This is a genomic window from Kosmotoga olearia TBF 19.5.1 (assembly GCF_000023325.1).
GTDB classification, from domain to species: Bacteria; Thermotogota; Thermotogae; order Petrotogales; family Kosmotogaceae; genus Kosmotoga; species Kosmotoga olearia.
The window spans coordinates 1095760-1153430 of sequence record NC_012785.1; the positions used below are offsets into that span (position 1 = coordinate 1095760).

General features: G+C 40.3%; 56 protein-coding genes and 1 pseudogene (2 of these 57 only partly in view). 17 read left to right on the plus strand and 40 right to left on the minus strand.

The window, feature by feature from the left end; genetic code table 11:
• Both KOLE_RS05200 and KOLE_RS05205 read left to right on the plus strand, forming a co-directional pair.
• Positions 1-592, plus strand: partial view of a UvrD-helicase domain-containing protein gene (locus tag KOLE_RS05200; RefSeq protein ID WP_041288666.1) — the end only. Its footprint begins 2324 nt before the window's first position; 592 of the gene's 2916 nt are visible here — the last part of the coding sequence; its start codon lies off the left edge, out of view; the stop codon is at positions 590-592.
• A 2-nt stretch (positions 593-594) separates the two neighbouring features.
• On the plus strand, positions 595-1353 hold the full coding sequence (locus KOLE_RS05205) for a PH domain-containing protein (RefSeq protein ID WP_015868397.1): 759 nt from the start codon (positions 595-597) through the stop codon (positions 1351-1353).
• A 101-nt stretch (positions 1354-1454) separates the two neighbouring features.
• On the opposite strand, the gene KOLE_RS05210 is transcribed toward KOLE_RS05205, so the two are convergent.
• Both KOLE_RS05210 and KOLE_RS11150 read right to left on the minus strand, forming a co-directional pair.
• A complete protein-coding gene (locus tag KOLE_RS05210; RefSeq protein WP_015868398.1) occupies positions 1455-2150 on the minus strand; it encodes a CPBP family intramembrane glutamic endopeptidase in 696 nt (231 codons plus the stop codon).
• Between the two features lies 1 nt (position 2151).
• Positions 2152-2643: a helix-turn-helix transcriptional regulator gene (locus KOLE_RS11150; protein ID WP_015868399.1), complete on the minus strand. Its 492-nt coding sequence runs from the start codon at positions 2641-2643 to the stop codon at positions 2152-2154.
• Between the two features lie 147 nt (positions 2644-2790).
• On the opposite strand from KOLE_RS11150, the gene KOLE_RS05220 reads away from it, so the two are divergent.
• Together KOLE_RS05220 and KOLE_RS05225 are read left to right on the plus strand one after the other, a co-directional pair.
• Positions 2791-3084 carry an aldo/keto reductase gene (locus KOLE_RS05220; protein ID WP_041288667.1) on the plus strand — a complete coding sequence of 98 codons (294 nt, stop codon included), beginning with the start codon at positions 2791-2793 and terminating at the stop codon, positions 3082-3084.
• Between the two features lie 23 nt (positions 3085-3107).
• The gene (locus KOLE_RS05225; RefSeq protein WP_237697543.1) at positions 3108-3539 is read left to right on the plus strand and encodes an aldo/keto reductase; all 432 of its coding nucleotides are present in this window, start codon (positions 3108-3110) and stop codon (positions 3537-3539) included.
• A gap of 100 nt (positions 3540-3639) precedes the next feature.
• Here KOLE_RS05225 and KOLE_RS05230 read toward each other — a convergent pair whose 3' ends face one another.
• The 9 genes from KOLE_RS05230 to KOLE_RS05270 form a co-directional block, all read right to left on the minus strand.
• Complete coding sequence (locus KOLE_RS05230; RefSeq protein WP_015868400.1) at positions 3640-4797, minus strand: glycosyltransferase; 1158 nt, start codon at positions 4795-4797, stop codon at positions 3640-3642.
• 30 nt (positions 4798-4827) lie between these two features.
• Positions 4828-6189, minus strand: coding sequence for a GH1 family beta-glucosidase (locus KOLE_RS05235; RefSeq protein ID WP_015868401.1), 1362 nt, complete (start codon positions 6187-6189; stop codon positions 4828-4830).
• Entirely contained in the window at positions 6182-7345 is a 1164-nt protein-coding gene (locus KOLE_RS05240) for a glycosyltransferase family 4 protein (RefSeq protein WP_015868402.1), read from the minus strand. The genes KOLE_RS05235 and KOLE_RS05240 overlap by 8 nt, the downstream gene beginning before the upstream one ends.
• 9 nt (positions 7346-7354) lie before the next feature.
• Entirely contained in the window at positions 7355-8182 is an 828-nt protein-coding gene (locus KOLE_RS05245; RefSeq protein WP_015868403.1) for a carbohydrate ABC transporter permease, read from the minus strand.
• Between the two features lie 9 nt (positions 8183-8191).
• On the minus strand, positions 8192-9064 hold the full coding sequence (locus KOLE_RS05250; RefSeq protein WP_015868404.1) for a carbohydrate ABC transporter permease: 873 nt from the start codon (positions 9062-9064) through the stop codon (positions 8192-8194).
• A 75-nt stretch (positions 9065-9139) separates the two neighbouring features.
• Positions 9140-10426, minus strand: a complete 1287-nt coding sequence (locus KOLE_RS05255) for an ABC transporter substrate-binding protein (RefSeq protein WP_015868405.1) — start codon at positions 10424-10426, stop codon at positions 9140-9142.
• Positions 10427-10451: 25 nt separating this feature from the next.
• Positions 10452-11117, minus strand: a complete 666-nt coding sequence (gene pgmB, locus KOLE_RS05260; protein WP_015868406.1) for a beta-phosphoglucomutase — start codon at positions 11115-11117, stop codon at positions 10452-10454.
• A gap of 22 nt (positions 11118-11139) precedes the next feature.
• Positions 11140-12150: a LacI family DNA-binding transcriptional regulator gene (locus KOLE_RS05265; RefSeq protein WP_015868407.1), complete on the minus strand. Its 1011-nt coding sequence runs from the start codon at positions 12148-12150 to the stop codon at positions 11140-11142.
• A 143-nt stretch (positions 12151-12293) separates the two neighbouring features.
• Positions 12294-13523 carry an MFS transporter gene (locus KOLE_RS05270; RefSeq protein WP_015868408.1) on the minus strand — a complete coding sequence of 410 codons (1230 nt, stop codon included), beginning with the start codon at positions 13521-13523 and terminating at the stop codon, positions 12294-12296.
• A gap of 920 nt (positions 13524-14443) precedes the next feature.
• Between KOLE_RS05270 and ltrA the strand changes: the two genes are divergently transcribed.
• The 3 genes from ltrA to KOLE_RS05285 all read left to right on the plus strand — a co-directional run bounded on the left by ltrA (position 14444) and on the right by KOLE_RS05285 (position 18641).
• Positions 14444-15715, plus strand: a complete 1272-nt coding sequence (gene ltrA / locus KOLE_RS05275) for a group II intron reverse transcriptase/maturase (RefSeq protein WP_015868409.1) — start codon at positions 14444-14446, stop codon at positions 15713-15715.
• A gap of 128 nt (positions 15716-15843) precedes the next feature.
• Positions 15844-17058 carry an IS256 family transposase gene (locus KOLE_RS05280; RefSeq protein WP_015868410.1) on the plus strand — a complete coding sequence of 405 codons (1215 nt, stop codon included), beginning with the start codon at positions 15844-15846 and terminating at the stop codon, positions 17056-17058.
• Positions 17059-17489: 431 nt separating this feature from the next.
• On the plus strand, positions 17490-18641 hold the full coding sequence (locus KOLE_RS05285) for an RtcB family protein (protein WP_015868411.1): 1152 nt from the start codon (positions 17490-17492) through the stop codon (positions 18639-18641).
• A 7-nt stretch (positions 18642-18648) separates the two neighbouring features.
• Here the strand turns inward: KOLE_RS05285 and KOLE_RS11465 are convergent, their stop codons facing one another.
• The 12 genes and pseudogenes from KOLE_RS11465 to KOLE_RS05335 form a co-directional block, all read right to left on the minus strand.
• Positions 18649-18813, minus strand: a complete 165-nt coding sequence (locus KOLE_RS11465) for a hypothetical protein (RefSeq protein ID WP_235599724.1) — start codon at positions 18811-18813, stop codon at positions 18649-18651.
• Between the two features lie 224 nt (positions 18814-19037).
• The gene (locus tag KOLE_RS05290) at positions 19038-19868 is read right to left on the minus strand and encodes an ATP-binding cassette domain-containing protein (RefSeq protein WP_202795109.1); all 831 of its coding nucleotides are present in this window, start codon (positions 19866-19868) and stop codon (positions 19038-19040) included.
• Between the two features lie 251 nt (positions 19869-20119).
• Complete coding sequence (gene istB / locus KOLE_RS05295) at positions 20120-20842, minus strand: IS21-like element ISKol1 family helper ATPase IstB (RefSeq protein WP_015868412.1); 723 nt, start codon at positions 20840-20842, stop codon at positions 20120-20122.
• Positions 20843-20849: 7 nt separating this feature from the next.
• A complete protein-coding gene (istA, locus tag KOLE_RS05300; protein ID WP_015868413.1) occupies positions 20850-22319 on the minus strand; it encodes an IS21-like element ISKol1 family transposase in 1470 nt (489 codons plus the stop codon).
• A gap of 83 nt (positions 22320-22402) precedes the next feature.
• The gene (locus tag KOLE_RS05305) at positions 22403-23083 is read right to left on the minus strand and encodes a PqqD family protein (protein WP_015868414.1); all 681 of its coding nucleotides are present in this window, start codon (positions 23081-23083) and stop codon (positions 22403-22405) included.
• 239 nt (positions 23084-23322) lie between these two features.
• The gene (locus KOLE_RS05310) at positions 23323-24732 is read right to left on the minus strand and encodes a radical SAM protein (RefSeq protein WP_015868415.1); all 1410 of its coding nucleotides are present in this window, start codon (positions 24730-24732) and stop codon (positions 23323-23325) included.
• Positions 24733-24919: 187 nt separating this feature from the next.
• A complete protein-coding gene (gene istB / locus KOLE_RS05315) occupies positions 24920-25642 on the minus strand; it encodes an IS21-like element ISKol1 family helper ATPase IstB (protein ID WP_015868412.1) in 723 nt (240 codons plus the stop codon).
• 7 nt (positions 25643-25649) lie between these two features.
• Positions 25650-27119, minus strand: a complete 1470-nt coding sequence (gene istA, locus KOLE_RS05320) for an IS21-like element ISKol1 family transposase (RefSeq protein WP_015868413.1) — start codon at positions 27117-27119, stop codon at positions 25650-25652.
• A complete protein-coding gene (locus tag KOLE_RS05325) occupies positions 27055-27639 on the minus strand; it encodes a hypothetical protein (protein ID WP_049753252.1) in 585 nt (194 codons plus the stop codon). Before KOLE_RS05325 ends, istA (KOLE_RS05320) begins: the two co-directional genes overlap by 65 nt.
• On the minus strand, positions 27626-27964 hold the full coding sequence (locus KOLE_RS11470; RefSeq protein WP_015868416.1) for a hypothetical protein: 339 nt from the start codon (positions 27962-27964) through the stop codon (positions 27626-27628). The genes KOLE_RS05325 and KOLE_RS11470 overlap by 14 nt, the downstream gene beginning before the upstream one ends.
• A 60-nt stretch (positions 27965-28024) precedes the next feature.
• Positions 28025-28206 (minus strand): annotated as a pseudogene (locus KOLE_RS11475) (transposase); the annotation flags it as partial.
• Positions 28207-28344: 138 nt separating this feature from the next.
• Positions 28345-29262, minus strand: a complete 918-nt coding sequence (locus tag KOLE_RS05335) for a right-handed parallel beta-helix repeat-containing protein (protein WP_015868417.1) — start codon at positions 29260-29262, stop codon at positions 28345-28347.
• A 1042-nt stretch (positions 29263-30304) separates the two neighbouring features.
• Between KOLE_RS05335 and KOLE_RS05340 the strand changes: the two genes are divergently transcribed.
• From KOLE_RS05340 to KOLE_RS05350, 3 genes are all read left to right on the plus strand, one after another.
• Complete coding sequence (locus KOLE_RS05340) at positions 30305-31966, plus strand: helix-turn-helix domain-containing protein (protein ID WP_015868419.1); 1662 nt, start codon at positions 30305-30307, stop codon at positions 31964-31966.
• A gap of 279 nt (positions 31967-32245) precedes the next feature.
• Positions 32246-32479, plus strand: coding sequence for a hypothetical protein (locus tag KOLE_RS05345; protein WP_015868420.1), 234 nt, complete (start codon positions 32246-32248; stop codon positions 32477-32479).
• Complete coding sequence (locus KOLE_RS05350) at positions 32476-32712, plus strand: type II toxin-antitoxin system RelE family toxin (RefSeq protein ID WP_015868421.1); 237 nt, start codon at positions 32476-32478, stop codon at positions 32710-32712. The genes KOLE_RS05345 and KOLE_RS05350 overlap by 4 nt, the downstream gene beginning before the upstream one ends.
• Positions 32713-33095: 383 nt before the next feature.
• Here the strand turns inward: KOLE_RS05350 and KOLE_RS05355 are convergent, their stop codons facing one another.
• From KOLE_RS05355 to KOLE_RS05370, 5 genes are read right to left on the minus strand one after another with little or no spacing between them, the layout of a single operon-like run.
• Positions 33096-34286 carry an outer membrane protein assembly factor BamB family protein gene (locus KOLE_RS05355; RefSeq protein WP_015868422.1) on the minus strand — a complete coding sequence of 397 codons (1191 nt, stop codon included), beginning with the start codon at positions 34284-34286 and terminating at the stop codon, positions 33096-33098.
• 37 nt (positions 34287-34323) lie between these two features.
• The gene (locus KOLE_RS05360) at positions 34324-35259 is read right to left on the minus strand and encodes a lipase family protein (protein WP_237697544.1); all 936 of its coding nucleotides are present in this window, start codon (positions 35257-35259) and stop codon (positions 34324-34326) included.
• A gap of 1 nt (position 35260) precedes the next feature.
• Positions 35261-35557: a lipase family protein gene (locus tag KOLE_RS11570; protein ID WP_158303007.1), complete on the minus strand. Its 297-nt coding sequence runs from the start codon at positions 35555-35557 to the stop codon at positions 35261-35263.
• Complete coding sequence (locus tag KOLE_RS05365) at positions 35554-36297, minus strand: hypothetical protein (RefSeq protein ID WP_015868424.1); 744 nt, start codon at positions 36295-36297, stop codon at positions 35554-35556. The genes KOLE_RS11570 and KOLE_RS05365 overlap by 4 nt, the downstream gene beginning before the upstream one ends.
• A 20-nt stretch (positions 36298-36317) precedes the next feature.
• Entirely contained in the window at positions 36318-36539 is a 222-nt protein-coding gene (locus KOLE_RS05370) for a hypothetical protein (RefSeq protein WP_015868425.1), read from the minus strand.
• A 158-nt stretch (positions 36540-36697) separates the two neighbouring features.
• Here KOLE_RS05370 and KOLE_RS05375 point away from each other — a divergent pair, with 158 nt between their 5' ends.
• On the plus strand, positions 36698-38278 hold the full coding sequence (locus tag KOLE_RS05375; protein WP_015868426.1) for a hypothetical protein: 1581 nt from the start codon (positions 36698-36700) through the stop codon (positions 38276-38278).
• Between the two features lie 408 nt (positions 38279-38686).
• Here the strand turns inward: KOLE_RS05375 and KOLE_RS05380 are convergent, their stop codons facing one another.
• Positions 38687-39457, minus strand: a complete 771-nt coding sequence (locus tag KOLE_RS05380) for an SDR family oxidoreductase (RefSeq protein ID WP_015868427.1) — start codon at positions 39455-39457, stop codon at positions 38687-38689.
• 191 nt (positions 39458-39648) lie between these two features.
• Here KOLE_RS05380 and KOLE_RS05385 point away from each other — a divergent pair, with 191 nt between their 5' ends.
• The 3 genes from KOLE_RS05385 to cutA are packed head-to-tail and all read left to right on the plus strand — an operon-like array spanning position 39649 to position 41496.
• On the plus strand, positions 39649-40851 hold the full coding sequence (locus KOLE_RS05385; RefSeq protein WP_015868428.1) for an MFS transporter: 1203 nt from the start codon (positions 39649-39651) through the stop codon (positions 40849-40851).
• Between the two features lie 52 nt (positions 40852-40903).
• Positions 40904-41119, plus strand: coding sequence for an FmdB family zinc ribbon protein (locus tag KOLE_RS11865; RefSeq protein ID WP_082853841.1), 216 nt, complete (start codon positions 40904-40906; stop codon positions 41117-41119).
• Positions 41120-41172: 53 nt separating this feature from the next.
• A complete protein-coding gene (cutA, locus tag KOLE_RS05390; RefSeq protein ID WP_015868429.1) occupies positions 41173-41496 on the plus strand; it encodes a divalent cation tolerance protein CutA in 324 nt (107 codons plus the stop codon).
• A gap of 127 nt (positions 41497-41623) precedes the next feature.
• Here cutA and KOLE_RS05395 read toward each other — a convergent pair whose 3' ends face one another.
• From KOLE_RS05395 to KOLE_RS05430, 8 genes are all read right to left on the minus strand, one after another.
• Complete coding sequence (locus KOLE_RS05395) at positions 41624-43066, minus strand: glycosyltransferase (protein ID WP_015868430.1); 1443 nt, start codon at positions 43064-43066, stop codon at positions 41624-41626.
• Entirely contained in the window at positions 43063-43995 is a 933-nt protein-coding gene (locus tag KOLE_RS05400) for a carbohydrate kinase family protein (protein WP_015868431.1), read from the minus strand. Before KOLE_RS05400 ends, KOLE_RS05395 begins: the two co-directional genes overlap by 4 nt.
• A gap of 17 nt (positions 43996-44012) precedes the next feature.
• A complete protein-coding gene (locus KOLE_RS05405; protein WP_015868432.1) occupies positions 44013-44867 on the minus strand; it encodes a carbohydrate ABC transporter permease in 855 nt (284 codons plus the stop codon).
• Between the two features lies 1 nt (position 44868).
• Positions 44869-45768, minus strand: coding sequence for a carbohydrate ABC transporter permease (locus KOLE_RS05410; RefSeq protein WP_015868433.1), 900 nt, complete (start codon positions 45766-45768; stop codon positions 44869-44871).
• Between the two features lie 84 nt (positions 45769-45852).
• Positions 45853-47115, minus strand: a complete 1263-nt coding sequence (locus tag KOLE_RS05415; protein WP_015868434.1) for an ABC transporter substrate-binding protein — start codon at positions 47113-47115, stop codon at positions 45853-45855.
• A gap of 39 nt (positions 47116-47154) precedes the next feature.
• Complete coding sequence (locus KOLE_RS05420; protein WP_015868435.1) at positions 47155-47964, minus strand: DeoR/GlpR family DNA-binding transcription regulator; 810 nt, start codon at positions 47962-47964, stop codon at positions 47155-47157.
• A gap of 421 nt (positions 47965-48385) precedes the next feature.
• Complete coding sequence (locus KOLE_RS05425; RefSeq protein ID WP_015868436.1) at positions 48386-49291, minus strand: PD-(D/E)XK nuclease family protein; 906 nt, start codon at positions 49289-49291, stop codon at positions 48386-48388.
• A gap of 3 nt (positions 49292-49294) precedes the next feature.
• Complete coding sequence (locus KOLE_RS05430; protein WP_041288921.1) at positions 49295-50053, minus strand: carbon-nitrogen hydrolase family protein; 759 nt, start codon at positions 50051-50053, stop codon at positions 49295-49297.
• 305 nt (positions 50054-50358) lie between these two features.
• Between KOLE_RS05430 and KOLE_RS05435 the strand changes: the two genes are divergently transcribed.
• Together KOLE_RS05435 and KOLE_RS05440 are read left to right on the plus strand one after the other, a co-directional pair.
• A complete protein-coding gene (locus KOLE_RS05435) occupies positions 50359-52035 on the plus strand; it encodes an SWIM zinc finger family protein (protein WP_015868438.1) in 1677 nt (558 codons plus the stop codon).
• A 108-nt stretch (positions 52036-52143) separates the two neighbouring features.
• A complete protein-coding gene (locus tag KOLE_RS05440; protein ID WP_015868439.1) occupies positions 52144-52881 on the plus strand; it encodes an SPL family radical SAM protein in 738 nt (245 codons plus the stop codon).
• A 391-nt stretch (positions 52882-53272) separates the two neighbouring features.
• Here KOLE_RS05440 and KOLE_RS11155 read toward each other — a convergent pair whose 3' ends face one another.
• The 3 genes from KOLE_RS11155 to KOLE_RS05455 all read right to left on the minus strand — a co-directional run bounded on the left by KOLE_RS11155 (position 53273) and on the right by KOLE_RS05455 (position 56187).
• Positions 53273-54568, minus strand: a complete 1296-nt coding sequence (locus KOLE_RS11155; RefSeq protein WP_015868440.1) for a PhoPQ-activated protein PqaA family protein — start codon at positions 54566-54568, stop codon at positions 53273-53275.
• Positions 54569-54657: 89 nt separating this feature from the next.
• Positions 54658-55722 carry a DUF362 domain-containing protein gene (locus KOLE_RS05450; RefSeq protein WP_015868441.1) on the minus strand — a complete coding sequence of 355 codons (1065 nt, stop codon included), beginning with the start codon at positions 55720-55722 and terminating at the stop codon, positions 54658-54660.
• 12 nt (positions 55723-55734) lie between these two features.
• Positions 55735-56187, minus strand: coding sequence for a flavin reductase family protein (locus tag KOLE_RS05455; RefSeq protein ID WP_015868442.1), 453 nt, complete (start codon positions 56185-56187; stop codon positions 55735-55737).
• Positions 56188-56424: 237 nt separating this feature from the next.
• Here KOLE_RS05455 and KOLE_RS05460 point away from each other — a divergent pair, with 237 nt between their 5' ends.
• Positions 56425-57671, plus strand: the 5' portion of a protein-coding gene (locus KOLE_RS05460; RefSeq protein WP_015868443.1) for a heavy metal translocating P-type ATPase. 1189 nt of this gene lie beyond the right edge of the window; only the first 1247 of its 2436 coding nucleotides appear in the window; it begins with the start codon at positions 56425-56427; its stop codon lies beyond the right edge, outside the window.

The window sequence follows — 57671 nt, forward strand, 5'->3', positions numbered from 1 at the left end:
TATAGAAATCTCAGAAAGCGAGCCGGGAGATATTCTTATAAGAAAGCCAAGAGAGCTTGGGACCCTTACGCATAGCGTCCTTGAAGCTGTTGGTATCCGTGGAAGAACCGGAAGAGTGACGACCTTAGAATCACTTCTTTCCGGTGGAATACCTGCATCTGTGGACAGGATAAGATTTTCGGAAGAAGATTATGAGATTGTCAGAAAAATCCTTTATAAACTTATCGACCATCCTTTGATAAAAGAGATAGAAACCAGTGATGAGGCTATGAGTGAGGTTCAGTTCCAGAAGAAATTCGATCGTTACGTACTTTTGGGGATTGTGGATAAATTGTATCGTGTCAACGGAAACTGGAGGATTCTGGATTTCAAATTTGCAGAATTCAGCCAGAAGAGTTTCCCAAAGTACGAATTCCAGATGAAATTTTATCTTTACATACTGAAAGAACTTCTTGCACCGGAATGTGCGAAGCTTCTGTTTTTGAAAGATGGTGAGGTTAGAGAGGTTAGGTTGAATAATGTAGAGGAGTTTGAAAAGGAACTATTAGAAAAAATAGAAAACCTTGGTGGAACAAATGAGAGAGGGGAATGAGTATGGAGGAAATTACTTTAAAGCCCACAAGAAGGGCCTTTTTCGTTCGATATACAATTTATCTGTACTATGTCATCATAGGAGTACTTATGCTGGTTTTTGGAAATCTCCACAACCCCGAAGGTAGCAGGCTAGGAATGTTGTTGAATTTCGGATGGCTCACAACATATCTGGGATTGTTTGGATTGTGGCTACTCCTCACCATAATTCCAGGAATCATTCTGGCATTTAAGAGAAGGACCTTCCTTTGGTTTTTCTGGCCAGCAATACTGAATCTGGTTGGTTGGATAATTTCATTACTTCTGGGCGAAAAGTACCCGGATCACCGTCTGTGGATCGATAATGCTCCTATTCTGCTGTTTCTTATTATCGGAATAGTTGCGCTTGCAATAATTGATTTTTATCGGATGACGTTCAAATACACTATCACCGAAAATTCCATCGAGATAAAGTATGGACTTTTCAATGCGAACAAGCATATGGTTTTGTTGAATCATGTGACCAACGTTCTCCTGAAGAGGTCTTTTCTGGAAAGGTTAATTGGAGTGGGGCATATCATTCCTGTGTCATCATCCGGGATAGGTTCAGGAGATAAAGGGGTTCTTGGAGGCGTAACGGCGGATGTTGGTTCGAAGGTAAGTGTTGGTGGATTCATGGGTGGTATTTCGACCGAGAAAGAATTCGTGGCGAATCCCAAGAACTGTATCTACGGTGTCTCCAAACCCGAAAAAATATTTGAGGAACTGAGATCGAAACTCTGAGTTTCTTCATAGGGTTATTAAAAAGCATTTGCTGAAATTCCCATCCCCTTTAGGGGATGGGAACATATAGGAGAATGTACTATCTAAATGTTCATACCACTTTAAGTTAAGTCATTGGTGAATATTTTTTTCTTTCGGTAGATGAGAAAGCTCATATTGAGTCCATCTATGAGATTGTGGATTATTATCGGATACAGCAAACTTTCCGAAATCTGGAAAGTGTATCCTAGCACCAGTGCGACAACGAGTCTTCCCGGTAGCATTGCTATGAATTGCCGTAACGTTTCGCCCCCGAGAAAAATATTGCCGATGTGTATAGCTACAAAGATGACACTTGAAATAATTGTAGCGTAGCTAATAGTCAAAAAATCTCCGGAGATGACGTTCTGAAGGTTAACTTGCAGGAATCCTCTGTAAAGCAGTTCTTCAACAATCCCTACGAAAATCCATACGTATAAAAGCTGGGAGACCATTGTTCGGGGTCGTCCGTATCTGAGTTTTCTTATTTCACTTTCAGGAATGAAGAAGATGCTTATGGCTGAAATAACAGCGATCGGTAATCCCAGTACGAGTACCATCAAGAATCCTTTCTCAGGGTCCCCAAGCGTCAAACCGGCTTCTTTCAGGCTGAGTCCGGTGATGTATATAAACAAAGAGGTGATAGCTATGCTGAAAGGCGTTAAAAACAACAATTTCTGAAAATCCTGAAGTCTGGTTTTCCTGGTTATAAGCTTTCCGAGTAGTCTTATCAAAACATGGTATAAAACCAGAAGTAGAAAAACCATTACTAATCTCATCTTATTCCCCCAGTTCTTTCAAGAATTCGAATAGGGCTCTTCGTTCCGTTTCGAGCAGGGAACGTCCGAGCTCAAAACAAAATTTCTGACCCTTTGACATCGTGATTTTGTCGGTGATTTTGTTGAGTTCGCCCAGTTTGCTTTCAACCTCTCCAAGTCTTTTGTATATTTGAGAAAGCAATCCCGGGAGTTCAGTATCCGTGGCAAAGAACATCTTTAACATGAATTCATCTTTCCAGATCTGCTTTTTATATGGTTGTTTTATCCAGCTATCCAGTGTGTTCCTGCCTTGTTCTGTTATACTGTAGATCTTTTTTCCTTCGGATTCCTTAATTTTTACCCAATTCTTCTTTTCCAGCCTTGCCAGAGCCGGATAAAGCCCTCCAAAACTTGCCGTCCAGAAATTGCTTGTGGATACATCGATATTTTTCTTCAGCTGATAACCGGTCATGGGCATTATTCTCAAAAATCCTAGAATCACGTAATCAAGCAACGTAACCACCTCTCTGTATATCGAATCGATATATAGATTATATATATTTATGGTTTCTTTGTCAACCTTACGAGTGCATTGGTTGAAAAATGCAGTGAAAAGATGATATTCTGAACACGAAATACTTAGATGTTTTTTGGTTAAGAGGTGGTTGCAGTAGTATACACAACAGCAGGGGATCTTACAGTTTCGCGTATAGGAGTAGGGTGCTATGCGCTGAGTGGAGTATATGGAAGAAAAGATCCGGACACTTTCAGGGTGATGTTGAAGAGAGCGCTCGAACTTGGGGTAAACTTCTTTGATACTGCAGATACATATGGTGATGAAGCTGAAGAGCTTTTGGGTGAAGTCCTTCAACCAGTCAGAAAGGATGTCATAATTTCTACTAAGAAAGGAACATCGATCCCCTTTTCCAGAGAGAACGCTTTAAGTCAGCCTTGAGAATACAGAAGCAGCTTGAGAAAATGGGGGAAAAGTATGGAAAAAGCTCGGTTCAGATGGGAATAAACTGGGTTCTTTCTCACAAAGAAGTGATGACCGCCCTGATCGGCCCGTCGAAAATTGAACATCTTGAGGAAAATCTCGGAAGCTGTGGCTGGAGAATCGATGAGGAAGATCTAAATGTTTTACAGAAATTATTTGAGGACGAAGAAAAACTTCTCAAAAAAGCAAACGTACAACTGGTGAAAGAGATAATTTCAACCCCCGTAACCGATTCCGGGCGCGCCTTTAGTGATCTTATATATGCAATTGAGACAGCGATCATCATGTCATTAGCCGATGAAAATGAATTGGTGGCTGTTTTCAAAGAAATATATAAAATGAAAGATGACCTTTCGTCCGAAAAGCTTGAAAAATATAGAAAGGTATTGTCAGAACTTATAACCCTTGACTAATTTTTCTTATTTATTGGTTATAGTTGCGATACTATGTTGAACAAACCCTCACATGCTTTAATACATGAGGGAAGAATAGTAATATTTTTTGAGTCAAAAGTTATTCGTTCTCATATTTTATGAAGTGCCATAACTGGAGTCTTTCAAGATATTGGGTGATGGTTGATTTTTCGCCGGCGCTGTGGGTATATGGAACGGCAGCGTTTTTCATACATTCAGCAAATGCCTCCTTATCACCCTCAGCGAGGTATCTTAAAGCCATCATCCTGCTGTGTTCAAGAATTCTGTCGTCAAGATCCTCTTTCATGAACACTCCCGGATAGGGTTCAAGTTCCTGGAAAGCGACCTTTTGTACGCGTGTTTCCTTAAGATGATCTTTGTATTTTTCTCTTAGGTACAAAAATCTTAGTATATCCTTGCGTGCCTTTTTCCAATCAGGTGTTTTTTTATCGGGAGGCAGGTGCTTGATCCTCAGTTTTTTGTCGAAGTAGAAACGGTATCCAAGCATTCTCGCGTTCAAGACGTAATCCATATCTTCGCCACGGTGTATCTCCGGATCGAAACACACGTTGAGCATAAGCTCACGCGTCATGACCATGTTACCTCCAAGCGCAACCATGGTAGGAGAAAAACGATAATCGGATGTCATCAGGCGGTTGAAGGTTTCATTGAATGTTTTATCTTTAGGCCACCACTTGAGTTCCCAGAATCTTGAGAAACTGGGCCTATTTTGTACGTAATATCCTGCTTTTCCGTAGATGACACCATTGTCTGGGCCTCTTTCAAGTAACCCTTCCAGGGCTATGTCAAAGTAATCTTCATCTATCAGGATCTCATCATCGTCAAGGAATATTCCGGCTTCGGCGCCTGTATCGATAGCTGCCAGAAGACAGATGTTTCGGATCTGGGCGTATCCGACCGGTTCTATCAATTGGTCTATTTCATCTGAAAGACTATTGCTTTGCTTAAGTTTTTCAAGCCAGCTGTACGAGCATAGTTTAATATCCATTCTTTCTTCAAACGGTTTGATATAATCGCGGAGATACTCTTCCACTTCTTTTCTCAGGCATTTTTTATTTGCCACGCCTACAACCCTGACGGGAATGCTCCCGCATCTTATTTCTTCAAACTCGCTAAGATTGTCAAGAAGCCTTGCGAGGGTTCCAGCAGTTCCTAAAGGTGTTGGGTGATCGAAGATAATTTCTTCGCTGCCATCTATAGGCCCCCAGTAGGTCGGTATAACGACACAGGCTTTCAAAAACTGCACCTCCCAGACTCACTAATTTGTTTATAATGAAATTTTTCCGGCGATAAAATCACGGTAAAAATAATAACTGGCCTTGGGGATTCTTTTGAGTCCATTGTTTCTATCCACATACACCAATCCAAATTTCAGCGTATAACCACTTGTCCATTCGAAATTATCGAGCAACGACCACACAAAATAACCCTTGATGGGTATTCCAGAGTCAACGGCTTTTTTGAGCTGAACAATGTGTTCTTTCAGAAAAATAATTCTCTCTGTATCCTCGAGCTTTCCTGAAGCAACAGGAGAGTCGAGGTCCATACCATTCTCCGTTATGTAAATTTGTTTGCTGTCGAAGTTTTTGTGAATTTTCTTGAGTACGAGAAAGAGTCCACATGGATAGATCTCAGCTCCCCGTCTGGTTGCAGGAAATTTGGGAGATGCCTGAGCAAAGCCGAGAAGAGAATTATTTGATTGGATTGCAAGTGCTCTGGTATAGTAATTAATTCCCCAGAAATCCTGCTCTGCAACGATGTTGTCCATATCATCCGGTTCCATCTCTGGTGCCCAACCACGTTTTTTGAGTTCCAGCATGAGTTCTTCAGGGTATTTTCCGCTTACGGGTGGTAGATAAAACCAGTCGTTATAGAATTGATCAAGCAACAGTGCTGCTCTTTTATGTTCAGGAGTATCTTCTATTGGTTCCACGTATATCGATGAATTAGAGATGCCAATTTTTCCATCTGGTATCTCCTGCTTCATTATTTTTGTTGCACCAGCATGAGCTAAGAGCAGGTGATGAGCAACCTGAAAGGAGTCTTTTGGAGACTTTCCCTTTCCTGGGGCTGCCTTCCCATCGATGTAACTCCGATGAGAGATTCTTAGAGGTTGATTCAACGTTATCCAGTACTTTACGCGGTCTCCAAACTTTTTGAAGAGAAAATGAGCGTATTCTAAGAAATAGGATATTGTCTCTCTTGATTCCCATCCACGGTGCTCTTGTTGAAGTTTCAACGGAAGATCGTAATGATAAAGGGTGAGGAAGGGAGTTATGCCGGCTTCAAGCAGATTGTCAATAAGTCGATCGTAAAAATCCAGGCCGAAAGGATTTGGTTTTCCATAGCCGTCTGGAAATATTCTTGGCCAGGAAACGGAAAACCGATAAGCGTTAGCTCCTAAATCTTGCATCAAAAAAATATCCTCTGTGTACCTGTGATAATGGTCACAGGCAATCATACCACTTTCGCCGTCAACTATGTTGTCCTTATATTTAGTATATTCAGTCCAGATAGAGGGTCCCTTTCCGTCCTCGAGATCTGCTCCTTCTATCTGGTAAGAAGAGGAAGCAACTCCCCATAAAAAACCTTCCGGAAAATCTTCTGCGGAAACCCTGTTTTCAGGCAAGATTGCTCAACGTCCTTTCATAGATTTCTTCTATCTGGTTTGTGATGGCTTCCCAGGAGAAGCTTTTCTCAACGGTTTTTCTACCTTCTAGTGCGAGTATTTCAGCTTTTTTATAATCAGACAATATGTCATTTATAGCGTTCGCGAGTTCTTCAGGGTTGTTGGGGTTAACAAGTATCCCGTTTTCTCCGTTTCTTATAACAGAAGGAATGCCGCCAATATTAGAAGCGACTACCGGGGTCTTTGCAGCCATTGCTTCGAGTATTACAAGTCCGAGGGCTTCTGGCCAGACCGAGGGTACACAAACCACGTCACTGTGGATGTAGAAATCGATGATCTTCTTTCCCAGATACGGCAGAAAGCGAATGTTTTCACTGTCAGAAGCCATTTTTTTTAAGGTGTTTTCATAGTTTCCGTTTCCACTTATAACCACCACAACATCTTTTCCAAGATGTTTTTTAGCAGCCTGGATAAGAACTTGAACACCTTTTTCCTTTACAAGTCTTCCAACGAATAACACGATTTTCTTTCCTTTGAGGTTGTATTTCTCGTCGAAATCTTTTTTACGCATTGAAGGAAGCGAGAACTTCTCAATATCAACACCACCTGGGATGATATAACTTTTCCAGGAACTTCCAAACATCTCCTTAAAACCGTCAAGAGGAGAAGTGCTGACGGAGATCACATCATTAACACATTGAAGTCCTGCTTGCACGAGAGAGCGCATTCTTGGATCTCTCTGGCAAAGATAGATCCCTGTTCCGTGTAACGTGACTACGACAGGGATCTTGAATACTGAGGCAACAAGGCTTGCGGGAAAAATCCATGGACCTGCGTGTTGTACATGTATCAGATCAGGTCGTTCTTCAGCTATAAGGTTCAAAAGTTCATTGATGTACAGGTGTATGATTTTGGAAACTTTCTCATTACTGAGTTCTGCAAAACTTACAGAACGTACAGTAGGATGATTTGTGAACACCGGCACCGGGGATATTTCTATGTTTCGTGTATAGAAAGGTTTTTTGGTAACCATTGGTCCCGGATATAATACGGTTACCTTATGGCCCCGAACAGACAGTTCGCAAGCGAGGTTTTCAGTATATGTGCCGCTTCCAGAGCCTTCAAGGGGCACTGAGTGTAATAGCAACACCTTCATCTTTTCCACCTAACCCTTTAATCCCGTAGAGGTTATTCCTTCGATGAACTGTTTTTGCATCAAGAGGTACACTATGAGTATCGGTATAACCGAAACAACTGCTCCTGCTAGAAGATAATTCCATTGAGCTGAGTATTCACCCTGGAAACTTGCCAGAGCGAGAGGAAGGGTGAACTTTTCCCTTGTATTCAAGTATACGAGAGGTCTCAAGAGGTCATTCCAATTTATCAGGAACGAAATTATGAACAATGCTGAGAGTGGTGTCCTTGCGAGAGGGAGGAATACGTTCCAGTAAACCCTGAAGGGGCTTGCACCGTCGATTACGGCGGCTTCCTCCAGTTCCATTGGTACATTTTCGTAGAAACTTCTCATTAAAAATATACCTGTAGAACCAACAAGGAAAGATGGAACAATCAGCGGCAGATAGGTATCTATCCAACCAAAAGACTTCATTAAAAGAAATTCAGGTATAATAACGACCTCAACGGGAACCATCATTGTCGCTAGAATAAGACCGAAGAATAATTCCTTTCCTTTGAATTTCATTCTCGCAAAGGCAAACCCTGCAATTGAACAGGTAAACAACTGTCCTAAAGCTGCCGTTGTTGCGACAAATAAACTGTTTAAGGTGAATTTCAAGAAATTGAACCTTGAGAATATGGTCTTGTAATTGTCGAATGTTGGTTGGCTGGGGAAGAACTCTGGTGGGTATTTATAAACAGCGCTCAAAGGTTGTAACGATGTAATAACCATCCAGTAAAATGGAAAAATCATCACAATAGCGATAGTTATCAACAATATATAAAGAAATATCTTTCTTAATACGTTCCCTACCATGTGACCACCTCAATACTGATATTTGACCCAGCGGGATCTGTATTTGAAGTTGATGTAAGTTATCGTTCCAACTATTACGAGTAGCACTGTGGCTACACTTGATGCGTAACCCATTTGGAATAACTCAAAGGCGTTTTGGAAAACGTAATAAGACAGCGTTGTAGACGAAAAGCCTGGTCCACCTTTAGTCATTGTATAGACGATTTCAAAACTCTTGAAAGAATCAATTGTCGACATTATCAAAACAAAAAACATCGTTGGGGTAATCAGTGGAAGAGTGATATATCTGAAAACCTTGAATTTACTCGCGCCATCGATTCTTGAGGCTTCTATAAGAGTTCTGGGTATATCCTGAAGTCCCGCAAGGTAGATGATCATATAGTAACCAACCCTCTTCCAGGCGTAGACGAAGGCGACAACAAAGAGAGTGTATCTGCCATCGGACAACCAGGAGGGAGGGTCATCAACACCTAATGACCTTAAAACAAAATTTAGAAATCCTATGTCAGTACTGAATATCCACTGCCATACAATGGCTATTGCGACGGTAGAGGTTATTACAGGTGCAAAGTACATCACCCTGAACACAGTCGTTCCCTTCAAACCCTGATTCAACAGAACAGCCAATAGCAGCGAGAACACGAGTATGCTCGGGACAAATATAGCGCTGAAAAGCAGAGTATTCCCAAATATTCTCCAGAAGCTGGGAGATGTGAACAGATCGATGAAATTCTCCAAGCCGATCCATTCCGGTGATCCGAAAGGACTCCAATCAGTAAAAGACATACCTATGGCCATAGTGATGGGACCCAGCCTGAAAACAAAAAGGCCGATGAGGGCCAGTAGGATGAACAGGTAAGGTACGTACCACTTGTATTTCATCTTCTCCCTCCCAACACGTTAAAAATAAGGCAAACCCCCTCAGGGGCTTGCCAAAACAGGGGTAAAAGCACGAATTTACTTGTAAGCCTTTTTAAGCATCCTGTTGATCTGTTTGTCGGCTCTGGTAAAGAAGTAATCGAGAGTGATGTTTCCGTTCAATAGAGAGTCTATAAGATCGCTGAGCCCGGTTCCTTCGGCACTTCCATAGCCTCTCCAGAACTTCCAATATTTCGTGTAGAAATGCTTGGCATTTTCACCGTAATCGAGTATCAGTGTTTTGTGTTCAGGGAGTTTGCCAAAAGTAGTCCATTCATCCCATTCAGGAGAATATGCTTCACCCTTGTAGAACGGGACTTTACCGGGATAGTAATCTTTAGCTGCACGTTCTTTTATGAGGAACTTAATGAATTCCCAGGCTTCTTCAGGATGCTTGGAGTTGGCAGCAATAGCGAGACCATCAGCCCAGGCATGCATTACATTTTCTTTCCAGTGTGGACCTCTGGGAATATAGGCAATATCCCAATTGAAATTAGCGGGGATGTCTTCTCTCATAAATTTGATATTCCATGTTCCCTCTGTGATCATAGCTGCCTTACCCTGCGCAAACAATATTTTGATCTTTTTCTTGTCGAGGTCATAATACTTAGGCTTTGGAGATACCTTGTAAACATTAACGAGATCGGCCAGGAACTTAATGGTGTCTTTTGCATTCTGGTTGGGTGCCCATCTCATATTTTCTCTGTCAAGGTAATCACCGTCATTCTGAAGTATCCAGCCATCAAATACTGCATAACGGCTGAAGAAAGCGTAACCCCATATATCGATCTTTCCATCACCATCTTCATCGATGGTTAAAGCTTTGGCTCTTTCGAGGAAATCTTCCCATGTCCAATCTTCGGTTGGATAAGGAACACCGTACTTATCGAAGAGATCCTTGTTGTAGTAAAGAACACTACCGACCCATGCGAAAGGAACACCGTAATATTTTCCACGTATATTGAAGCTTGATTCGAGTACGCTCCAGAAATAATCTTCCTTGTTGAAGTCTCTCAAAATGAGACCGGTAAGGTCCATTAGAGCCCCCTGATCGGCGAGATCTTCAACGGAGTTTGGATGCATGGCCATGACATCAGGCAGGGATTTAGCTGCAGCCATAGCAGCAAGCTTTGTCCAGTAACTCGATGGGGGAAGAGCGGTCAACTCGATCTTAATTCCAGGATGGGTGGCTTCAAATCTTTCAATCATTTCCTGTTCTTTGTCACGGAAGTTTGGATCCCAGAACCAATACTGCAAAGTAACTTCACCGAGAACCGCAACGGCAAGAACAACCAGCACTAAAGCCAACAACAAGCCTTTCCTCACAACACTCACTCCTCTCATGTATGAACTAAAAAGCCCCTTTGGAGGGAACCTTTTCCAACACACCAAGATTTATCTCTTTGAGATTTCTTATAACGAAGTCCGCTTTACTGAGGACAGATGGATTTCCAATTCCTATGCACTTCATACCAGCTCTGTGAGCGGCCTCAATACCTGCTACTGCGTCCTCAAAAACTATGCACTCTTGTGGTGATACTTCCAGCATCTCTGCAGCTTTTAAGAAAACTTCAGGATCGGGTTTTCCATTTTTAATCATATTTCCGTCAACTATGACATCAAATAGTTTTTCTATACCAGTTTTTTCAATTATCACAGATGCATTCTTGCTTACTGTTGCAAGTGCTGTTTTCAGTTTTGCTTCTCTTAAGGTTTTCAAAAACGTGATCACGCCGGGAAGCACTTCAGATTCATCTATTTTCGAGATAAACTCTAAATAATAATTGTTTTTACGTTTGGCAAGTTTCTGCTTATCTTTTTCATTTGCTTTGATACTACCAAACTTCAAAACTATATTCAAAGCTTCAAGACGTCCAATTCCTTTGAGCTGTTCACCAAGCTCAGGAGATAGTTCAAAGCCCAGCTCTCCAGCAAGCTTTTTCCATGCTAGAAAGTGATACCTAGCAGTATCAACAATTACTCCATCCATATCAAAAATACAGACAGAAAAGCTCACTGGCAAACACCATCCGTGACATTCAAGCGCTTTCCCGAACGATGAGTTCTGTGGATAGAAGTATATTTTTCTGTTTTGCCTTTTTTCCTGATAGAATTCTTAAGAGCATATTTGATGCGAGTTCTCCCATAAGGTGCATATTCTGCGCAACAGTAGTTAAAGAAGGTACAAAATCTCTCGAAAGGCGTATATTGTCGAACCCAACTACTTTTACCTCACTCGGGACTTTTACCCGGTTTTCGTAGAGCGCTCTTAGCGCACCAATAGCTATTAAATCTGAAAAGCAGAACAGCCCATCAAAGTCTTCGCCTTCTTTGAGAAGTTTTTCTACCGCTTTTTTTCCACCATTTATACTCACTGGAGTCTCGACTATCTTGCAATAGCTTATTTTGTATTTTTTGAGGGTATCTATATAAGCCTTTTTCCTGTGGAGGTATGAAGGTTTTTCCCCCATGCCGGTTACATAGACTATTCTCGAACAGCCAGTTTTTATTAGATGTTCAACGGCTTTATTTGCTCCACCGTAATTGTCTGAAGATACCGTGACGAAATCGTACTCTTTCATGAGATTCTCTCCAACGAGGATGGAAGGTATGGAATTTATCTTTAGCGTTTCCAGTAGTTCACGTTCGTAAATGCCCTCGAAAACGATGAGACCATCAAGAAGTCCGGAGTTCATATAGTCCACAAAGAGGGATTTACCTTGAGAGTCAAGCAGATTGAAAATAACACTACGGTAGTTCTGAGTCTTGAGCCATTCGACAGCTGCTCTTATACATTCTCCATAAAACGGTGAGATGATGAAGTCTTCATTTGATTTTACGAGAAAACCAATTGTTCTGGATTTCCCCCCTGCAAGCACTCTTGCCACAAATCTCGGGCGGTAATTAAGTTTTTTCATGGTTTCCATGATCAGGTTTAATGTTTCGGGGTTAACCTTTTCAGGGTGGTTTATTGCCCGGGATACAGTCATCTTTGAAACTCCCGCGGCTTTGGCAACCATTTCGATTGTTGGTTGAACCGTTTTCACCATCCACCCTCCTCATGTTACCGGTAACATTATCTCATAATACAATAGATTTTCCAAAGTTATTTAGCAAGGATTAACTCATGTCACAAATGAAGTATGGTGGTTAAAAGGGTTTAGGTTTACTGACGGATAACATTCTCACGAAGTCAACTTCGATTTGTTTTCGTATCGGACTTTATCATGAAAACAAAGATAAAAGCAATTGCAAATGAGACTGCCGCGGTGATAAACATCGAGCCAAACCCTAAGAAATCAACGAAAAACCCGAATATTAGAGGTCCGAGTATCGCCGCTAACGATGAGAAGAAATAATATATGCCGGTGTATGTTCCCACTTTTTCTTCTGTTGTTGTTTCCACCACCATAGGATAAGAGTTTATGTTTATGCATGCCCAGAAGAACCCGCCTATCGCAAAAAGGAGCATCATAACTACGTTATATGGCATCCCGAATACGCTGGTTGTTGTTCTAACGATTGCTAGAAGTCCAAAAACAATGAAGAGCCCTGCCACACCAACTAAAATTGTTCTTTTCTTTCCGAACTTTGTAGCTATAAAGCCACTCGGGATGGCAAAGACGAGGAAAGCTGCTGCAAAACTGCTGAGGATTATAGAACCGGTACTTTCTTTTATTTTGAGGAAATGAACACTATAATTACTAAAAGTTGCTTCCACTCCCTGATAGCCAACAAACCAGAAGAATATGGCTAAAAGTATATATAGAGCTGTCTTGTCTTTACTGACAAAAATCTCTTTTATTGAAGATATCAGGCCAATTTTTTGCTCTTCATTTGTGGTAACGGTGATGTTCTTTGGTTCCTTTATAAAGATGTACAGCATAGCCAGAGCAAGGAACATCAAAATGGCAGTAGCAATGAACGGAAGATTTTTGTTTATATCGTACAGTACAGCCCCGACGGAAAGGACCAGAACGGAAGCCAATCCACCCATGAAGTTTATTATTCCATTGGCTTTGCTACGCAAGGGCCTTGGTGTTATATCCGGCATAAGGGCAACTGTTGGTGCTCTATAAATTGCCATAGCGAGGTTAAAGGATATTAGGATAATCATCAGGGAAGTAAAACTACTGTATTGAGGCAAAAGAGCAAAAAGGATGGCTGAGATGGGAATACCTATGAGCAAGTACGGCATTCTTCTTCCAAATCGGGTATTTGTCCTATCGCTAAGACTTCCAAAAACAGGAATCAGGGTAATAGCCAGAATATTGTCCAGAGTCATGATGGAGTTTATCCAGAACTGACTCTTGATGTAGGTTTTCAAGAAAAGCGGGATGTAGTAGTTATAAAGTGGCCAGGTAAGACTGATAGCAAAAAAACCAAGCCCAAGAATGAATGTTTTCTTGTAATCCAGTTTCAATTGACACTCCCCCCTGCAATATATGATGATTAGAAAAAACACATTGATTATATCATTTGAGGGAGAACCGAAATCCGGTGTTCGAGAATCGAGAACCGAGAGAATGCTATGCTGCTGACGTGCAGAACTTCGTTCCGGAGACTCACAACGTTGACGCTTGCGAGGCTGAGGCTGCGGACGCTGTCAGTTAATAAAGCGACACGAACCGCAAGCGGTTGACACGAACTCCTGTGGAGTTGTTCCGAACCACTACGTGGTTGTCTCGGTGTGCCCGGCATGACATACAACTATAGGGTGAAAGTCCCGAATGCGGGGAGCGAGATAAGCATTAGCTGAGGGCAAGGGTGTCACTGGTAACGGTGAATCTGAAGGAAGCCTAAGGCAAAATCTGGAACTGAACGAAAGTGAACCAGTGTTGGCCGGTAGAGAGGGTAACCTTGCCGAGAATGGGTAAGCCCGAGCTCCAACTCTACAGGTTTGGATGGCAGGATTCGGATGAAAGCTGTATGTCTTACCCGGGGAAGTCCTCACTCGTCCCAAAATGGGTAAGCCGGAACAAGGGGAGACCCAAGGACTGGTGAAGCGGAGGAGGATGGCAGACGAACCCGTAGTAGTGTTGAACCTCTCTGAAAGGAGAAGGGACTATCGCCTTGAGCGATGGGGGTAACAGGAACCGAAAGGGCCTGTTACTTGCGAAGGGGGGAAGGATTGAGGAAATGGCACAAAGGGAAGCGAGTATAACAGGAGTCCGTAACGGAGGCTGAAATGCTAACGACGGTTGAGAATAGCCGGGGCAGGTAAGTAACCATTGCAAAGATAGGAAGATTCCCGGGGGGGGGGTAAAGAATCCAATCTTTGGATGGGAGAAGAAACCGATTCTGTTATATGCGACTTATCCGGAAGGCCATACAGGAGGAAACATGAGGAAGTACTACAGTCTTATTGACAAAGTTTATCTGGAAGCGAACCTGGTCAAAGCATATCACAAGGTGCGGAAGAACAACGGAGCACCTGGGATAGATGGAGTAACGGTTCAGGAGTATGGAGAAAACCTTCTGGAAAGGATTAAGAAACTCAGCGAAAAGTTGCGAAAAGGAGAATACCGGCCTTCACCGGTAAAAAGGGTAGAAATCCCGAAAGGAAATGGGAAGACACGTATGCTCGGGATACCGACGGTAGAGGATCGAATAGTACAACAATCGCTGAAAGAAATAATGGAACCAATCTTTGAGGAAGGATTTCATCCTTCAAGTTATGGATACAGGAAAGGAAGGAATCCACACCAGGCAGTAGAGAAAGCCTATGCCTTCGCGTGCAAATACAAAATGAAATACGTGGTACAGTTAGACCTTAGTCAATGCTTTGACACCTTAGACCACGAAAAGATGATAGACGCAGTAGCGGAAAGAATAAGCGATGGCAAAATATTGAGACTAATAAGAAGTTTCCTCAAAAGTGGAGTCATAACAGACCAATACCAACCCAGTGAGATGGGAAGTCCACAGGGCGGAGTAATAAGCCCCCTGCTATCCAACATCTATCTGAACAAATTTGACCAGAAAATGATGGCCAGAGGAATAAGGATAGTGAGATATGCAGATGACATACTAATCTTCGCAAAGAGCTACAAAAGCGCGGAAAAATATCTGAGAATAGCTATCCGAATACTGGAAAAAGAGCTGAAATTGAAGGTCAACAAAGAAAAGACGAGAATAACCACGATAGATGATGGAATCGAATTTCTTGGATTCACCATACAAAAAGGCAAAATACGAATCCAGGAAAAGAAAATAAAGAGGTTCAAAGCCAAAGCAAAAACACTCACCCGAAGAAACCAATGTACACCGATCGGAGAGATAATAAAACGACTAAACCAATTGCTGAGAGGCTTCAGCAATTACTACAAAATAATCGACTGGGTGGGAGTATTCAGAGACCTCATGGGTTGGATAAGAAGGAGATTGAGAGCCATAATCCTGCGACAATGGAAAACGACAAAGAAACTACGCAGGGTGATGAGACAAAAAGGATACAGAGGCGAAATATCCGGAATAAGAATGAACAAATGGAGAAGCTCTCGATCGCGATTGGTCAGTAGACTACTGCCTAACAAATATTTTCAGAAGATAGGGCTGTATGATATGAAGCTTTCACATGTACCACTGTCGGAGAATCCGATACTCAATCCATGAGCCGTGTACGTTGGCCCGTACGCACGGTTCTGTGAGAGGACGGGGGGATTCCCCCGGGTCTGTTAGCAATTTTGTGTAAACTCCCTCCGAAATATGAGAAAATAACAAAAAGCTAAGGAGGGAGAACAGTGGGAAACTTTGACAAAGAAGCAATGAAGAGATTGGTACGAGAGAGGAAATTAAAGACAACAGAAGACGCGGAAAATCTTGTAAAAGAATTATTTGGAGACATCATTAAAGAGATGCTGGAAACGGAACTTGAAGAAGAACTGGGCTATTCCAAGCATGACTATAGGAACAAAGAAACGGATAACTCCCGAAACGGTTATTCGAAAAAAACAGTGAATACCTCATATGGCAAAATAGAGCTTTCAATTCCCAGGGATCGAAAAGGTGAATTCGAACCAATAGTGGTTAAAAAGCACCAGCGAAGCATAGCTTCCATAGAGGACCAGATATTGTCTATGTATGCCCGGGGAATGACATACAGGGACATACAGGCACATCTTAAGGACATATACGGCTCTGAATTGTCAACTGAAAGCATAAGCAGGATAACAGACAAGATAATACCCATCGTTTCCGAATGGAGAAACAGACCCCTTGAAGAGGTATATACCATAATCTACATGGATGCTATCTTTTTCAAAGTCTCTGAGAACAACCAGATAAGAAATAAGGCTTTGTATATAGCCTTTGGGATAAATCTGGAAGGAATGAAAGATGTCCTAGGAATGTGGATAGCTCAGAGTGAAGGTTCAAAATACTGGCTTGGTGTGCTAAATGAGCTGAAAAACCGAGGTGTCAAAGGAGTGATGTTCTTTTCAATAGACGGATTAAAGGGAATGGAAGAGGCAATAGAAGCGGTATATCCCCAGGCTAAAATCCAGAGATGCGTAGTACACCAGATAAGATATTCCATGAAATTTGTATCCTGGAAAGACAAAAAGAAATTCGCTGCTGACCTGAAATCGGTATACACAGCAGACACAAGAGAAGCAGCATGGAACGCCCTTATGGCTTTTGAAGAGAAATGGGGAGAAAAGTATCCTTTCAGCATTAAAAGCTGGAAAGACAACTGGGAATCCCTCACGACCTATTTCGAATATCCCAAAGAGATTAGAAAATTGATTTACACAACCAATCCAATAGAATCCCTGAACAGCCAACTCAGGAAGGTAACAAAGAACAGAGGTGTTTTTCCCAATGACATGGCTCTCATGAAACTGGCATATCTCGCCATTAACAATATAACTAGAAAATGGACCGTGAGAATAAATGAATGGGATAAAATCCTTGCCACTTTGATGATAGAATTTGATTGGGTGAAATCCTATGTCTGATCTTTTCCGGAGTTTGGGGTTTACACAAAATATGTGACACGCCCGATTCCCCCCCTCCTACTCGATAACTGCTTCGCAGTTGACTAGGAGAGATCCTGAACTTGATTCAGGATCTATTGTCCTTGTTTTCTCGGATCTCAATTAACTAAATTCCAATTTCCAACATCTGGTCTTGTTCTTTTTTTACACCGAAGACACGTATCAACTCCAAAGGAGTTCGTACCACCGGTGGAGCCGGTCGTACCAATCCCGAAGGGATTCGCAGCGGCAGCGAGCTGCATTCTCGACTTCTCGATTATTGATCAAGTCTGGAATGACCTTCGTAAACGTTCTCGGATCTCGAACACCGGATCTCGGTTTTTGTATTAGCGCCTACTTTTTTCTCTCGAGTGATAGAATCTTACTGAACCCAAATAAATCGGGGTGATGTTATGAACTTTTACAGTCCTAAACTAAAGGCAAAGTTCTGGATACCCGTGAAAGAAATTGAAGAAGAGGCGATGCAGCAAATCAGGAATCTTTCGGAAATTCCAGACGTTTTTAGATGGATAGCAGTAATGCCGGATGTTCATCCGGGTTATGGTATGCCCATAGGCTGTGTAGTAGCGCTGAAGGAAAATGTTATTCCTTATGCCGTTGGTATGGATATAGGATGTGGGGTTGTTACTGTCAAAACAGACCTAACCGCAGACATGGTGATGAAATATCGCCAGCAGATACTCAAGTTATTTCTTGAAAAAATACCTGTTGGCTTCAAGTGGAGAAAAAAAGCACTCGCAAGTGATTTCTGGAAGCGAGAACCCGCCGGGCCCATCACTGAAAGGGAACGAAAAAATGCCGAAAAGCAGCTTGGAACCCTTGGAGGAGGAAACCATTTTATAGAGATTCAAAAGGATGAGCTTGGGAATATTTACCTTACAGTGCATAGCGGTTCGCGTAACCTTGGAAAACAGGTAGCGAGTTATTATGACAAAATCGCCAGGGAATACTGTAAAAAGCGGGGCATAAAGCCACCTCCCGGGCTGGCCTGGTTGCCGAGGAATAGCAAATCCGGAAGACAATATCTTGCAGAGATGGAGTTTTGCATGGCCTTCGCTTCAGAAAATCGCCGTTTGCTGGTGGCATCCGCATTAGAAGTAATGCGGTACTTTTTCCCCGAAATGAAAGAGCTGGAAAGAATTGAGACAGTTCACAATTATGCGAGTCTTGAGAGGCATTATGGAGAAAAGGTGCTTGTCCATCGAAAAGGAGCGGTGCTGGCAAAAGGTAAAGTGATAATTCCCGGTTCCATGGGGAGTCCCACCTACATAGCCAAAGGCCTGTGCAATCCTGAAAGTTTTTGTTCTTGCTCTCACGGTGCGGGAAGGGTGCTGGGCAGGCATGAAGCGAAAAGAAAGCTCAATTTTGCCGAAGTGAAGAAAGATCTGGATGAGAGAAATGTCGTTCTTATGACTCCGGATAAAGGTGCTGTAATAGAAGAAGCCAGAGTAGCTTACAAAGACATAGATAAAGTTATGGATTATCAAAAGGATCTGGTGGAACGATTGGTAAAATTAACCCCTCTTGCTGTGATTAAAGGCTGAAAGTTGTTCACTTCACCTCCATATTCTTTTGTTCTTCTGATACTTTTTCAACAATTCGCAGAGCTTTGTCAAGCATAGGATCTGCTTCACCAATTAGCCATGAGATCTTTTCCTCAAGGCTCAGAGGTATGGGAATATCCGGCTCTATATGTCTCCCCTCTTCAAGAAGCAAAATCCTCGCTTTTGATAGATTTGCATTGTATTTTTGATTGACGTTTTTCTATTTTACAATCGATGTGAACATTCAGTTTCATGAGACTGTTTTTGTTAGTCATTGTTGCATATACACTGTCTCATTTTTGGGGTTATATCACATATTTCGGAGGGAGTTTACGCAAAATTGCTAACAGATTCAATTCAGAATTTATAGAAAATTCTTGACACAGCCTGGCTAGATCAAGCATCAACAACGCTTCCATTCTCGAACTTTAACACCCTATCTGCAATAGCAATAGTGGAGGTTCTATGACTTATAACCAAAACCAAAGAATTTTGCCGCTTCAATTCAAGGAGTGAATCCAATATAATGTTTTCCGTATTAGCATCAAGGAACGATGTTGGTTCATCTAGTATCACTATTTTAGGTCTTCTTAGCAGGAGTCTTGCCAAACCAATACGTTGTGCTTCTCCAGGTGATATACATAAACCTCGCACTCCCAAATACATATTAAGTCTCTTGGGACTGGTGTCTATTAATTCTTCTAGACCCGCTTGTTTGACTATTTTCTCTACTTCAGCAATGGAGTACTCCTTCATCCCCAATGTAATATTTTCTAAAAGGGTTCCCTCTATTATAAATGTAGTTTGAAGCAAGAACCCGATATTTTTTCTGTAATCATCCATCTTGATCGCGTTAATGTTAACCCCATCTATATATATTGCTCCACTTTGTGGTTCAAGCAATCTCGCAAGGATTCGTGCAAAGGTGCTTTTGCCGGAACCACTACGTCCTGTTAGTGCAACAATATTCCCCGGCTCTAAAACAAGATTCACATTTTTAATCACAGGTGTGTAACCATCGTAAGAAAAAGTCACATTACGAATTTCCAAAGCTTTCTCAAAACAAAAGGGTTTGCTACCTTTGCTTCCCACAATATTGTTTGGTGAATGGATGTAATATTCTTCAAATCTTTCATAAGAGACTTTTACTTCTTGATAGCTTAGGACTATCCCTGTCAGCGACACTACAGGTTGATATAGCAAACCAGCAAGTAAGTAAAACCCCATGAAAGTCCCCAATGTAATGTTACTGGCGAAAACAAGGTTCGCTCCGACCAATAAAATTCCAAACGACCATAGATAATTCAGTAAACTTGCACCTGCTTGATACATAGACTGAAGAAACATTACCCTAATTATCACTTGTATCAATTGCTTCATTCTAGAACTTATATCATTGTATGCATACTTTTCCAATTGTATAAAGTCAATAGGTTTTTGACCCGGGAGGGCCATAAGGAAATGACCCGCTACCCACCTCAGGTATCTTCTAAAATATCCCTTCTTCGGTAACTTCTTCCAGACATATTGAGAATCAAAGTGTTGTGTGTAATTCTGTCTAACAATGCCATGGTTAGCGCTTTGTCATGGAAAATCTTTATCCATTCTGAGAACACGAGATTCGTTGTAATTAACGTGCTCTTTGTTTCGTATCTCATTGCCAGGTATTGGAAGAGCAGCTCTGCACCTTCAATGTCAAAGGAAATGTATCCTAATTCGTCTATTATCACCAGATCGAGCTTTTTGAATTGTTTTGCGTATCTCACAAGTTGTTTTTCGTCTTTTGCTTCTTTCAGTTCGTTAATTAGGCCTGCCGCTGTTTTGAATAGAACGTTATATCCTTCTTCACAGGCTTTTATTCCTATCGCCGTTGCCAAATGTGTTTTTCCTGTACCGGAGTTACCCAGTAGTATTAGGTTTCTATTCGCGCTCAGAAATTTCAACGATTTTAGTTCTTTAAGATGTTTCCTGGCGTCTTCTGGAAGGGCTGCTTCGTTGAGTTCTTCAAATCTTTTGGGTGTTGGAAATCCTGCCCGCTTTATTTTCTTCACTATGTTTCTGCTTTCTCTGGATTGTACTTCCGATTCCAGTATCTCCAGAAGGAATTCAATGTAACTCATGCCTTCTTGTTGAGCTTGTCTAGTGATTCTCTCGTAACTGTTGAATATTCCCGGTGTTTTCAGCCTTTTGCACAATCTCATTAGTTTTTCATCCACGGTGAACACCTACCAATCTGTCGAACTCAGAAGGATCACCGTGGTCTATCTGTATCTTCAAAGGATAGTCAAAGGTTTCATATTGTATGGGCTTTTGTTGTAATAGGTTCCTCATTATGTCTGCTGTTGGGATAATCCCGTTTTCAAAGAGCACTTCTACCTTTTCGCAGAAGGTTTTTTCGTCATAATCGTTCAATAATTCCAGTAATTGTACGAATTCCCTTGGCTTAGTGGTATAATATTTGCCGAACAGGACTTTTAGTGTGTCGTTTAATGCCTGGAAGGCTCTTGATCCTGCAAGGGCTCCAGGCTTTTTTCTTAGGGTGTTCAGGTAGTGAGCTATCTGTATGGCGTATTTACCTTTACCTCTTAAGCGTTTGTGAACCGCAACGATTTTGCTTTCTTTCAATATTTCTATACGGTCTGGATATATCTTCAGCTGCACTCTCTTCCCGGGACAATCCTCAGGAACAGAATAGTAATTACCGTCCAGCATTATTAACGAATATCTGGATATGATCCTTTCTTCAAGACGATAGTTGTTGTAGCTGGCGGTAGGTAATGCATTTAGTTTTTCTTCATTGAGAGCTTTTACCGGAACTAACTCTCTTCCATATACAGGAGAAGCATTTAGTTCTGCCAGTTTTTCTTTTAAATATTCATTCGCTTCTTCCAGGGAATCGAATTCATTCCTTTCACTGAATACCCAATTTCTAACGAAACCAACACTTTCCTCATCTGTCCCCTTTTCCTGGGGTGAATAAGGATTACACAACCTGGGAGTGAATCCAAAGAAGGTGGCAAATTTGACGAAGTTCTTGTTCAGGTTCTTCCTGTCTTTCACCACCTTCATGTTGTCGTAGAATATCTCCTGTGGTACACCTCCAATCTCCTCGAAAAAGTCTATGTGTGCCTGGATTACCTCCTGGGCAGTTTCTCTTTCAAAGACCCTGGAAAAACGATACAGCGAACGATTCAGTACCATGAATGCAGCAGGGTATTTCCCTTTTTCACCGGCAATGACGAGTTCCACCTCTCCCCAATCAAATTCAGCTCGTTTACCATCCGGCTTCTGAATGATGTAGACATCCCTTTGACCGTGTTCTTCCTTCCATTTGCGAACAATCCTTTTCACCGAGGTATAACTTATCTTGTGTCCTTCCTTAACCACCATTTGCCAGATTTTCTTCGCGGTGAATTGCAAATTCTTGGGTTTGTCCTTGTTGGAATCCAGGAGTTCTTCAATCCTCGCTACTGTCCTTGGCTCAATCGTCCGACGCTTAAAAGGAACGGGCTTCCTAACAATTACTTCCTTTGCGCTTCCTAATTTCACTGCTTCGATTCTGCGTAAATACTTCCTGACGGTGTTCCGGGATATCCCGGTGAGTCTTGTTACCTCACGAATAGAACCATATTCCTGATAGAGCCGTTGAATCTCTTTGACCTCGTACACGTTTTTCACCCCTCGTATACCTCCTTGAGCAGATTGTTTCTATTATCTCGCTCAAGAAGGTCTTTTTTTCCAGGGGGTAACGGGTCAATTTTCTATGGCCCTGGGGGGTCAATTTTATTTGACCACATACACCATCTCAGGAAATTCCTAACAGCTTCCGTAGAAATGAAATTAGCATCAAAGTAGAGATACAAAATGCGCAAACTTCTGACTCTTGTACCAGGAAAACCCGAAAATGAAATAACCATGCTCTCATGACCCTTATCGAATAAAGAAAAGAAGACTTCCGTAAAAGCAAAAACTTTCTGGCGTATTGCAAGTTCGGAATAACTTGTCTCCTCGTTAATATAAGGATTCACATAATGCAGGACATTTTTAAGTTTGTTAACTATTGCTACTGCTTCGTCTTCCGTAAGTACTCTGAATGTATAGTTATCCACCTTTTTTGTGTAATAAAGAGAAATTAGTGGATTCTCCTTTTTCCATTCAATCAACCCAAGACGCCACAAACTGTGAAGTATATTTATAACATCTTGCACTACTCTATCCCTGGTTGCTCCCTGATACTCTTCTAATATCTTCTTCACGATTCTACCCACAGAGTTCTTGCCGTTGCAAAGCTCAGCAATGAATCTAGCAGTATCGTTTAGTTGTAATTGCTGAGTTTCTGGATGCCTTCTACTTAAGAATACCAAACTTCCATTTTCTTCTTTCCTTTTGTATACGAGATTTTCTTCAATAAATCTGGGTGTACTATCGAGTATTCTGTTCATTTTTCCACCTCCTGATGAGAGAACCACAAATTTACAAAAATGAAGTAAAAAGTTGAAAAAAATAAGGAGAGACTGTTCGGCTTCGCTTTCCACTACATCTGAGTGTCTGCAACTCCAGCGCTTCTTGTTTTTTGAAATCGCTCAAAGTGCCTTGTATTCTTATCGCAATGCATTACCCCCATCTTTTCTTCATCTTTTTTGTCAAGCAATCACGATCACGATGAATGTTTAAATGCTCATCACTTTGAAGCGTAAAAAGGGACTCTTTCAGACCTCCTGAATTCAATAAATCCGTCGTAAAATAATGGTTTAAGAAAGTTCAAGACGTCCGCAGAGGTCACAGATAGATCTGAACATAAATCTGGAAGAGCAATTGCTCCGTTATCAAAAATACTTTTCAGTATCCTTGCTTTGTATCCATCAACTTTGTACTTTCTTTGCAGCGTTTCACCTAATCTATAAAACCTTGTCAAGAAAGCTTTATCTTTTTCCAAGTGCATCAGCGTATCTTGACTAACCACAACATAGTATTCTTTGAAAGCTTTTTGGATATTTAGTAAAAACATTTCAAGCTCTTTCAAGGCACGCTCACATCTTTCGGAAATTTCATCTAAAAACCCCTTTTGGAGCAAACTAACTGGGCAAGGCATACACCAATCTTCATAGTAGCATTGAGAACAAATATAAGGTTTCCGCAGTTTTATTAATTCACTAACACTGTTAATAAAATCATCCATTCGTTTTTTGTCTTTTTCTTCAATAAACTCTTTGTTTAAGAGATCGATCATTGGGAGCCTGCCAACATTTGCCTCTTTATCCAAAATAGCGACACATGGAATAATACAGCCGTTTGGAAGTAGCGAAAAATTCCCGTTTAATACACCACACCTTGGTGGCAATGGACATAAATCCGTACCATACATGATATTGTAGTAAACTGCTTCAGGAGGAAACAATGATTTGGAATTGAGATAATATCTCTTATAGTCTAGGGATAAGTACTCTTCCAAAATAATTTCCCACGCTTCTAAAAATTCTTCAGATGATAAAGCTATATCTGGGTTCTCCCGAGCATTTCCCTCCAATAAAAGCCCACCTATAACCACCATATCAACTGGAAGTGAATTGAAAAATGCAGGTATCTTATGAACTTCTAATTTGTTCTTCCTATTCAAAGTCATTTGAATAACAATGGGCACGTACCTTCCTGGTTCCATAACATTTTTCAGATTATTTAGCGCCTTTAAAATCTGAACAAACGTTCCTTTACCACGTATATAATCGTTCGATGTATCGCTAATACCTTCCATGCTTATATTTATTGCACCAACACCGCTATTTACAATTTTCTCTGATAGTGTAATATCCCGAAGTAATACACCATTTGTAACAAGTTCAGTATAAATCCCTTTCAATGAACAGTAAAAGATAAGCTTGTCAAGTTCTTTAAACAATGTTGGTTCTTTCGTTGTGAAATTTACTTTTTTAACCCCAATACTTGCTATCTTATTCACTATTTTCATTGCACTGTCAAGATCAAGCTCCTGGAAACTATCTAATTTACTCCCTACAAAGCAGTGCTTGCAATTGAGATTACATTTTGGTTCAATTTCCCATCTTATACTTGAAATTTGCAAGCTGTTGAGCATGGTATCACTCACCCCAAAAAGTATGAATATACAACCAGATCAGCTGTATAAAATTCGCCTTCTAATACAATTTCTTTGGTAAAGCCCGATTTCCTTAACAAATCAGTCAATTCTTTTTGTCCAGTTTGTATAAAGTCAATAGGTTTTTGACCCGGGAGGGCCATAAGGAAATGACCCGCTACCCACCTCAGGTATCTTCTAAAATATCCCTTCTTCGGTAACTTCTTCCAGACATATTGAGAATCAAAGTGTTGTGTGTAATTCTGTCTAACAATGCCATGGTTAGCGCTTTGTCATGGAAAATCTTTATCCATTCTGAGAACACGAGATTCGTTGTAATTAACGTGCTCTTTGTTTCGTATCTCATTGCCAGGTATTGGAAGAGCAGCTCTGCACCTTCAATGTCAAAGGAAATGTATCCTAATTCGTCTATTATCACCAGATCGAGCTTTTTGAATTGTTTTGCGTATCTCACAAGTTGTTTTTCGTCTTTTGCTTCTTTCAGTTCGTTAATTAGGCCTGCCGCTGTTTTGAATAGAACGTTATATCCTTCTTCACAGGCTTTTATTCCTATCGCCGTTGCCAAATGTGTTTTTCCTGTACCGGAGTTACCCAGTAGTATTAGGTTTCTATTCGCGCTCAGAAATTTCAACGATTTTAGTTCTTTAAGATGTTTCCTGGCGTCTTCTGGAAGGGCTGCTTCGTTGAGTTCTTCAAATCTTTTGGGTGTTGGAAATCCTGCCCGCTTTATTTTCTTCACTATGTTTCTGCTTTCTCTGGATTGTACTTCCGATTCCAGTATCTCCAGAAGGAATTCAATGTAACTCATGCCTTCTTGTTGAGCTTGTCTAGTGATTCTCTCGTAACTGTTGAATATTCCCGGTGTTTTCAGCCTTTTGCACAATCTCATTAGTTTTTCATCCACGGTGAACACCTACCAATCTGTCGAACTCAGAAGGATCACCGTGGTCTATCTGTATCTTCAAAGGATAGTCAAAGGTTTCATATTGTATGGGCTTTTGTTGTAATAGGTTCCTCATTATGTCTGCTGTTGGGATAATCCCGTTTTCAAAGAGCACTTCTACCTTTTCGCAGAAGGTTTTTTCGTCATAATCGTTCAATAATTCCAGTAATTGTACGAATTCCCTTGGCTTAGTGGTATAATATTTGCCGAACAGGACTTTTAGTGTGTCGTTTAATGCCTGGAAGGCTCTTGATCCTGCAAGGGCTCCAGGCTTTTTTCTTAGGGTGTTCAGGTAGTGAGCTATCTGTATGGCGTATTTACCTTTACCTCTTAAGCGTTTGTGAACCGCAACGATTTTGCTTTCTTTCAATATTTCTATACGGTCTGGATATATCTTCAGCTGCACTCTCTTCCCGGGACAATCCTCAGGAACAGAATAGTAATTACCGTCCAGCATTATTAACGAATATCTGGATATGATCCTTTCTTCAAGACGATAGTTGTTGTAGCTGGCGGTAGGTAATGCATTTAGTTTTTCTTCATTGAGAGCTTTTACCGGAACTAACTCTCTTCCATATACAGGAGAAGCATTTAGTTCTGCCAGTTTTTCTTTTAAATATTCATTCGCTTCTTCCAGGGAATCGAATTCATTCCTTTCACTGAATACCCAATTTCTAACGAAACCAACACTTTCCTCATCTGTCCCCTTTTCCTGGGGTGAATAAGGATTACACAACCTGGGAGTGAATCCAAAGAAGGTGGCAAATTTGACGAAGTTCTTGTTCAGGTTCTTCCTGTCTTTCACCACCTTCATGTTGTCGTAGAATATCTCCTGTGGTACACCTCCAATCTCCTCGAAAAAGTCTATGTGTGCCTGGATTACCTCCTGGGCAGTTTCTCTTTCAAAGACCCTGGAAAAACGATACAGCGAACGATTCAGTACCATGAATGCAGCAGGGTATTTCCCTTTTTCACCGGCAATGACGAGTTCCACCTCTCCCCAATCAAATTCAGCTCGTTTACCATCCGGCTTCTGAATGATGTAGACATCCCTTTGACCGTGTTCTTCCTTCCATTTGCGAACAATCCTTTTCACCGAGGTATAACTTATCTTGTGTCCTTCCTTAACCACCATTTGCCAGATTTTCTTCGCGGTGAATTGCAAATTCTTGGGTTTGTCCTTGTTGGAATCCAGGAGTTCTTCAATCCTCGCTACTGTCCTTGGCTCAATCGTCCGACGCTTAAAAGGAACGGGCTTCCTAACAATTACTTCCTTTGCGCTTCCTAATTTCACTGCTTCGATTCTGCGTAAATACTTCCTGACGGTGTTCCGGGATATCCCGGTGAGTCTTGTTACCTCACGAATAGAACCATATTCCTGATAGAGCCGTTGAATCTCTTTGACCTCGTACACGTTTTTCACCCCTCGTATACCTCCTTGAGCAGATTGTTTCTATTATCTCGCTCAAGAAGGTCTTTTTTTCCAGGGGGTAACGGGTCAATTTTCTATGGCCCTGGGGGGTCAATTTTATTTGACCACATACACCAGTTACGTTTTTTTCTATTTTTAGATTAACTTTAACTTTGCTTATGACCGGATGTGCTTGGGACAAATTATGTATAGAATCAACGAGGAATTCTTCTGCTTTTGAAGGCCGGTTTCTACTTGCAAATAACACCAAGTCTGCAGACTTGGAAAAACTTCCAGGTGACGGTAATTGATAATATGAAACCTTGTGAATTTTCCCATCTACAAATTCGCTGTAAACATAAATAGAGTAATTGAAAAACTTCTCCCGAATATAGAGATCATTAAACACCTGTTTGTACACAAATGGACTCAAGTAATTTAAGCCTTTGCTGAAATTGGATTTATTTATAAACTCTATTAACGGCCTAATATCAGCATCTGATAATGCCCTTCTAATACTACTTTCCATCATTTTCTGGCACCTCCGCAATTTCTCTTGTTTCAGATAAGCCAAACAAATCTTCTGGTTTAAGATTCCACACATTTTCTTCTACTACATCTATATTCACACTTTTTTCCCAGTAGACTTCTGGAACCTTATAACCTTGTCCTTGGAGATCTAAATCTTCGATTGATTTTACTCGATCTGCAAGCCATCTGTGAAAAAAGTGACAGACACTCTTTTCTAAACAACAACTTTCGGTTTTCTCACCTCCGAAGAGGATTTTTTCTTGCATTTCCAATGTTCTTGAAAAATCCACCTCTAACGTATCAGAAGAGATAAAAGCTTTGTTCAAACATTTCCTGCTGTCGATTAGGTAATAATCCAAAACTATCTGTGTATCTTGATTGCTGCTGAGTTTTTCGAATTTTTCCTCAAGCTTTTGAAAATGGATTTCTTCCCGTTTTCCAAGCCTTCTTTGGCACCTTAGAGAAACCTGTCGCGCCATTTGTAATACTGAGCTTGTGAAATTCCATGTTCTCTGCAGATTTGAGAAACGCTCTTTTCTCGACGAAGTTCTTCCAGAATTATTGCCAGCTTTTCTTCTGCCGGGGGTTTCTACGCCATTAACTGCACTCTTTGTCTTTATTCTGGTTCTCTACTTTTTACCTGTTCAATTCTTCAGGGGAGCAGTATATAGTTTTTGTTCCATATTTGGGAGTCGAAGGAAATTCATCAATCCTTTCTAGCAAATAGCTTCAATATTTCAATAGAGTCCTCTGGACAGAAACCGTAACTATCGGAGATGTTTTCTCTTCCAGATATTGATCCATCGAAGGGTTTTTCGACACATTTTGAACATAGCCTGCATTCTTCTGTGGAAAGGCTCAAATCCCATTTTGTAGATTTAGAAAAAATATTGCTTTCCAGAAAACAATTACCTTTTCCGGATAGTATTACTGCAACGTGGTTGCGATAGAAAATATTCTCCGATAAACCTAGTTCCAAGACATCAATAAACTTTGCACCAATAACATTTTCGGAAAATTCGTTGTTCTGACTGTATAGCGTATCTACGTTGCTTACAAGAAGACCTGTTCCCATGTGTTTTACCAGGTTGTTGGTGAATTCTATGTTATTAGCTGCTGATACAAGCAACGCTGTCCCACGGTATGTGAAACCTCCTTGGATTTTTTCCCTAACACCATTGAATACCGAGGTAGATATCGAAAGCGATCCACCAGAAAATAATATAGCGGTGCCGGAGGTCTCAAACTTACAATTTCTGAAGCTCACGTTGCTCATTATAATTTGAAAAAGCCTTCCATCCCCTCTGAATTTTATCCCCTCAAATTTTAGTTCATCAGAACCAATAACAACGATCATGGGGATTTCCGAATCAACTGGTTCAAAATAAACTTTTCCTTTCTCACCAACTATCTCAAGGGATTTGTTTATGACAGCTTTTGTATTATAAACACCTGGCATGACTTTAATAATGTCACCATTTTGAGCGATATCAATAGCTTTTTGAAGTGAATTTATGTCACCTTCTGGATTGACTGTTATCGTTCTTCCCATCTCATCTGCAATCAAAAGTGTTGAAAGAACCAGTAAAACTGTGAAAAGCATTAATGATTTTCTTAATGACATACCTGTCCCCCCCATAATTCACATTAAAAAGCTTTGCTTCAAATTCAGGCCTACTTCACGGCGACAGCATGTCTCATAAGGAGTATCGAGAAGTGAATACCAACTACATGGATAAATCGTTACACATTCATATTCACCAACACAGGTTTCAGGATAGGTGCACTGTGCGAGACAATATGCAGTACATGCTGCATAACAAACAGCATTTGTTCCACAAGTAGCACATCCTACTACACATGATGCGTAACAGGTCCAATCAGTGTATGCAGGGCGTACTTCTGTGCACCAACATTCAGTGCGGGGTTCAGTTATACTGTCGTCACATTCTACTCGAAGTGGAATTATACTTTCTACAGAAAACAATACTGTTGAAACCATAATTAGAAGAACAAAAACCATCCTTCTTAACATACGAATCCCTCCTTTTGTTTCTTTATTTCCTAAGTACATGTGCCTTCGACCCCCAAATATGTGACAAAAGCTATTTGTTTTCAGGATATAAAAATAAAAAATCCTGCTATGTCAAGAAAGTGCTGTAAAAACTTCCCTGTATCCCAAAAGAGACTACAACTCCGTATTTAGATATCACAATCTTGCTTTACCTCTATCGGAACAAAAGAAATAAATTCTCAAACACTTCCAACTGTCGATCAGGTAATAATCCAGAAATTATCTGAGTGTCTTGATTGTTGTTGAGATTTTCAAAGTCGAAATTCAAAGAATTTACGTATACGTTTTCCGCGGTGCATTTGCTTGAACCATCTTTTGGTCCAACCACATCATCTGGATCAGCCAGCAAAATTGAAAATTAATCAGCCAGCAAAATTGAAAAATTAAAGAGTATAGATAGTAAAAACAATATGAGTATTTTTCTGATCATATTGACCACCTACTTTCTGTGGGCTACAATTACATTGTAGCAGTTTGCATATGATTTCAAAATTTATAGGTGTTGCAACCCAGCTCTATAAAAGTGTTTTGGGAGATAAAATATGGTGCATATTGGCTTTTCACGGAATTCATGGTGTAACACTTCATATGATTGGAGAGAGAAAAACTGAGAAGTAAGATAAAAGCCCTTTTACAGGTACTAGATAACAATGGCAGTTTTGCAAAACCTTTCTTGAATTATTATGAAAGCGCCGGTTTACCTTCTGGATGGAGAAGCTACATTCAGGCCATTAAACTCGCATGGAACAGAAAGTACTTCAAAGCCCTGAAGATTCTAGAAACAACTCTAGTAATTACCAGAAAAAACGGAATTCTTTACTATCTAATACTCAGTAAGAAAATGAGCATTTTGCATTTTTTGGGGCGAGAAGAGGCTACCGCTGTCTATAACAAGCTTCGTGAAGAGTTTTCAAGAATTCCTCCATTTTTGCGTTCAGCAGTGGCATCAAATTTACTAAACGTTTATGCAAGAACTGCTGATAACCCCAAAATGAAGAAGTTTAGGTTCTGGAGCGATTCTTATAAGAAAGATCAAAGTGGTTGGTGTTTTTTTCTTCTGGGAAAAGCCAGAGATTTTACCAAAAAAGGAGATGTCGTAAAGGCAAAAAGGCTTTTCCAAGAATGTATTGAAGAATCCCTTAAAGCTGATCACCCGATTGCAATTGCAACTGCTTATAACGATGCTGCCTGGCATTTAAGATCAACATATCCCGAAGATTCTATAAATTATGCCCGAAAAGCTGCCTACTTAAATGGAAAATATAGGGAAAGCCCGGCTTCAGCACTTCCGAGTATCGATACACTAATCGAGGTAGAAAAGGACTTTGTGAGTAAAGAAGTAGTGAACCTTGAGATTTTTGCCGGATGTATGGAATGCGTACCAAAAGAAATGGAGAACCATATAAGGAAAAGATATGCTCATAGAATGATACTATTACCAAAAATCCTCACCGATTTAGAAAAATCCTTATATGAAAACGATATGGAACTGAGAGAGTGGTTGAGTAAAAATATAAAGTCTATAAAGCAGACATCCTTACTTTCTGGAGTTGCAAGGGACAACCTCAGCAAACTCATTAACGGCAAAACCCAAACCGTCAGGGGTGAAACTTTAAGGAAGATAATCACCGGATTGAAAATCGAGGTTGATCCACTCAACGATCCTTATCCGGTCGTGAACGAATGGATAAAACTTCAGATAGATAAAGGCTTTGAAAATGCGATAACAGAACTGGAAAAACTCAAACCATCCGAACATGAAATATTAATCCCCTCAACATACACCGCTCTTTTAAACAGAAGGAAAGATCATCCTTACCTGAGCAGGAAGGGAACGCTTTCCCGCGCACTGGAACTTTGCAAAGGAGATCTTCAAAAGTTCAAAGAATTTACGGAAAATCGTTATGAAACAAAGAAATTCGTGGCTCAACTCTTCGAGCTTCATCCGTTCCTCGAAGGCAGGAGAGACCTTGTCAGGAAATTCCTGAAGGCCTTGCCTGCGAGAAAAAGAAAAGAGTTCATCCATAAGTATCTTCAACTCGGAGATGAAGACAGAGAGGTAATAGATACCTTCATGAGAAACTACGTTCGCTACGACAGGAACTGGGGGCTAAGGGTCAAACCTCCTGCAGAACTTTATCCCTTCACCCAGAAATACAGACTAAAGAAAACCCAGACCGCCCTCGCTTACTGGGCGCTGGATAAGAAGAAGGAAAGGAAAAAGCTGGCTAATAGACTGTTGAAGTTTGTTTGAGGTGTTTTTTATGCTTTACGGTGTCTTCGGTGTTTAACTAGCGGATAGTAGGCTACCGTACAGTAGGTTGTTTTCGAAAAGATAATAATATCGGAAATATCTTCAAGATTGATGATACTGTGTAGAAAGCTGGGCATAGTTTCTTCTTTTATGTAAGTATACTGTATCACTACAATTAGTGTTGATTCTTGGAGGCATAATACCTTCATATACGCTGCTAAATGCGATCATGGTACAATAAGCGTGAAAGGGTGTGTGAAAGAAAAGAGGTGAAACAATATGACCATAATTGTAAAGTTTGAAGAATTGATTGAGGCTATAAAAAAGACCAATGATGTTGTTTTTCTTCAATTTGTGGATAATTTGATCAAGGAAGGTGAGCTTGATCCTAATTTGTTGCCTAAAGATATTCTGTGGAAGATTGTAAACGCGCGTAAGAGTGAAGAATTAACGGATGACGATATTGATTCTATTGATAAAGTAAATAGCGAGAGCGAATGGTATGAACTATGAAAACGTTTCTCTCAAAGCAAGCGAAAAAGTATCTTGATAAATTGCCAAAAAATATACGTGAGAAAATCGTTTCAGCTATAAAAAACATTCCCCTCGGTGATGTTAAGCCGCTGAAAGGTAAGTATCGGGGATTTTATAGATTACGTGTCAGTAATCACCGTATCCTATTCAAACGTGAAGACAATACGATTTATGTTTACAGGATAGATGTGCGAGGAGATGTGAATAAATAGAATTAAGTATCCCAGATTCTGGTAAGAGTTATCCACTAAAGTGTATTGAAATCTTTCCTAAGCCCATGGAAGAGGAAGTGTCCCCCCAACAGTTATGAAAATCTCGAACTATTCGGAAATGAAATAAGGCTATTCCCAGGCTTTTTTGACAATCTGAAGGGCTTTATAAATCATAGGATCAGCTTTGCCAATTATCCAAGATATTTTTCCCTCAAGACTCAGATTTATGGGAATATCCGGCTCTATATGGCTTCCTTCCTCGAGAAGTAAAATCCTAGCTGATAGATTTGCATTGTATTTTTGATTGACGTTTTCTATATTTTATGATCGATGTAGATACAACATCCTCTGGAAATATCTGTGATGCAATTGGTACTACCCAGTCACCTCAACTCCTCAAGAATGTAAAAATTACCACCTGTATCTCCATCGAAGATATATTTTCCCACCTTGTACGGTGCTCCTCCTACCCTTCCTTCTCCGCCTTCGTATTCATACATCCAGATTAATTTTCCATCTTCTGCTGAATAACACCTTATCTCAGGGCCCCAATTATGTACGTATATTCTTCCGCTTTCTTTGTCCAGATAAACATCATCGGCTGAGTACCTTGTCCACGCCTTCCATACCACATCCCCATTCTCTGTGTTCAACGCATATATATACCCTGCTGGCCTCATCAATATCAACTTGTCATCATATATTTGCAATCTATTCCCAAATCCCCAGTTCACTGGATGAACACTGCTGTCATCGGGAAAATAACGTCTCTTCCACACTACTTCACCGGTATCTCTTTTCAACCTCACCACAAGTCCAAACCATGTCGCTGCATATACGCTATCTCCGTATATCACCGGGACGGTTGCAAAATCATCTCTGTGTTTGCTCTCTATCTCATACTTCCATACTACTTTTCCAGTCTCCTTGTCTATAGCATAAAATGTGGGATTGTAATCGTCGTCATCGTAATCTCTGCTTGTCACGTATATCAACCCTCTCTCTTCATCTATCACCGGTTCTGTGTATATGAAAGCTTTTAACCCCTTCGTCTCCCATATCTTTTCTCCTGTATCTTTATCAAGCTTTATCAAAGCTCCTTCTCTATAACCAACATGGTCGAGGACGTATAAATATCCTTCACCTTGAGCCAACCCAGTTTCAGGCCTTTTACCCTGAAGTCTATATTCCCACTCTACCTCCCCTGTCCATTTGTCAAGCGCCATCACCGCCGAGCTTGATTCTTCCGTTTCCATTCGGATTATATATACCTTGTCTCCACATATTTCTATATCGGCTCCCAGGTTAAGAAATGTCCGAATGCGTTTATCCCACACCACTTCTTTTCGATTCAAATCTATCGCTGCAACCAGCTCATCGTCTCCTCTCGTGTAGAGTATTTCCTCTTCCTTATCATATGCAAAATACCTTGGCTGCACCGCCGAAATTATTCCTGGCTCAAATTTGTATTTCCACAATAATCGCACGTTAGTCTCATCAAAAAGATGAATCAGTGCGCATGAAGATATGATAAAACAAATAACAACCAGCCCACCTATCGTCGCTATTTTCATCGTATCCCCTCCACAGAATGACAAACACCTTCGTTTTTCACTGTCCATCTTCCAATTCCAATATTATGTTGAGTATTTCTATTAGCCTTTCACTAACCTTGGTATTCGTAGCAGTCTCTGTCAGATGATTCGCATCTGGTGCTGGTTTGGGTTCTATATATCTCGCTCCGGGTGATACAACATCCTCTGGAAATATCTGTGACGACACTGGTACTACCCCGTCACTTTCATTTGAACCCACTACCACATTGTCCCATGCAAATTGTATCCCATAATCGGGATTCAAATACCCTCCTCCTGCCACATATAGCGCTCCTATACAAAATCTGTGAATATTCCAAAAACTCGTTGCCATGTACCACGCCCCCGTTACCAAATACGATACACTCAATGTTTCACACATATTCTCTGTGAATTTCAAGTTTTCTCCAACTTCCGTACTATCTTGACTCATTGTTTCCAGCAACTCCGTTATCTTTTTCTGTTCCCCGTATATGGAGGCATAGTAAATGGTTCCTTCTTCCCCATTTGCAGGCAAATTGGTATCCGCTAAGCGTTCTAAAAATGTACTTCCTGGTATCATTTCCTTCATTGTGGTGGGTGTGTTCATCGACAAAATTGCCCCCAAAACCAATATAAACACTCCCAATCCTGCTGCTACTAACATTGCTGGGCTCACTCCCGAAACTAATAGACTGATTCCTGCGTTGATACGTAAAAATAGCAGCAACCAAGCAAGTGCCATCGCTATTATGACTCCAAGAGCAGCGGATCTCATTGCCGGTCCAAGTTCGTATGGGTCCACCGCTGGTGGTGTTACTATCGCTGCATCTGTTATTCCCAGGAAAATTGTCCATGTTAATTTATCCGCTATACTCGCTCCTGTGTGTGGTGTACCTATTGTTATCACCGCTTTAACGTTCGCTTCGCTTATGTCTTGCCTTATATACTCTCTCGATATCAGTCCTCCCATACTATGAGCTATTAGGATAGGCGTTTCCATTTGTTGTTGTTCTATATGTTGCTTCAACTGAACAGCTATACCTTCTATGCTTGGCATTGTCTGTGATAGTTTCAAATGTTGGTGTAGAACATCCAGCGGCTAATTCGTACTTGCTGCTCAGATATTCTGCAAGTTCATTCCATGTCTCACCTTCTGAGTTAAATCCATGAACAAATACCATTGGATATGGTATATATGATATTTCTTCATTTGACAATACCACTACTGCATATAAAATTATCGTTAGTATCATTATTAACCGCTTCATTTTTTCATCACCTTCAATCTCTTCGTCACAATTTTCATTGTATTTCTGAGCACAACTCCATGCGAGTGCCAGTTTATATTTATCTGTTTTGGGATATAGACTCCCGATCGATCTTCAAACAAAAAAGTGACATTCGTAAATATGTCCTTACCCCTGCGTATCTCCATACTTTTTGGTAAATTCAGTTTATCGTCTATAACCACTTTTTCATATATATTGTTTTCTTTGTTAAAACATTCGTACACACTGATACCTTCTTTGCTTTTCACAAGCTGATAATTATTCTGTTTAAGGAACTCCCTCATTTCAAGCAACCACCTATCCGGAAGATTTTTCTCAATATCTTTCAACGATTCTGGCAGATCCTCCATTTTGTGCTTATCAAGATTGATGAGTTTAACGCTTTGTTTCGTTATTTCCAGCATCCTTCGCTCACCATCTGAAAAATTTTCCGGTTGAAAATATACTCGCTTTATGTGTGGTTCCATCTCAACGGAGAAAAATTTCCTACTTATTGTGTGGTCATCATAGCTCGTTTGAACGAACACATCGTAATGCCATACGACTATCCTCGTTCTCACAAATTCTGAGGTAGAATACGCGGTTGGCATTCCGGGAGATTTCACTGCCTCAGTCTTTGCATCACGCTTCACAGTTGCTTCAGTTGGAGCCATATTCATACATGCTGTGATAAGTAAAAATATCATCGCAATCGAAACAAGGCACCATGTTTTTCTCATATTGCTCCCCCCTATTCTTCTCATGTATCTCGTACTCCCCTAACTTCTCCCAGTTTTCTTCCGCGGAATTTAACCAGAGCCGATTGTGGTAGAATGAGAAGTAAGTTAGCCGTCAACTGCTGGATTATCACAGGATTTGTGTTTTCTGTGTTAGCGTTTGCATCTGTTTCATCAGCAAACGTTATTGTTACTGTCAAAAACAACATTATTAATATCAGCAAAATCTTTATGAATTTTTTCACTATCTTCCCCCTCTTATTTGCAGGATAATACATCCCATGTGATTTTTCAAATTTTCAGGTTCTGTAATTCGCTTTTGTAGTAAGTTTCAGAACCTAAAATTGCTTGAAATCGTTACATTCGCATTTTTCCGTCATAACTGAAACAAGGGGTTGGAAAAGTGAAGAAACTGCCCGAACTGCTCATGCCTGTATTCAGATATGGTGCATTTGCAAAACCTTTAATAATTAAAATCATCAATTCCAATTTGTCAGATAATATAAGGTACACTGCGCTTTCTTTTGTACATACGTGGAAAGGTGACTATGACAAAGCGCTTTATTACACCCATAAGGCGCTTGATCTTTGTGGAAATAGCGGCATGCGCTATATGCTTCTTGCAAGGGAGCTGTCGTGCAAGGCAAGTCTCGGAAATAAAGATGAAAAGCTTTACCAATTTCTAAAAAGTAATTTGAATAAAATAAGCGGAAGAACACGAGAAGAAATAGAAGCAGTTATTTCAAACGTAGAAGCAAGATGGGGAATAGCAAAATTGAAGAGAAAAACAAGAATTTGGGGGAGTAAAAAGATATTACCTGCCCTTGCTTTTCTTCATCTTGGTCGTGCGCGGAGACTTGCTGAAGAAGGAAAACTTCCTCAGGGGGTTCATCATTACATTCAGGCATACAGGCTTTCAAAGAATATTCCTCATCCTTCAGGAATTACCAGTTCTCTTAACGGCCTTGCATGGAGAATAAGGGAAAAACATCCATTTTGGGCTCAGTCGATAGCGAGAAGAGCGGTGTATTATCTTGGTTATTACCGAGAGATTCCAGGCAATCTTTTTGGATGTCTTGACACGTTATTTGTGATTGAAAAAGCGATTAATTCATGTTCCATAGCGCAAACAGCGCGAGTAATTGCATCTCTGCCAGTACCAAAGAACTATGAAAAACTTTCAAGGGAAGCAGAAAAATTCATTCCCAATTACTATATCTCTATGTACGAAAATACGGAAGAATTGAGGAAATACCTCAAAACGCTGATAGGTCCATACAGAAAAGAAAACGTAAGTATAGCGGGCCTTTCGGCGATTTTCACGGGTAAGACAAAGGTGATAAGAGGAAATACGCTGAGGAAAATAATAGAAAGGATAACAGAAAGTAGAAATGTGGATATTACCAGAATGCCTTATCCTGTATACAACGAATTGGTAAAACATAGGATTGAAAAAAGCTTTGATGAAGCAGTTAAATATTTGGAAAAACTTCCGTTTTCAGAGAGGAAACGCCTTTTCTTTTCCACATTCATCGCACTTATTGACAGGGAGAAGTTTTACCTCTCAAGGAAAGATAAATTACTTGAAACGTATAAATCCCTCCGTGGTATAGATACATTCGCAAATCTTATGAGCAAAAGGTACGAAACAATGAATTTTGTGGTCGATATGGTAAAAGCTCATCCATACATAGAAGGAAGGAAAGCTGCGATACGCAAGGCTGTCGATAGAATGAGGATAGATGAGTTTATAAAACACTATGCGAAATTCAACGAGCACAACAGGAAACTGCTGGACAAATTTCTTCGAAACTACGGCAGGTATGATGGTATAAGGTTCGGGGTGAGGATAGATGGACCTGAGAGAGTGAGAGCATTTGCAAAGAGGTACAGATTGAAGATACAACCATGTTTTATTGCCTATTGGTGTGAAGAAGATGGAAGGACACGAAGAAAACTGGAAAGGATTTTGGAAATCATATAATACCAACCGGAAATTTTCTTTTGTCAACATCGATCAGAAATGTGAGAAATCGTCCCGCAGAACTTTATCCCTTCACCCAGAAATACAGGCTAAAGAAAACCTCAAACCTCATCAATCAAGTACCCATGGAAGAAATTATTCAACAATACAAATGACGGAACGAATTAGACGTTACCTAACATACAGTTTATGGTTTGATCACGCTTGCCCAAATGGTCTTCCCACTTTGTAAACAGTAGAACCATTATATCGAGATTGTAATTCCATAGGTGGTGGAGAAACCCGCTCCCTTCATAAACTCTGAGATTAGAGACTAGATACCCGAGATTCAGAAATCAAGAAACTCGGAATATTTTGCAAAACGCAAAAAATGAAAGTTTGAAAACGCAGAATATCTTTGTCACACGCTTAACTTTTCCTCTTTTCTCTTTCGGTCATTTTTCCCATTAGTTTACCAATCGCATGAGGAAATCTGCGTGCTATGAACAGATAAATGCGCGTTTGAAGATTTGGTGTTATCACCCATTTGGTGGATAGAACTTTCTTAGCAAGCGCACGTCCGACATCTGCCGGATCAGCCATTACTTGTGAGGGAATTCCGAGTGGTGATGCTGATTTGGTGTTTGTTAAAGGTGGATGCATGACCGTAACGCTGATACCGTATCGGGCAAATTCATACGATAGGGTTAGTGTTAATGCTTCAATGGCTCCTTTTGTGGAAGAATATCCGTAGATTCCCGGAAAGCCCGTTATCCCAACCCCTGAACTAACGTTATGAATGATTCCTTTTCTTCTTGCTTTCATGTAAGGCAAAACGGCATTGATCATTCGAACGTAACCGAAATAATTCACTTCAAATTCTCGCCTGGTGTCTTCAATATCTTTCATTTCAAAAGGCGCAAAGATAGCCAAACAGGCATTGTTGACAAGAATATCAATCTGACCCCATTTTTGGATAACTTTCTCAACCGATTCTCTGACTTCCGGGTCCTGAGTGACGTCAGTCTTGCAAAAAAGTAGATTATCCGGGAAGGATTTCTGTAATTCTTCGAGATTATCTCCTGCGAGATCGAATGCAGCAACCCGATACCCCTCATCCAATAAAGCTGAGGCCATATGAAATCCTATTCCGTTATTTGCATCGGTAATGATGACTACCTGTCGATCATTATTGACCATCTTTCTTGACACCCCTTTAGAACGCTGAGGCTTAAATTTCCGTTTTTTCCGTTGGGATATTATTATAAACAAATTCATCTCATTTAGGAAAATGGTGCTCAATGTGCTGATAATACAATATTGATTACCGACTCTTCAATGCTGAATCTGCTATAATGAATTCCAGATGAAAATACAAGAGGTGACAATACTTGAACCAATCTAGAAGGCATTTCATAGCTTTTCTCTGGCACGCTTCATTTCTGGCTTTCACAATGGCATTCGTCGAGGTAAATACTGTCTTGCCATCTTTGGTGTTAAAAGCTGGTGGTGGAAGTTTTTCGATTGGTTTTATTACAGCGTTGACTACCGGAATTCCTTTGTTAGGACAACTGTTTTTCGCCAGTATCCTCGTTTCTAAACCAAAGAAAAAACCTTACCTGCTTCTTGGAATATATCTAAGAACGCTTTCTCTTGCAACAATAAGTTTTCTGTTGTCAAGTTCATTAAGTGGTATGATTCTTCTGGCTTTAATCTTTATCGTTCTTGGCATTTTTTCTTTTAGTGGTGTTTTTGCTGGAATTTGCTATACTGACCTTTTGGGAAAGTCCATTGCGAGGGACGCTAGGCGAAAATTTATGGCGTTCAGGCAGATTATCAGCAGTGGATTAGCCCTTGTCGGCGGACTTTTTGCAAGATATATTGTTCAACGATTTGAATACCCGACAAATTACTCGGTGATGTTTTTAATCGCCGCGACTTCTCTTGGAATTGCCTCAATAGGTTTTTGGGCTATCCGAGAAGAAAGCGTAGACACAACGGAATTACCCGGGTTCTGGAAGATTTTGAAAAGCATTCCTAAGACTATAAAAGCGGATCCAAATCTTAAAAACTATGTGCTCTTTACCAACGCAACAGGCTTCGGACTTATAATCATTCCCTTTTATGTGCTCCTCGCTAAAAAATCCTTTGGATTAACCGGGGAAAACATAGGGAATTTTCTTCTGTTGCAAATGATCGGAATGACCGCAGCGGGATTTTTCTGGGGATATTATTTAAACAAATCTGGATACAAAAAGATCCTGAAATGGTGTATTTTTATTGGTGCGCTGATACCAATTTTGGCTTTGTTTCTTTCAAAAACAACAGCATCATTGTATGCCCTGGTTTTTTTGTTCTCTGGCATAACACTAAGTGCCAGGAAAATGAGTTTTGAAGGGTTGTTGATTGAAATAACCAACGAAAAAAACCGGGCCCTGTACACCGGTACTGCGGGTGCTTTGAATCTCGTTACCGCGCTCTTGCCTTTGCTAATGGGGTCTCTGGTAAATTTTGTGGGCTTTACGATAATATTTACGTTCTCAAGCTTATTTATACTTTCAGGAACCTTGTTTTTGAAGGCAATTAAGGCATAACGTTAACTTGAAACCGGATACTGATAATAATATTTGAGTGAGGAGGTATATTATGCCTATATATCGTTTCAAATGCGAAAGCTGTGGTAAAGAAGAAACATTGCTTTTAAAGATGAACCAGGAAGTGCCGAATTGTCCACATTGTGGCGGTAAACTTGTAAAACAGATATCCAGAGTTAGGTTTGTTTCAGGCTCTTCAAGCTTGTCTGGAGGTTCAGGTTCAAGCTGCTCGGGTTGTTCTGGCGGAAGCTGCTCGAGTTGTGGCTAAAAACATCCTTATGCAAAAAGCTGATCAACTCTCCAAAAGGATGGTGGGAAGTTATGGAGTATAAGTTTGTCAAGTTTGAGGTTTTAATACCTGAAGAATACGTAGAAGCACTCAGGGAAAAAGTAAATGCCGCGGGTGCCTGCCGCCTTGGCAATTACGATAATTGCCTTTCGTACCACCCGGTTAAAGGATTCTGGAGGCCACTGGAAGGAGCTAATCCATATCTTGGAGAGGTAGGGAAAATAGAAGAGGGAGAGGAAGTAAAGGCCGAGTTTCTGTGTGCAAGGGAATATGTGGATGAAGTGGTAAAGGCTATCAGGGAGGTTCATCCATACGAAGAGCCCATGTTTTTCATAATTCCTCTCTTAAATGAATAGACTGTGACTGGTCTCAAAAAGAAATACACTGCCCTAAGGAAGAGTTATCGTTAATTAAAATATTATAAAATTCTTCTCTCCACCATGTGGAGATATTTCATATTTCTTATTTCAAAAACAATAACTATCAAAACAAAGGTTCAGGCTTTCCGCCTTTTAGAAAGAATTCGGGTATTGCCGGGATTAACGGTTCAATTTTAAGCCGTTCTTCGATAGTTTTTAGATATTTCTTTGCTGTAGCTAGCCAGGTATAATAGTTTTCGACGTAGTCGCTTACTTTAGATGAGAGTTCTCTTCTATACTCCGGATTAAGCATTAATTTTTCCAATCCTTTTATTATAGAAAAAGTATCCTCTGGATCAACGAGTACACCAAGTTCTTCACAGTCTCTTTTAAGAAACTCTGATGGACCACCATTTTTCGTCGCTACAACAGGTAAACCACAGGCCATTGCTTCAAGAGGAGCAAGACCAAAGGGTTCATAAAGGGAAGTCAAAGCAAAAATACCTTCTTTCCTCGAAACCAATCTATAAAGAGCGGCAAGTTCCTTTTGGCTGGTAATGTTGATAAAGAAGACGCGATTTTGAGCATTGTGCTGGCGCACCAATTCCACGAGTTCGCGGAGCGTTTCGCCCGATTCACCGCTGAGTCTCGGGTATTCTTTGTACACATCATAAACACCTCTTGCGACTATGAGAAGATTAGTAGCATTCATTAACTTCTTACTAGATAGGTAAGCCCTCAGTAAACCTGTTATATTCTTTTTTTGATCCATTCTGCTCGAAGAAACGATAAATGGTTTATCAAACCTTTCTGGTGCATAGATTTTAATAACACTTGAAAGACGATTTTCAATTGCAATATCTATATCGTTCGGATAAGGGTTAAATATTTTAGTATTAACCCCGGGAGGTGCAACAACAAACTTTGTGTCATCATTTACGTCAATCCATCCTTTATAAAGTTCGTGGGAATACTGCTCGAACCGTTCAATTGTGGTGCTCACAAAATTAACAGCGGAATATCTCATGGATACCCTTTCAGCCTGGATTCTGTATGAAAAGTTGTAAACTCTGTCAAACTGTGGAAAATTTTCAGGAGTCACACCGAGTTTATCCATTTTCTGAGCGCCGAGGGAGTGAGCAGTAAAAGAAAAAGGAATTTTTCTTTTTAGAGACAGGATAGCAGCAGATATACCGCCATCTCCATAGTGCGAAGTGACAAACTCCGGAAACCTTTTTTCCCTGTTGTAGAGCCTCTCGATTCCGGCAACATAGTCTTTAAGGTAGGGCCAAAGTTTCTCCTTAGATAAAAATTTCTTACCTCCAAAATCGATCCTGACAATCCTGACACCTTCAACACCCGGATAGAAATCAAAAGGCTCTGAAAATTCTGGCCATTCCTTGTCTTCGATCCTTCTTGTGATTATATCCACATCTATCCCGAGAGATGCCATCGCTATGGCCAACTCTTTTACATATACGAGCTGTCCGCCGAAATCGGGGTGGTCTGTCCAATGACTATCGAGGGAATCAAAGTTCCCCTGTGGATTTAAAAAGGCAATTTTCATGAGATCGACCTCGTTTCCATGATTTTTTTTAGTACTTCAATAGAAGGAATAGGGACTGATTTATCTTCCGTTTCCAACCTAAAGGCAGCGGCGGCATTCCCTATTTTAGCGGCCCCGAAAACGTCGAAGCCCTTCAATAATCCGTGATACAAACCACTCCAAAAAGCATCTCCAGCCCCAGTGGTATCAACAACATTTTTAGCGTACGTATGGATTTTTTTTACTTTTTCTCCATCAGAAACCAAGACACCGTCTTTGCCCAAGGTGAGAACGACATTTTCGACACCACATTTGTGATATTCATTTATGTATCTTCGAGGCGACATTTTTCCAAAGATATGAAAGGAATCATCTAAGGAAGGTTTTACCAAATAAATGTCTTTCATGAATTCTCTTATAAAAGTTTTACCGTCAGAACCGTTTTCCCACAGGATTTCTCGATAATTTGGGTCAAAACATACTTTTGTACCTCTTTTTTTTGCTATTTCAAGCACTTTCATAACGGTTTTCCGGGCTGGATTACGAGAAAGCGGCCAACTCGTCAGGTGAATAAACTCAACTCCTTCAAAGAGCTTCTCAGGCTCTTGAGGAAATTCTATTTTGTAATCTGCGCCCCTAATTGGCATAAATAGTGGAGTATCTTGGGATTTTGAAACTATGACAAAACTTGTGGGAAGCTTGCTTTGGTTTATAAAGGTAGTTTTAATCCCTTTTTCTTCTAACCATTTTTTGTAGCCTCTTCCAAAAGGGTCATCTCCTACTGAAGCAAGTAACAATGGTTCAATGCCGAGATTCTTAAGATTTATCGCCAAGTTTCCTGGAGAGCCAGCATAATATTTTTTAAAACTTTTTGCATCAGCAAGATCATCCACATACTCTTCGGAAATCAAGTCGATGAGCAGTTCGCCAATTATTAAAATCTTTTTCATAGCACCACCACACAAACTTATTTTATTCCTGTCTGAGAAATGCTCTTTACATACTGCCCTTGAAGCGCAACGAAGAGCATTAACACCGGGGCTGTCATCATTGTGGCAAAAGCCATTATGTCGCCCCAATCCCTCGGATATTGACCGAAGAAAACCTGCATAGCAACAGGAAGAGGTCTGTATTCTGGTCCTCTTGTAACCATGAGTGGCCAGAGGAAGAAACCCCATTGTGTAAGGAATTGCAAAATCGCAACACTTGAAAGTATGGGTTTTGATAAAGGTAGAGCAATCTTCCAGTATATTTTAAGCCAGTTCGCTCCGTCTATCAGAGCGGCTTCTTCGAGCGCTTTTGGAAAACCAATGAAAAATTGGTAAAAAAGGAAGATGTAAAACGGATTGGCTATAAAGGGAATTATCTGAACATGATAGCTATCGAGCCAGCCAAATCTATTTGTCATTAGGAGCAAAGGAATCGCAATGGTTTCAAAAGGGATTATCATCAAAGCCACTATGAGCGATACTAAAAAGCCTCTTCCTCGAAAAGTGAATCTTGCTAATCCAAAAGCCATCATGCTGTTTACAAAAAGTCCAGCTATAACTGTTGCAGTAACTATGAAGACTGAGTTGAATATGAACCTGCCAAAAGGCATTCTGGTAAAGACATCCAGATAGTTTTTAAGCGACACAGGCGATGGAATGAAAGCTTTAATCGATCCCATTCTTCTGAGAATATTCAGCTCGTCTGGATTGAACGATGTCGAGATCATATATATCAGAGGAAAAAGGAAAAATATAGCGAGCAGTGTCATGAGGGTGTAACTGATAATCTTATCCACAAGTTCTATTCTTTTCTTGCTTCTTTTTTTGATCATTTCATGACACCTCTCTTTCTTCTCTCAAAACAAAACGCTGGGTTACAGAAATTGCCAGGACAAGCAAGAAGAAAACGACAGTCAGTGCGGAAGCATAACCAATGTATTGCCTTTTGAATCCCATGTTGAAAATATGAAGCACAACAGTATAAGTAGCACCATTAGGACCTCCATCAGTCATGATTTTTACCTGGTCAAAGAGCCTGAAAGCCAGAATTGTTGTTGAAATAATTACAAATGCCGTCGTATTTTTCAACTGAGGAAGAGTTATCTTCAAAAATTTCTGCCAAGCATTTGCTCCATCAATAGTTGCAGCCTCATAAAGAGATGCCGGAATTTCTTGAAGCCCGGTTAGGAATATCAGCATCTGAAAACCAACACCTTGCCAAATTGACATGAACATAATCGCCGGAAACGCCCAGTTTTCACTCTTTATAAAATCAACAGGTTGCCAGCTTCCAAAACTTATTTTGTGAAGAAAAAGATTTATCAACCCCTCCGGATTATATAGAAAAGTCCAGATGACCGAGACAACAACCATTGTGGTGACTGTAGGCATAAAATAAACAGTTCGGAAGAATTTAGTAAAATTAATTTTTTTGTTTACCAGCAAGGCCAACCCAAGTGCAAAGACTGTTTGAATTGGAACAACAATTAGAACGAACTTGAAAATGTTCAGTAATCCCTTCCAAAAGAGATCATCATTCAATATTTTTTTATAATTTGCCAGTCCAATGAACTTTGTCGGCAATCTTGAGATTAACCTTTGGTTGGTAAAAGAAAGATAAAAAGCCGAAAGAAAAGGGATAATTATAAAAGTAATCAGTAAAATCAAACCAGGTAGAAGGAATATAAAAGCATATTTGAAACCTCTTTTTTTCTCATAGTATATCCTCGACATTCTTTTTCACCCTTCTTTCCGAAAAAGAGATGGGGTGAAACCACCCCACCTCCATGATTTTACTCTAACTTTCTTTGTGGTAAATCAGTAAATAGGATAACCTTCGTTATACTCGATGTCTTCGTTAATCTCTTTGGTTGCTCTATCAAGTTCCTTTCTGATATCTGAACCATTTATTATGTTATCAATAGCTTTTGCAAAAGCGGCTGTGATAGTCGGATACGCTGGTGTGACTGGCCTTGGAACAGCGATAGTTTCAAGTTGCTGAACGAATATGTTGAGGGGACCACCTTCACCATATAAAGGTGACAAAGCTATCGCGCTTTTTCTCGATGGAACAGCACCGTTGGCATTGGTCATCTTTATAATTTCCTCAGGTCTTAAGAGGAACTGGAGGAATTTCCAGGCAGCTTCAGGATGTTTACAATTAGTGGTTATACTCCAGGCCCAAGAACCCATACCTGTGGCTTGTTTGAAGAATTTTGGCATAGGAATAAGCACAAGCTTGTCTCCAAGGGCCTGCCTGTACTGGTTGTACACCCAGTGACCAACCCATGAAAGGGCCGCTTTGCCTTCAATAAATTCATTGTCTCCTGGGGGATTTGGATTAACAAAGCCCTGGGCGAAAAGTGCCTGGAACCACGCCGCAGCTGCGAGAGCTTCAGGACCGTTGAGTACGCCTTCTGCAGACATATAATTGCTGCGGTCGATCAAATCTGCACCAAAAGCCTGGAATATCGGAGAAAAACCGTAAGTGTACCATTCACCAACACCATAGTTGATCTTCATGTCAAGCGGATATTTCACTTCAGGAAGAGCCTTTAATTTTCTGAGAATATCCATGAATTCCTCAAAAGTCCAGGCGTCTTCCACACTGGTGGGAATTCTTGCACCAATTTTCTCTAGATATTCTTTGTTTCCCCATATCGCGAGCCCGGAATCAAAGGTGCCAAGGGCATAAATGTGGCCATTATAAAGCCCTTGAGAGATGATCGAAGGAAGGAAATCGGCTTTCATTTCTGGAGTAAGAAATTCGTCAAGAGGATAAAGATATCCTGCCCAGGCATAGTTAGAAACGTAAGGGCCGTCAAGGTCGAGAATGTCTGGAAGCCCCCCTGCGAAAGCAGCTGCATTTACCTGATCGTTGTAGCTTCCTTCAGGAAGTTGAACAGCTATAACTTCAATTTCATCTTGGATAGCATTGAATCTCTTAACCTGTTCTTCGATAACAGCTCTTTCTTCTCCGCGACCGGAATGGAACCACATCTTAATCTGCACTTTTCCAAAAACCGTAATTGAAAGAGTGAAAATCAACAACATTAAAAGAACCACGGAAACTTTTTTCACACAAATCCCTCCTATTGATCCCCTCAAAGGGATCAGGAATTATAGAACATGGAATTTTCCTTCTTCTTCACATTTCTTGAGTTTTTTTATGTGACTTTCGTCTTTTGTACCAGTAATGACAAATTCTTTTCCTTGCCATTGGTTTATAAGAACCAGCGATTTTTTGAAGATCTTTGATGAACTTGCCAGGATGTAAATCATGGGGCTTGTCTGCATAATCGTCTTCTTTGTTTCTGCCTCCAAAAGTGTAGAAGAATAATAGCCTATTTCATCTATTCCATTGACACCCATAAAAGCTTTATTTACGTGATATCTGTCAAAGAAGGGGTTAATCTCGAGATCCAAAAAGTTCATCGTACTGTACTGAAAGTATCCCCCTAAAACCACGAGCTTAACTTCAGGATGCTGAACAACGGTGTTTATTACATAAAGAGAATTCGTTACGATCGTTAGATTTATCGGTGGAGTCTTAAGAAGTTCTTCAATAAAGAAAAGCGTTGTACTTCCGGAATCAACGAAAATAACGTCATTTTTCTCAACAAGAGCAACTGTTTTTTTTGCTATCAACTTTTTTTCATCTACATCAACAGCTATCTGTTCTTGAAATTGGGGATCGTATCTCTGTGGACGTAAACTGATTGCACCACCATGTACTCTTTTCAGAAGTCCTTGTTGCTCGAGTTTTTTTAGGTCTGTTCTTATGGTGACCTCGGAAACGCCCAACTCTTCAGCAAGGCTCGAAGAATAAATCTTTCCATACTTGTTCAATTTTTCTATAATGTAGTTTTTTCTCTCCTCAAAAAGAATAGTAATCCCTCCCAAAAGAAAGGTATCATTTCCAAAACACATTTTCAAAACTCAATTATATGGCTTTATAGAGCATTACGAAAGATTATTCTCGATAGAAGGTTGTATTTTCGTTTGCTTTCGTTTTTTTACGATTAGTTTCGATTTATTTTTATGCAAATAAGATTATAGGAATAGAACACCATTTATACTGAAGCATATCCATTTAAATACTCGAAAGAAAATGAAAAAGCATTTGGTTACAATTAGTGTTTAGCTGATAAATATGGAATTTTGTTACGTTGTACCCCCCGAGATATTTTTGACAGTCTTCCAGATGAAGGTTTTTTGAAAGATCGCAGGTTAGAACAAACGGAATCAAACTCCATTTATTACAAAATATGTGCTTTCGCTGTGGGAACAAGCGAAGGATTAGACTTTAGCTCTTAGGTTGCTAGCTAAGTTGCCGTGACTTTCTTGAAGCTCACTTGCATATCTCTTTGAATTCGCAGAAATCGCACCTTTGACTTCGCTCAGCGGGGAAATACGAGATGTCTTTGGGTTTGTTTGTTTCAGGATCTTCGAGGTAGTCATCCATCTGTTTTATGCAACGTGATATGTAATCCTTCATTTCCAAGAGCTGTTCTTCGTCAAAGGTGTAAACCTCTGATTTTCCGTGGAGAAGGTATTCGTTGACGCACTTGATCTGTTCTACGTTCTCGTATTTTTCAAGCACGTAAATAGTGTACAACTTCAGTTGAAGCGGATCTCTGTCTGGATTGGGTTTACCTGTTTTCCAGTCAACAATGACAAGTGTGTTTGTTTCTTTGTCCCTGTAAAGGAAATCGATTATAGAAAAGACTTTTACTCCCTCATACTCAAAACTCGGAAAGTCTTCGTCAACTTCCAAAACATCAACACGCCCTTCCATAACCATTCGGTATGATCTTGATCTCTCGAAGTTTTTCAGGGAGGTTTTTATCCTGTTGAGAATGTCTTTGCTTTTGTTTCTCAAAAAATCCTTTCTGCCGTAGTAAATCTCCGAAAGCATGACATACTCTTTAGGCCATCTTTCCCAATCTTCCTTGTGATCAACGGAATCGACCCAGGATTGTCTGAGTAGCTTTCTGATATTTTGAAAGGAGTCTTCAACGGAAAAAGATTTGGTTCTTATCGCTTTTTGTATCTCTTCGTGGATTGCTTGACCGGAGAGTGAATATATATTTTGCAGTTTTCCAAGTAAATAAGCCTTTCTTTCCAATTCCGTAGCATCCGATTTCCAGCCTCTCCATGCCATGAAGGTTTTGTAGTAATATTTTCTCTTGCACTCTTCAAAAAGTCTCTGTTTTGAAAGAGACCACGATTTTTCCGGATAATCCATATTGAACATAATTCACCCTCCAGGATTCATGTCTACGTACAAAATGCCCTGCCGAAAAAGCGGCAGTTCAGCGATTATTTTTCCGTTTTTATCTATTGCCATAGCACCACCAAATGAGTCTTCAAGAACACCATCCCCCAAACAGTTGGCGAATAAGCAGTTTGCACCAGTTTTGGCAACACGATCTACGTAGAACCACTTTTCTTCAGTATTCCACCATTGCTGCACATCATCGATTTTATAAGCGCTTCTCGCCATAGGGATAAGCAAAAGATCCGGTTTCAATCTTTTTGCTGCTTCAAGTGCGTCGTCGTGAAAAAGCTCACCGCATATCAGAAAAGTTGCTCTACCGAATGGGGTTTCAACCGCTTCGAATCCGTTTCCTTCTTTGTAGATATCGGCTGGTGCATTGGGTGAATGCCATCCCGGATCAGTTCTACGATGTTTCAGGACGATGTCTTTTTCAGGAGAAATTAGTATAGCTGTATCATACAGCGTTTTGTTTTCTCTTTCAAAAATTCCCAGGGCGATCCATATATTCAAATCCTTCGAAATCATCGAAAGTCTTTCTATGAATTCATCGGAAATCGTTTCACCGAGATCGAGATCCTTTTCAGGAGAATCTGTGTTCACGAGACCGGTAAGAGCGGTTTCTGGAAAAAGGATTAGTTCCGCGTCATTTTTTGAAGCTTCCGCAACAAGGTCACAAATAATGGAAAAATTCTCTTCTTTGTGCTCTCTGATTTTGTTTACAGCTATTGCTAGTTTCACGAGATTTCCTCCTTCATCTACTGAAATGGGAAAGGGAATTATTCGGATAGCTCGCTTGATTATATTATAAGCTTTATCGAAAAACAATTTACTGAGTGCTTTTGAGTTTCGCATCCAGAGGTGTATCAAGATAAGCATACCTTATTCCTAACAGATGTGAGAAAATAATAAATGAATCAAGTAGAGGAGTAAGGTGTACTACTAAAACATAGATGTTCTTATCTTGTAATTCATAGATTTGCGGTGGTTTAGTTTTCTTGGTTGAAATAAGGGTTTCCAGCTGTGAAAAGAAAGGGAGTTGAAATATGCTGGGTTGGTTAAATGAAATGACAATCGAAGATATCAGGGAGCTTGTAAGCTCTCAGGTTTTTGAAAGAGGGGAAAGTTACTTTCGTCAGGGAATGGTCTTGGATATTAGAGAATCTGGTGATACTTTAAGAGCTAGAGTCAAAGGCTCTGGAGATGAAGTATATTCGGTACAAATAAAGGAAAGCAACGGGCGTATTTTGGCTACCTGTACCTGCCCTTATGATGGTGTATGTAAGCATGTTATTGCTACTTTGCTGTATGCAAAGCAGCAGGAGATTAAACCCTCTTCGCATGGTGCATTTTCTGAAAAACTTGAGTCGTATATCAACAACCTGGATATTTCAAGCTTAAAGGAAATGTTGATGGATTTTTTGAAAAGGTATCCAGAGGAAGCTGAAGCTCTTGAGATGATGATTTTAGCAAAGAACGACGAAGCGGAAGCAAAGAAATCTTTGAGAAATTTGCTTTCAAAAACTTTTTCTAGGGGGTTTGTAGAATATAGAAGGGTGTACGAATATGTACAAGAACTGAAAGGACTTATTGTTTACGGTAGATATCTATCTCGGGTTTCTCCAGAGCTTTCCGCATGGTTCTTTGAAGAAATTTATAAAAGATCCATACGGCGTTATGATCAAATAGACGATTCAGATGGTACGTATGCACTTTTTGTGGATACCATTGGGTACGAATGGGGGAGGGTACTTGAGAAGATAGAAAATCTGGATGGAGAGAAAATTGCTGGAAAGATTTTGAAGTTCATTTTAGATGACAAATACGGTCTATCTGAAGAGCTTCTTAAAGATATTTATCCGGCTCTCGGGAAAAAAGGCGCTGGGAAATTGCAGAATTGGCTCCGGGAATGTTATGAACAGGAGCTTAAAGCTTTGAAAAGCAATCAGAAAAGTGTTAGCCTGGATTTTCATAAATATAAATATCAGCTCAAGAAGCTAAGTTTGTTAATGGAAAATCTGGACGAATACGTGAGATTGTGTATGGACTTCCCATTACCCAATGACTATTTTGATGCGGTAAAGGAGTTAAAAAGAGCCGGGAGAATTGAAGAAGCTTACCGGATAGTGTGTCAGGGTGAAGAGAGTTGCAAAACTCTAGAGTTAAGTCTTTTAAAAATAAAGCTTATGAAAGAACTGGGTCATCCGGATACAAGTAAATATGCTCTGGAGCTTTTTAAAAGAGCGCCTCTTCTTAATGTTTACGAGATATATATTAGCACAATTCCAGACGAAGGTAAAGAAAAAGCGAAGCAGGAAACAATTGAGTGGTTAATTGAAAATCGTAAAATTCCTTATGTCGTGGACATCCTTCTCGTGGAAAAAAAGACTGAAACGCTCCTTGAGTTATATAATAAATATCCAGAAGCATTTAGAGAGTTGTCTTATAAGACCTTAGAATCCATAGCTGCTTTATTTGAAAACATAGCTCCCATTGAAACAGCTGATATTTATTATAATCTTGCCCTTGAGGTTTTACAAAGGGCACAAACCAGATATTACCATCACGCCATCCGGTATCTAAAAAAAGCTAAAAGTAACCTTTTAAAAGCCGAGAGGGCTGACTTATGGGACAAGCTAAAAGAGGAGATAATAGCTAAGCACCGTAGAAAAACCACATTTATGAGGATGTTTCACCGTTCTATACAGAGTGGTAAGAAATGAAGGCAATTAACAGTAAAAAAACGGTTTCTGAACATGGATACAGATAAAAAACCCGGAAACCGAAGATAGCGTCACCACATAATGTGTTCCAGGATGTAGAATTAGAACATGATAAAAGAAATTTGCGCCAAAAAAGCTGTTACCAGGACGAAGATTCCGGTTGCGAGATACACAGTAAATCCGTATATTGGCTGTACTTTTGGCTGTAGGTATTGTTTCGCCAGGTTTATAGGTGCTTTCAAGTACACCTCTGGGACTTGGGGAAAAGACATATTGGTAAGAAAGAACATTCCGGAACTTCTTCGAAAAGAAATTAACAAGCTCTCCCCAGGAAAATTTTTTCTCTCAACTTCTTGCGATCCATATCAGCATATTGAAAAGAAATACGAGATCACGAGAACCGTGATAAGGATACTTTTATCCCACTGGATGCCTATTTTTATCATGACGAAGTCTTCCCTCATACGAAGGGATATAGATCTTCTGATGTTGGAGGTAGATTTAGAGGTTAATATTACCATCACTACTGACAGAGAAGATGTGAGAAAACTTCTGGAACCGGGTGCTCCCTCGATTCAGGAGAGACTTGAAACCATAAAATTTCTCAAAGAAAAAGGTATCAAAGTAGGTGCCTTTGTTGGGCCTGTGCTTCCCATGAATCCAGAAAAACTCGCGCTAAAGCTTTCAAGGCTGATTGAAAGGGTGCATCTAGATCCACTCAATTATCCCGGTCAGGTGAAAAATATCTATATCAAAAACGGCTGGAATAAATGGCTACATAAGGACTCCTTTTATGAAGTCAGGGAAGTCTTTGAAAAAATCTTTGGCAGTGAGAATGTGGGGTGAAGCTGGGAGCAGCTCCGTGGCAACAAAAAACGTTGTCGGTTGCAAATAATAACCGAGATCCGAGAACCGAGAGCCCGAGAAAGTCGGTGCGTGATTCAAAAAAAGCTGTCATTCTGGAAATGTTTAATCCAGAATCTGGGTTTCTTAAGTACGAGATCCTGAATCAAGTTCAGGATGACGAGCAGACTTGTGAGGCTGCAATAAATCATTGTTTTTTTATCGTAGGGGCAGAACATGTTCTGCCCTTCGTGGTTAATTTAATTTGCTATTGGTCGTCTTACCCTCTCGGATTCTCTGGCTCTCGGTTCTCGATCGTTACAAACAACCTACAACCACAATCGGCATCGGGGTTTTACTGCGTCTGTAAGCCTCCTGGACGAAGTCCAGCACTTCAATTACGCTGCGAAAACACCTTGGCTGGTGTTGAAATCGAAAGCATCCCTCCCTTTTGTTCGAATACCACTTCCACATAGGAAGCAGTATAATCTCTGATTATCAGTTTTCCTGTTGTCTCATTTGCCTTTTCGAGAATCTGATAATCAAATCGAGCCTTTCTGAAATCCCTCAATGGTGAATATGCTGAAAAGAGCCTTATTTCAGATATTTCCCAATCATTGGCTTCAATCGAAACTTTAACCTGAAGACCTGTTTCTGACGCCACAGCCGAGTATTCTGCCATAACTTTTGGCAACGGTATTCCTTCTTCGAGGTTCATAAAGAGAGCACCTATCGCCTGGACAGTCCTTGGTATTTCAGCACTGTGCCCTGCATTAGGGGCATAAACCATTCCTTTCTCACCGGGAAGGCCGTTGAAATACAGCGTGGCAGCATCAACTGGCCAATAAGAATCGTTTGTGCCGACTATTATGAGTTTCGGTATATTGAGATTTTCTCGATAACTGTAAGGATCAACATATCTTAGAAGATCGACCCTTTTTTCGTCATTTAGGTCATTTAATATACCTGTCTCAACATACTCACTTATCGATTTACTATAATCTCCCCAAAATTCTATTTGGTGTTCCATTTGTTTTTTCATGTTGAGATTGTCAAAGGCAATAGGGGCAATGGCTTTAACGCGCCTATCGCAAGCCGCTGTTAACCATGTAGTCCATCCTCGCTTCGAAGCACCTGATAGTATGAATCCTTCTATTTCATGCCCGTTTTTTCTCGCATAATCAGAGATCACATTCATAGCGGTTATTGTACTCCTGACCATTGGTAGAAGTATTGGCCATTCATAGTCTCCTGTTTCTAAAAATCTGCTGAAGGTGTAGGCGATAAGCCAATCTTCCTTGTAATAACCGTCAAAGAGCGGTTGATTTGGTATGTCAAACAAGACAGCAACGTATGCTCCGTTCTGTACAGCTATCATCGTAAAAAGTGGAAGCAATTTGGTATCAAGTTTGTAGCTTCCCGTTATGAATATGAGAGCATTCTTCGAACGAAGATTCGCTGGTTTTATTATGAGGAGATGGTTTTTCCAATCCACTCCCTTCCAGTTAAAAGACCTGAAAAGGAAAACACCAAAATTTGAAGGTCCTGGTTTGGGTGGAACTACGATTTCAAAACATGCCTCTTCCATTGTTTTTGGAAGTTCTTCGGGTGTTACGTAATCTATGAGACTTGCTCCAGTGAGTATCGAGAAGCTAAGAAAAAGTAAGAAAAAGCAGACAAGCTTTTTCACGGTATCCCCCCTGACTGTGATCGATTAATCCCGTTTAATCCTATTTATTTTTTATACATTTGAACTTAGAAAATTTCGTCCAAAAACACTCACAGAACAGCGACCTTCACAAGTTCATATTTTCTACTGCCTAGCCCAACTTTTTCAGCATATTCCAGTTGAGTTTTCCAGCTAACATCCGGATGAACCTCAAGAAACGGATCATGTCCCACTGTCTCAAGGACAAGGTCCATACAGGCCTGATCAAGTGCCACAGGATCGGTGCTGGCAGCTATGCCGACATCCGGAGCTACAGGAGGCTTATTTATACTCCAACAGTCACAGTCAGGAGAAACATTCGTTATGAACGAAACAAAGATGGCTTTTTTATTCATGAGAGTTGCTTTAGCATACTCTACCATTTTTTTACTCAACAACTCCGTGGAGCTATCCCATTTTGGTACCATGGCTCCATAATTACACATGGCTATACATTGGCCGCAGCCAATACATATATCATAATCAATTCTTGCCACTCCTTCTATCGTTATTGCTCCAACAGGACAATGTCTTTCACACATCCCACAAGCAACACAATTAACTTCTTTCACTATTGGTTTGGAGTTTGAATGTTGCTCAAGTTTTCCTGATCTTGAAGCACTTCCCATACCAACATTCTTTATCGTTCCACCAAACCCCGTTTGTTCGTGACCTTTAAAATGGGTCAAGACAACCATGGCATCCGCTAAAGCTATTGCAGAACTGATTTTAGCTTCTTTAACGTATTCTCCATTTATCGGTACTTTTATTTCATCGGAACCTCGAAGCCCATCAGCAATGATAACAGGGGCACCGATGGTTTCCGGCGCAAAGCCGTTAAGGTAAGCAGTCTGTATATGATCTACAGCATTGGACCTGCTGCCCTTGTAAAGGGTGTTGGCATCGGTTACAAAAGGTTTTGCTCCAAACTTCTTTATCTGATCAACTACTATTCGAACGTAATTTGGCCTGATAAAGGCAAGGTTGCCGTACTCACCGAAATGTATCTTCACTGCAACGAGTTCATCTTTCTTTATTATCTTTTCCATTCCAACTTTTTTGAGGAGAAGCTGAAGTTTTTTTAAAAGCCCCATTTCAGGTGTAGTCATCATATTCGTAAAGAAGACCTTGGCCATACATTTCACCTCTTATAAAAGTATTCTATGTTCCCCATAAAGCATAGGGGCTTCATCCTTGAAAACCTTCTGGTCTATTACCTCGCCAATAAAAATGGTGTGATCACCGGCATCTGCTTTACTCTTTATCTGACATTCAATATAAGCAAGTGTTCCAGGAAGGATTGGAACATCATTTTTACTGAGGCTGTAGTCTATCCCGGCAAATTTATCGCAATTCCTCCCACTTTTTGTGCCAAAAAGTACGACTATTTCCTTTGCACTTTTTTCCATGATGCAGACACCAAATTTATCTGTTTCATTTAGTAATTTATGAGAGTATCGGGCTTTTCCAATAGAAATGGCGATCATCGGTGGATTAATCGATACCCTTGTTATCCAGGCAACGGCGATACCATTCATTTTCCCGCCGGCATTCATCGTGACTATGGTGGTGCTGTTGTAAAGTTTTCCCAGAGCATCCATATGACTATCATCCTCCTAAGAAGATTTATAATAATGTTTCTAAGATTATTATAGAACATGTGTATAGCTAATATATCACGTTAACGATTAAATCTTTACTCCATTATTATAGCTTTCGATAGTCTTTTAGTAACTTATTCTTAACTCGCGCGCAATCTTATATGTGGAGTAGAAAGAATAGAATGGGTATGTACCCCACCCCGTGGTATGGGGATTGTCCTGAAGAGGAGGGTAAGGATGTCTAAAATCAGAAAAGAATACATAGTTAAGGGAATGACCTGTGCGGCTTGTGTTAGAACTGTTGAAAAACTGGCTGCAAAAGTTGAAGGTGTCAAAAATCCTGTCGTGAGTCTCGCGTCGGAAAGGCTGATTTTTGAAACAGATACAGAAATAAACGAAGAAAAGCTTTTTCAGTTGATTAAAAGTGCCGGATACGAATTAGAGAAACCGCAAGACACCAGAAAAATCACCCTCGGGATCGATGGCATGACGTGTGCTTCCTGTGCAACAGCAGTAGAACGCTCCATTGGAAAACTCGAAGGAGTGCTTTCGGTATCAGTCAATCTAACCACGGAAAAAGCAATAATAGAATATGACCCTTCCCGTGTCAGAATTTCCAGTATAAAACATGCTGTCGAGAAAGCCGGTTATACGGCGAATATCATGACAACTCAAAGCTATGATAAAGATCGCGAGAGAAAAGAAACCTTGATTCGTTCTTACTGGAACAGATTTTTATTTTCTTCGATCTTTACCGTTCCCCTTCTTATAATCGCTATGGGACATATGTTAGGTGTTAAACTTCCTTCCTTTATTTCACCTGAAGCCAATCCGCTTAATTTCGCCTTGATCCAGCTCCTATTAACAATTCCTATCATTATAGCCGGAAAGGATTTTTATCTAAAAGGTATCCCTAACCTTTTACGGGGACATCCGAACATGGATACGCTTGTTGGGCTTGGTACAGGTGCTGCTGTAATTTACGGTGTCTTTGCAACGATTCAAATAGCATTGGGTAACTATTACTTTGTAGGAGACCTGTATTTCGAAACAGCAGGTGTAATAATTTCTCTCATCTCTTTAGGAAAGTATCTTGAAAATCTCTCCAAAGGAAGAACTTCTGAATCTATAAAAAAACTCATGAATTTAGCTCCTAAAACTGCATTTGTTAGAAAAAGCAACGGCTACGAAGAGATCCCTGTTGAAGAAGTTGAAGTCGGAGATATTCTGATGGTCAAAGCTGGTATGTCGATCCCTGTAGATGGTGTAGTAATTAGCGGTAACAGTACCGTTGACCAATCCATGCTTACCGGTGAATCTATTCCCGTTGATGTTAAGGAAGGTTCTAAGGTTATTGGCGGAACAGTCAATCTCAGTGGTGTTATTGAAATCAAAGCCACAGAAGTTGGAAGCGACACTACGCTAGCAAAAATAATCAAACTTGTAGAAGATGCACAAGCTTCAAAAGCTCCTATAGCCAGATT

Coding starts and splice junctions, on each gene's coding strand:
- KOLE_RS05205 (WP_015868397.1), top strand. CDS start 595: ATGGAGGAAATTACTTTAAAGCCCACAAGAAGGGCCTTTTTCGTTCGA.
- KOLE_RS05210 (WP_015868398.1), bottom strand. CDS start 2,150: ATGAGATTAGTAATGGTTTTTCTACTTCTGGTTTTATACCATGTTTTG.
- KOLE_RS05225 (WP_237697543.1), top strand. CDS start 3,108: ATGGGGGAAAAGTATGGAAAAAGCTCGGTTCAGATGGGAATAAACTGG.
- KOLE_RS05240 (WP_015868402.1), bottom strand. CDS start 7,345: ATGAAGGTGTTGCTATTACACTCAGTGCCCCTTGAAGGCTCTGGAAGC.
- KOLE_RS05245 (WP_015868403.1), bottom strand. CDS start 8,182: ATGGTAGGGAACGTATTAAGAAAGATATTTCTTTATATATTGTTGATA.
- KOLE_RS05250 (WP_015868404.1), bottom strand. CDS start 9,064: ATGAAATACAAGTGGTACGTACCTTACCTGTTCATCCTACTGGCCCTC.
- KOLE_RS05265 (WP_015868407.1), bottom strand. CDS start 12,150: ATGGTGAAAACGGTTCAACCAACAATCGAAATGGTTGCCAAAGCCGCG.
- ltrA (WP_015868409.1), top strand. CDS start 14,444: ATGAGGAAGTACTACAGTCTTATTGACAAAGTTTATCTGGAAGCGAAC.
- KOLE_RS05285 (WP_015868411.1), top strand. CDS start 17,490: ATGAACTTTTACAGTCCTAAACTAAAGGCAAAGTTCTGGATACCCGTG.
- KOLE_RS05290 (WP_202795109.1), bottom strand. CDS start 19,868: ATGGGGTTTTACTTACTTGCTGGTTTGCTATATCAACCTGTAGTGTCG.
- istB (WP_015868412.1), bottom strand. CDS start 20,842: ATGAGATTGTGCAAAAGGCTGAAAACACCGGGAATATTCAACAGTTAC.
- KOLE_RS05305 (WP_015868414.1), bottom strand. CDS start 23,083: ATGAACAGAATACTCGATAGTACACCCAGATTTATTGAAGAAAATCTC.
- KOLE_RS05310 (WP_015868415.1), bottom strand. CDS start 24,732: ATGCTCAACAGCTTGCAAATTTCAAGTATAAGATGGGAAATTGAACCA.
- istB (WP_015868412.1), bottom strand. CDS start 25,642: ATGAGATTGTGCAAAAGGCTGAAAACACCGGGAATATTCAACAGTTAC.
- KOLE_RS05325 (WP_049753252.1), bottom strand. CDS start 27,639: ATGATGGAAAGTAGTATTAGAAGGGCATTATCAGATGCTGATATTAGG.
- KOLE_RS05335 (WP_015868417.1), bottom strand. CDS start 29,262: ATGTCATTAAGAAAATCATTAATGCTTTTCACAGTTTTACTGGTTCTT.
- KOLE_RS05345 (WP_015868420.1), top strand. CDS start 32,246: ATGACCATAATTGTAAAGTTTGAAGAATTGATTGAGGCTATAAAAAAG.
- KOLE_RS05350 (WP_015868421.1), top strand. CDS start 32,476: ATGAAAACGTTTCTCTCAAAGCAAGCGAAAAAGTATCTTGATAAATTG.
- KOLE_RS05355 (WP_015868422.1), bottom strand. CDS start 34,286: ATGAAAATAGCGACGATAGGTGGGCTGGTTGTTATTTGTTTTATCATA.
- KOLE_RS05360 (WP_237697544.1), bottom strand. CDS start 35,259: ATGGGAGGACTGATATCGAGAGAGTATATAAGGCAAGACATAAGCGAA.
- KOLE_RS11570 (WP_158303007.1), bottom strand. CDS start 35,557: ATGAAGCGGTTAATAATGATACTAACGATAATTTTATATGCAGTAGTG.
- KOLE_RS05365 (WP_015868424.1), bottom strand. CDS start 36,297: ATGAGAAAAACATGGTGCCTTGTTTCGATTGCGATGATATTTTTACTT.
- KOLE_RS05380 (WP_015868427.1), bottom strand. CDS start 39,457: ATGGTCAATAATGATCGACAGGTAGTCATCATTACCGATGCAAATAAC.
- KOLE_RS11865 (WP_082853841.1), top strand. CDS start 40,904: ATGCCTATATATCGTTTCAAATGCGAAAGCTGTGGTAAAGAAGAAACA.
- cutA (WP_015868429.1), top strand. CDS start 41,173: ATGGAGTATAAGTTTGTCAAGTTTGAGGTTTTAATACCTGAAGAATAC.
- KOLE_RS05395 (WP_015868430.1), bottom strand. CDS start 43,066: ATGAAAATTGCCTTTTTAAATCCACAGGGGAACTTTGATTCCCTCGAT.
- KOLE_RS05400 (WP_015868431.1), bottom strand. CDS start 43,995: ATGAAAAAGATTTTAATAATTGGCGAACTGCTCATCGACTTGATTTCC.
- KOLE_RS05405 (WP_015868432.1), bottom strand. CDS start 44,867: ATGATCAAAAAAAGAAGCAAGAAAAGAATAGAACTTGTGGATAAGATT.
- KOLE_RS05410 (WP_015868433.1), bottom strand. CDS start 45,768: ATGTCGAGGATATACTATGAGAAAAAAAGAGGTTTCAAATATGCTTTT.
- KOLE_RS05420 (WP_015868435.1), bottom strand. CDS start 47,964: ATGTGTTTTGGAAATGATACCTTTCTTTTGGGAGGGATTACTATTCTT.
- KOLE_RS05425 (WP_015868436.1), bottom strand. CDS start 49,291: ATGTTCAATATGGATTATCCGGAAAAATCGTGGTCTCTTTCAAAACAG.
- KOLE_RS05435 (WP_015868438.1), top strand. CDS start 50,359: ATGCTGGGTTGGTTAAATGAAATGACAATCGAAGATATCAGGGAGCTT.
- KOLE_RS05440 (WP_015868439.1), top strand. CDS start 52,144: ATGATAAAAGAAATTTGCGCCAAAAAAGCTGTTACCAGGACGAAGATT.
- KOLE_RS05450 (WP_015868441.1), bottom strand. CDS start 55,722: ATGGCCAAGGTCTTCTTTACGAATATGATGACTACACCTGAAATGGGG.
- KOLE_RS05455 (WP_015868442.1), bottom strand. CDS start 56,187: ATGGATGCTCTGGGAAAACTTTACAACAGCACCACCATAGTCACGATG.